The 47,702-nt window shown below is 70.9% G+C and carries 45 protein-coding genes; 12 read left to right on the forward strand and 33 right to left on the reverse strand.

Annotation, left to right across the window (positions count from 1 at the left end; all coding sequences use genetic code 11):
* A partial coding sequence (locus QM626_RS14100; RefSeq protein WP_415077595.1) for an APC family permease occupies positions 1-1,391 on the reverse strand: 1,391 nt, incomplete at its 3' end.
* A 237-nt stretch (positions 1,392-1,628) separates the two neighbouring features.
* On the opposite strand from QM626_RS14100, the gene QM626_RS14105 reads away from it, so the two are divergent.
* Genes QM626_RS14105 through QM626_RS14120 form a run of 4 tightly spaced genes read left to right on the forward strand, consistent with a single transcriptional unit; the run spans position 1,629 to position 6,645 of the window.
* Positions 1,629-3,104, forward strand: a complete 1,476-nt coding sequence (locus QM626_RS14105) for an APC family permease (RefSeq protein ID WP_415077596.1) — start codon at positions 1,629-1,631, stop codon at positions 3,102-3,104.
* 35 nt (positions 3,105-3,139) lie between these two features.
* A complete protein-coding gene (locus tag QM626_RS14110) occupies positions 3,140-5,146 on the forward strand; it encodes a primary-amine oxidase (protein WP_415077597.1) in 2,007 nt (668 codons plus the stop codon).
* Positions 5,147-5,150: 4 nt separating this feature from the next.
* A complete protein-coding gene (locus QM626_RS14115; protein ID WP_415077598.1) occupies positions 5,151-5,675 on the forward strand; it encodes a hypothetical protein in 525 nt (174 codons plus the stop codon).
* A gap of 28 nt (positions 5,676-5,703) precedes the next feature.
* Complete coding sequence (locus tag QM626_RS14120; RefSeq protein WP_415077599.1) at positions 5,704-6,645, forward strand: 5'-3' exonuclease; 942 nt, start codon at positions 5,704-5,706, stop codon at positions 6,643-6,645.
* A 19-nt stretch (positions 6,646-6,664) separates the two neighbouring features.
* On the opposite strand, the gene trpD is transcribed toward QM626_RS14120, so the two are convergent.
* Positions 6,665-7,729, reverse strand: a complete 1,065-nt coding sequence (gene trpD, locus QM626_RS14125; RefSeq protein WP_415077600.1) for an anthranilate phosphoribosyltransferase — start codon at positions 7,727-7,729, stop codon at positions 6,665-6,667.
* A 121-nt stretch (positions 7,730-7,850) separates the two neighbouring features.
* On the opposite strand from trpD, the gene QM626_RS14130 reads away from it, so the two are divergent.
* The 5 genes from QM626_RS14130 to hpxO are packed head-to-tail and all read left to right on the forward strand — an operon-like array spanning position 7,851 to position 13,478.
* Positions 7,851-8,516 carry a cytochrome c oxidase subunit 3 gene (locus QM626_RS14130; protein WP_415077601.1) on the forward strand — a complete coding sequence of 222 codons (666 nt, stop codon included), beginning with the start codon at positions 7,851-7,853 and terminating at the stop codon, positions 8,514-8,516.
* Between the two features lie 15 nt (positions 8,517-8,531).
* Positions 8,532-9,335, forward strand: coding sequence for a c-type cytochrome (locus QM626_RS14135; protein WP_415077602.1), 804 nt, complete (start codon positions 8,532-8,534; stop codon positions 9,333-9,335).
* A gap of 35 nt (positions 9,336-9,370) precedes the next feature.
* On the forward strand, positions 9,371-10,429 hold the full coding sequence (locus QM626_RS14140) for a Rieske 2Fe-2S domain-containing protein (RefSeq protein ID WP_415077603.1): 1,059 nt from the start codon (positions 9,371-9,373) through the stop codon (positions 10,427-10,429).
* Entirely contained in the window at positions 10,426-12,231 is a 1,806-nt protein-coding gene (locus tag QM626_RS14145) for a cytochrome b (RefSeq protein ID WP_415077604.1), read from the forward strand. The genes QM626_RS14140 and QM626_RS14145 overlap by 4 nt, the downstream gene beginning before the upstream one ends.
* A gap of 47 nt (positions 12,232-12,278) precedes the next feature.
* Positions 12,279-13,478 carry an FAD-dependent urate hydroxylase HpxO gene (hpxO, locus tag QM626_RS14150; protein ID WP_415077605.1) on the forward strand — a complete coding sequence of 400 codons (1,200 nt, stop codon included), beginning with the start codon at positions 12,279-12,281 and terminating at the stop codon, positions 13,476-13,478.
* Here hpxO and QM626_RS14155 read toward each other — a convergent pair.
* The 6 genes from QM626_RS14155 to QM626_RS14180 all read right to left on the reverse strand — a co-directional run bounded on the left by QM626_RS14155 (position 13,465) and on the right by QM626_RS14180 (position 19,345).
* A complete protein-coding gene (locus QM626_RS14155) occupies positions 13,465-14,262 on the reverse strand; it encodes a PP2C family protein-serine/threonine phosphatase (RefSeq protein WP_415077606.1) in 798 nt (265 codons plus the stop codon). The genes hpxO and QM626_RS14155 overlap by 14 nt on opposite strands.
* A gap of 4 nt (positions 14,263-14,266) precedes the next feature.
* Positions 14,267-14,701, reverse strand: a complete 435-nt coding sequence (locus QM626_RS14160; protein WP_415077607.1) for a cytochrome c oxidase subunit 4 — start codon at positions 14,699-14,701, stop codon at positions 14,267-14,269.
* Between the two features lie 3 nt (positions 14,702-14,704).
* Positions 14,705-16,459: a cytochrome c oxidase subunit I gene (ctaD, locus tag QM626_RS14165; protein ID WP_415077608.1), complete on the reverse strand. Its 1,755-nt coding sequence runs from the start codon at positions 16,457-16,459 to the stop codon at positions 14,705-14,707.
* A 2-nt stretch (positions 16,460-16,461) separates the two neighbouring features.
* A complete protein-coding gene (gene coxB, locus QM626_RS14170; RefSeq protein WP_415077609.1) occupies positions 16,462-17,361 on the reverse strand; it encodes a cytochrome c oxidase subunit II in 900 nt (299 codons plus the stop codon).
* Positions 17,362-17,515: 154 nt separating this feature from the next.
* Positions 17,516-17,893 carry an iron-sulfur cluster insertion protein ErpA gene (erpA, locus tag QM626_RS14175; protein ID WP_415077610.1) on the reverse strand — a complete coding sequence of 126 codons (378 nt, stop codon included), beginning with the start codon at positions 17,891-17,893 and terminating at the stop codon, positions 17,516-17,518.
* A 39-nt stretch (positions 17,894-17,932) separates the two neighbouring features.
* Positions 17,933-19,345, reverse strand: coding sequence for a dipeptidase (locus QM626_RS14180; protein ID WP_415077611.1), 1,413 nt, complete (start codon positions 19,343-19,345; stop codon positions 17,933-17,935).
* Between the two features lie 46 nt (positions 19,346-19,391).
* Between QM626_RS14180 and QM626_RS14185 the strand changes: the two genes are divergently transcribed.
* Positions 19,392-19,949 carry a DUF3043 domain-containing protein gene (locus QM626_RS14185; protein WP_415077612.1) on the forward strand — a complete coding sequence of 186 codons (558 nt, stop codon included), beginning with the start codon at positions 19,392-19,394 and terminating at the stop codon, positions 19,947-19,949.
* A 7-nt stretch (positions 19,950-19,956) separates the two neighbouring features.
* On the opposite strand, the gene QM626_RS14190 is transcribed toward QM626_RS14185, so the two are convergent.
* From QM626_RS14190 to dnaE, 5 genes are all read right to left on the reverse strand, one after another.
* Positions 19,957-20,988: a quinone-dependent dihydroorotate dehydrogenase gene (locus tag QM626_RS14190; RefSeq protein WP_415077613.1), complete on the reverse strand. Its 1,032-nt coding sequence runs from the start codon at positions 20,986-20,988 to the stop codon at positions 19,957-19,959.
* Between the two features lie 11 nt (positions 20,989-20,999).
* Positions 21,000-21,452, reverse strand: a complete 453-nt coding sequence (gene nrdR, locus QM626_RS14195; protein ID WP_415077614.1) for a transcriptional regulator NrdR — start codon at positions 21,450-21,452, stop codon at positions 21,000-21,002.
* A 12-nt stretch (positions 21,453-21,464) separates the two neighbouring features.
* Entirely contained in the window at positions 21,465-22,766 is a 1,302-nt protein-coding gene (hisD, locus tag QM626_RS14200; protein WP_415077615.1) for a histidinol dehydrogenase, read from the reverse strand.
* Positions 22,767-22,798: 32 nt separating this feature from the next.
* Positions 22,799-23,671: a hypothetical protein gene (locus QM626_RS14205; protein WP_415077616.1), complete on the reverse strand. Its 873-nt coding sequence runs from the start codon at positions 23,669-23,671 to the stop codon at positions 22,799-22,801.
* 85 nt (positions 23,672-23,756) lie between these two features.
* Positions 23,757-27,227: a DNA polymerase III subunit alpha gene (dnaE, locus tag QM626_RS14210; protein ID WP_415077639.1), complete on the reverse strand. Its 3,471-nt coding sequence runs from the start codon at positions 27,225-27,227 to the stop codon at positions 23,757-23,759.
* An 85-nt stretch (positions 27,228-27,312) separates the two neighbouring features.
* Between dnaE and QM626_RS14215 the strand changes: the two genes are divergently transcribed.
* On the forward strand, positions 27,313-27,786 hold the full coding sequence (locus tag QM626_RS14215) for an NUDIX hydrolase (protein ID WP_415077617.1): 474 nt from the start codon (positions 27,313-27,315) through the stop codon (positions 27,784-27,786).
* Between the two features lie 9 nt (positions 27,787-27,795).
* On the opposite strand, the gene QM626_RS14220 is transcribed toward QM626_RS14215, so the two are convergent.
* From QM626_RS14220 to QM626_RS14310, 19 genes are all read right to left on the reverse strand, one after another.
* Positions 27,796-28,716, reverse strand: a complete 921-nt coding sequence (locus tag QM626_RS14220; protein ID WP_415077618.1) for an RluA family pseudouridine synthase — start codon at positions 28,714-28,716, stop codon at positions 27,796-27,798.
* Position 28,717: 1 nt separating this feature from the next.
* Positions 28,718-29,275 (reverse strand): signal peptidase II, encoded by a 558-nt coding sequence (gene lspA, locus QM626_RS14225; RefSeq protein WP_415077619.1) that lies wholly within the window; start codon positions 29,273-29,275, stop codon positions 28,718-28,720.
* A 9-nt stretch (positions 29,276-29,284) separates the two neighbouring features.
* Positions 29,285-29,878, reverse strand: a complete 594-nt coding sequence (locus tag QM626_RS14230) for a DivIVA domain-containing protein (protein WP_415077620.1) — start codon at positions 29,876-29,878, stop codon at positions 29,285-29,287.
* A gap of 97 nt (positions 29,879-29,975) precedes the next feature.
* Positions 29,976-30,278: a YggT family protein gene (locus tag QM626_RS14235; protein WP_415077621.1), complete on the reverse strand. Its 303-nt coding sequence runs from the start codon at positions 30,276-30,278 to the stop codon at positions 29,976-29,978.
* 9 nt (positions 30,279-30,287) lie between these two features.
* Positions 30,288-30,752 (reverse strand): cell division protein SepF, encoded by a 465-nt coding sequence (locus QM626_RS14240; RefSeq protein ID WP_415077622.1) that lies wholly within the window; start codon positions 30,750-30,752, stop codon positions 30,288-30,290.
* Between the two features lie 32 nt (positions 30,753-30,784).
* Positions 30,785-31,468, reverse strand: coding sequence for a YggS family pyridoxal phosphate-dependent enzyme (locus QM626_RS14245; RefSeq protein WP_415077623.1), 684 nt, complete (start codon positions 31,466-31,468; stop codon positions 30,785-30,787).
* Positions 31,465-32,622: a cell division protein FtsZ gene (ftsZ, locus tag QM626_RS14250; RefSeq protein WP_415077624.1), complete on the reverse strand. Its 1,158-nt coding sequence runs from the start codon at positions 32,620-32,622 to the stop codon at positions 31,465-31,467. The genes QM626_RS14245 and ftsZ overlap by 4 nt, the downstream gene beginning before the upstream one ends.
* Positions 32,623-32,787: 165 nt before the next feature.
* Positions 32,788-33,744: an FtsQ-type POTRA domain-containing protein gene (locus tag QM626_RS14255; protein WP_415077625.1), complete on the reverse strand. Its 957-nt coding sequence runs from the start codon at positions 33,742-33,744 to the stop codon at positions 32,788-32,790.
* 4 nt (positions 33,745-33,748) lie between these two features.
* A complete protein-coding gene (gene murC / locus QM626_RS14260; protein WP_415077626.1) occupies positions 33,749-35,158 on the reverse strand; it encodes a UDP-N-acetylmuramate--L-alanine ligase in 1,410 nt (469 codons plus the stop codon).
* A gap of 57 nt (positions 35,159-35,215) precedes the next feature.
* Positions 35,216-36,295 (reverse strand): undecaprenyldiphospho-muramoylpentapeptide beta-N-acetylglucosaminyltransferase, encoded by a 1,080-nt coding sequence (gene murG / locus QM626_RS14265; protein WP_415077627.1) that lies wholly within the window; start codon positions 36,293-36,295, stop codon positions 35,216-35,218.
* A 9-nt stretch (positions 36,296-36,304) separates the two neighbouring features.
* Positions 36,305-37,525 (reverse strand): putative lipid II flippase FtsW, encoded by a 1,221-nt coding sequence (gene ftsW / locus QM626_RS14270; protein WP_415077628.1) that lies wholly within the window; start codon positions 37,523-37,525, stop codon positions 36,305-36,307.
* Positions 37,479-39,017 (reverse strand): UDP-N-acetylmuramoyl-L-alanine--D-glutamate ligase, encoded by a 1,539-nt coding sequence (gene murD, locus QM626_RS14275; protein WP_415077629.1) that lies wholly within the window; start codon positions 39,015-39,017, stop codon positions 37,479-37,481. The genes ftsW and murD overlap by 47 nt, the downstream gene beginning before the upstream one ends.
* Positions 39,014-40,123 carry a phospho-N-acetylmuramoyl-pentapeptide-transferase gene (mraY, locus tag QM626_RS14280; RefSeq protein WP_415077630.1) on the reverse strand — a complete coding sequence of 370 codons (1,110 nt, stop codon included), beginning with the start codon at positions 40,121-40,123 and terminating at the stop codon, positions 39,014-39,016. The genes murD and mraY overlap by 4 nt, the downstream gene beginning before the upstream one ends.
* The gene (locus QM626_RS14285; protein WP_415077631.1) at positions 40,120-41,532 is read right to left on the reverse strand and encodes a UDP-N-acetylmuramoyl-tripeptide--D-alanyl-D-alanine ligase; all 1,413 of its coding nucleotides are present in this window, start codon (positions 41,530-41,532) and stop codon (positions 40,120-40,122) included. Before QM626_RS14285 ends, mraY begins: the two co-directional genes overlap by 4 nt.
* A 19-nt stretch (positions 41,533-41,551) precedes the next feature.
* Positions 41,552-43,336 carry a peptidoglycan D,D-transpeptidase FtsI family protein gene (locus QM626_RS14290; protein WP_415077632.1) on the reverse strand — a complete coding sequence of 595 codons (1,785 nt, stop codon included), beginning with the start codon at positions 43,334-43,336 and terminating at the stop codon, positions 41,552-41,554.
* Between the two features lie 4 nt (positions 43,337-43,340).
* The gene (locus QM626_RS14295) at positions 43,341-43,925 is read right to left on the reverse strand and encodes a hypothetical protein (protein WP_415077633.1); all 585 of its coding nucleotides are present in this window, start codon (positions 43,923-43,925) and stop codon (positions 43,341-43,343) included.
* Positions 43,922-44,875, reverse strand: coding sequence for a 16S rRNA (cytosine(1402)-N(4))-methyltransferase RsmH (gene rsmH, locus QM626_RS14300; protein ID WP_415077634.1), 954 nt, complete (start codon positions 44,873-44,875; stop codon positions 43,922-43,924). Before rsmH ends, QM626_RS14295 begins: the two co-directional genes overlap by 4 nt.
* Before the next feature lie 103 nt (positions 44,876-44,978).
* Positions 44,979-45,410 (reverse strand): division/cell wall cluster transcriptional repressor MraZ, encoded by a 432-nt coding sequence (gene mraZ, locus QM626_RS14305; protein ID WP_415077635.1) that lies wholly within the window; start codon positions 45,408-45,410, stop codon positions 44,979-44,981.
* A gap of 182 nt (positions 45,411-45,592) precedes the next feature.
* The gene (locus QM626_RS14310) at positions 45,593-45,955 is read right to left on the reverse strand and encodes a DUF3040 domain-containing protein (protein WP_415077636.1); all 363 of its coding nucleotides are present in this window, start codon (positions 45,953-45,955) and stop codon (positions 45,593-45,595) included.
* A gap of 66 nt (positions 45,956-46,021) precedes the next feature.
* Here QM626_RS14310 and QM626_RS14315 point away from each other — a divergent pair, with 66 nt between their 5' ends.
* Positions 46,022-47,116, forward strand: a complete 1,095-nt coding sequence (locus QM626_RS14315) for a polyprenyl synthetase family protein (RefSeq protein WP_415077637.1) — start codon at positions 46,022-46,024, stop codon at positions 47,114-47,116.
* Here the strand turns inward: QM626_RS14315 and QM626_RS14320 are convergent, their stop codons facing one another.
* Positions 47,117-47,467: an Rv2175c family DNA-binding protein gene (locus tag QM626_RS14320; protein WP_415077638.1), complete on the reverse strand. Its 351-nt coding sequence runs from the start codon at positions 47,465-47,467 to the stop codon at positions 47,117-47,119. It lies immediately after the preceding gene.
* Positions 47,468-47,702 lie beyond the last annotated feature (235 nt).

The following is a 47,702-nucleotide window of genomic DNA, read 5'->3' on the forward strand; positions in this document are numbered from 1 at the left end:
ACGCGCACGACGACGGCCGCCGCCACCGCCACCGCGACCGCCGCGGCGACCCACACCGCACCGCCGCCGCCGGCCGCGTCCACGGCGAAGAAGGCGACCAGCGCGGCCGACAGCGCCGTCGCCGAGAACCACGCGATACCCGCTCCCCATGCCGTGACCTCGCCGATGCGCCGCAGGAACACCGGCGCGGCCACGCACACCAGCACGTAGGCGACGATGTACCCCGCGCCGCCCAGCGAGATGGTCAGATGCATCGCGGCGCGCACGTCCACGCCGAACGCGATCAGCAGCAGCGGGACCGCCGTGACCACCGGCAGCGCCACCGCCAGGGCGCCGACCGGTGTGCCCCACCGGCGGTGCGTGCGTCCGAGCGCCGCGGGCAGCACCCCGTCGCGTCCCATCGCGAACAGGACCCGCGACAGGGCGGTCGTCGACCCGATCGCGCAGGCGAGGAAGGATGCCGCGATGCCGACGTCGGCGAGCACGCCCCAGCCGCCGACCCCGTACGCCGCCGCAAGATCGTTGATCGGCGAGGCGCTGGAGGCGAGCACGATGCCGAGGGCATCGAAACCGGCCACCTGCACGACGGCGGACAGCAGGTACAGCACGACCGACACCACGACCGTCCAGGCGATCGCCCGCGGCACGGTGCGCAGCGGCGTCCGCGCCTCCACCCCGAGGGTGGCGGCGCTCTCGAACCCGACGAACGCCGTCAACGCGATGAGCGCGCCGGCGGCGACGCCGGCGGGCGACGCGTCGCCCGGCAGCAGCGCCGACACGTCCACCGGCCCCATCCGCGTGAGCAGGACCACGAGGAGCGCGACGATGAGCGCGACGGACACGCCCTCGACGACGAGCGCGACGCGCGTGGACAGGCGGATGCCGCGCACCAGCACGAGCACGAGCAGCAGCGCCTCGGCCGCCAGCACCACGGCCAGCACGGCCGCACCGTGCACACCCGGCCACAGCGCTCCGAGCAGGAGCGTCGTGTAGTAGGCGCCGCCGAGCAGCGCGAACATCGCGATCGCACCGTAGCCGACCAGGATCGCGCCGCCCGCCGCGAGTCCGGCCGCCGGTCCCAGACCACGGGCCGTGTAGGTGTAGAGCGAGCCCGTCGCCGCGAAGCGCCGCGCGAACTGCGAGATCGTGCGCGCCACCAGCAGGCTGAGCACGCCGGCGATCGCGACCGCCAGCACCGTGGCCTGCGCCGAGACCCCCGCCACGAGCAGCACGACGGTCGTCGCCGCCGCCGACGGCGCCACCGCCGACACCGACTGGGCGAGCACGTCGACGAACGGCACACTGCGCCGGTCGAGTCCATGCATCGGCGAGCGGGAGCCGAACTCGTGAACGGGGTCGGGACGCGAGATCGCGCGTTCGAGGGCGGTCATGCGGAATCCTCCGTGCTCTGCGCCGAGGCTAATGCGGCGTCGTTGCACGGCAGCGACGCGCGTGTTTCGCCGCGGTGTCGCCCGAATGAGACAGCCGGGCGGTCATGTCCCGTTTGGGATGCGGAACGTTTCACGGCACGGTGACGGCGGCGCAACGGCCGCTCGGCAAGCTCGGGGAAACGCTCCGACTCCCTTTCCGCTCGTCCGCCACGGACATTCCCTCCCGAAGGACCCCGCATGACCCGACTCGAATCCGCCGGCGTCGCCGCATCCGCCAAGCGCGGGCTGACCGGCTCGCTGGGCGTCACCGCGATCATCTTCATGGTGGTCGCCGCCGCATCGCCGCTGACGGTGGTCGGCGGCGCCGCCCCGCTCGGCATCCTGCTCGGCAACGGGGTGGGGTTCCCCTCCCTGTACGCGATCAGCGCCGTCATCCTGCTGCTGTTCTCGGTGGGCCTGGCCGCCATGACGCGGCACGTCCCGAAGCCCGGGGCCTTCTTCACCTACGTCGGCTACGGGCTGGGACGATCGGCGGGCCTGGCGGCGGCGTGGATCGCGATGCTCACGTACACGACGATCCAGGTGTCGGTCTACGGCTACATCGGCTACATCCTCTCGGTGACCGTCACCTCGCTCGGTGGCCCGTCGGTCGCCTGGTGGGCGTACTCGCTGCTGGTGATCGCGCTGGTCGGCGTGCTGGGGTATCGCCACATCGACCTGTCGAGCAAGGTGCTCGGCGTGCTGCTGGTGGCCGAGGTCGCGATCGTGCTGCTGATGGTGGCGGCGATCGCGATCAGCGGCGGCGCCGAGGGACTCTCCCTGGCGCCCTTCGAGCCCGCCAACATCGTCAGCGGCTCCCCCGGCGTCGGCCTCATGCTCGCGATCGCCGCCTTCATCGGGTTCGAGGCCACCGCCATCTTCCGTGACGAGGCCCGCGACCCGAACCGCACCATCCCGCGCGCCACCTACGGCGCCGTGATCGGGATCGGCGTCTTCTACACGCTCGCCTCCTGGGGCCTGGTCATGGCGTGGGGTCCTGGCGGGATCCTCGACGCCACCGCGGAGGACCCGGGAACGCTCATCCTCCGCACGGTCTCGCGCTACCTCGGGGTCGCCGGCGAGATCACGGTCAACGTGCTGCTGATCACCTCGATGTTCGCCTGCGTGCTCTCGTTCCACAACGTCATCACCCGCTACCAGCACTCGATGGCCGGCGCGGGCGTGCTGCCCGAGCGCGTCGGCGCCGTGCACCACCACCACCTCTCCCCGCACGTCTCCTCGATCGTGCAGACGGCGACCTCGATCGTGCTGGTGGCCGTGTTCGCGATCCTGCAGCTGGACCCCGTGCTCCAGGTCTTCACCTGGTTCGCGGGCGTCGCGACCCTCGCCATCGCGCTGCTGATGGCCGTCACGTCGATCGCCGTGATCGTCTACTTCGTGAGGAACCGCACGGATCGCCGGCCCTGGAACACCGTCATCGCGCCCGCGCTCGGCGCGATCGGGCTGCTGCTGTCGGCCGCGCTGATCGTCGCGTACTTCCCGATCATGGTCGGCGACGCCGACGCCGACGGAGACCCGGTGTTCGGGGGCGTCAGCTGGTTCCTGCTCTCGCTGATCGTGGTGTTCCCGGTCATCGGCCTCGTCCAGGCGGCATGGATCCGGGTGCGACGCCCGGCCGCCTACGCGAAGCTCACCGACGCCATCGCCGGCTGAGCGTCCCCATCCCCTCACCCCGAAGGAGTCCACCCATGAGCATCACCGAGGCAGTCGCCGCCACCGGCGGCAAGGCGCCGACCCCGTCGTCGCATCCGTTGTCGAGCCTGACCGCGGCCGAGATCGAGCTGGTCCGCGACGTGGCGCTCGGCCTGCCGGACGTCACCGACCGCACCCGGTTCGCCTATGTCGGCCTGGAGGAGCCCGACAAGGCCGAGGTCATCGCGTGGGAGGCGGGCGGGCCGCTGCCCGACCGCCGCGCGCGCGTGCAGCTGCTGGACCTGGTCACCACCCGGTCGCTGGACCTCGTGATCTCGATCACGACCGCCGCGGTGCTCTCGCGCGCCGAGCTCGACGGCACCGCCGGGCAGCTTCCGATCCTGGACGCCGAGTTCGAAGAGGTCGGGGTGATCGCGAACGAGAGCGCGGAGTGGGTCGCCGCCCTCGCCGCCCGGGGGCTCACGGTCGACGACGTCGTCCTCGTCCCGCTCTCGGCGGGCAGCTACGGCCTGGACGGCGAGGCGGGACGCCGCATCCTGCGCACCTTCGCCTTCCGCCAGGACCACCCGAAGGATCACCCGTGGGCGCATCCCGTCGACGGCCTCACCGCCTACATCGACGTCGCCGACCGTCGTGTCATCGACATCGTCGACACCCCGGGCTTCACGATCCCCGACACCAGCGGGAACTTCGACGACCCCGCGCTGCAGGGACCGCCGCTGACCGGCCTGAAGCCGATCGTCATCACGCAGCCGGAAGGTGCGAGCTTCGTCGTCGACGGCGAGCACATCACCTGGGGCGAATGGGATCTGCGCATCGGCTTCGACACCCGCGAGGGGCTCATCATCCGCCAGCTCGGCTTCGCGGGTCGGCCGGTGATGTACCGGGGCTCGATCAGCGAGATGGTGGTGCCCTATGCGGACCCCGCGCCGAACCGGTTCTGGCAGAACTACTTCGACACCGGCGAGTACCTGTTCGGGCGGTACACGAACGAGCTCGAGCTGGGCTGCGACTGCGTCGGCGAGATCCACTACCTCTCCCCCACGCTGGCCGACGAGCTCGGGATGCCGCGGACCGTGCGCAACGGCGTGTGCCTGCACGAGGAGGACTTCGGCACGCTGTGGAAGCACACGGACCTGTTCACCGGCTCCAGCGAGGTCCGCCGTCAGCGCCGGCTCGTCATCTCCTTCTTCACCACGGTCGGCAACTACGACTACGGGTTCTTCTGGTACCTGTACCTCGACGGCACGATCGAGTGCGAGGCGAAGCTGACCGGCGTGCTGTTCAGCTCCGCCTATCCCGGCACGGATGCCGACGGCACGCCGTATCCGTTCGCGTCGGAGGTGGCCCCCGGCCTCGGCGCGCCGTACCACCAGCACCTGTTCTCCGCGCGCCTCGACATGACGGTGGACGGCGTGGCCAATGTCGTCAACGAGATCGACGCCGTGCGCGTGCCCGTCTCGGAGTCCAACCCCTACGGGAACGCCTTCACGAAGCGGGTCACGCCGATCACCCGGGAAGGCGAATCCGGCCGTGTCGCCGACGGCGCCGTGAACCGGGTCTGGCAGATCGCCTCCACCCGGAGCACGACCTCGATGGGCCAGCCGACGTCGTACGTCCTGTTCCCGGAGGGCCACCCGGTGCTGCTCGCGGACGACGACTCGTCGATCGCCGCGCGGGCGGCGTTCGCCACGAAGCACCTGTTCGTGACCCGGTACGACCCCGCCGAGCGCTACGCCGCCGGCGACTTCGTCAACCAGCACCCGGGCGGCGCCGGCATCCCGGAGTTCATCGCCGGGGACGAGCCGCTCGTCGGCGAGGACCTCGTGCTGTGGCACACGTTCGGGCTCACGCACTTCCCCCGCAACGAGGACTGGCCGGTCATGCCGATGGACTACGCGAAGTTCACGCTCAAGCCGTACAACTTCTTCGAGCGCAATCCGACGCTGGGCGTGCCGGCGCCGGTGAGCGATCACTGCGCCCCCGGTCACGACCACGGCACGCACGGTCACGACCACGGCGCGCATCCGCATCAGCATTGACACCATGGCCGAGATCCTGCACGTGTGGGCCCTCGCGCCCGCCGCCATCGGGACCTGCTGCCTGGCAGCCGATGGCCGGCGGGCGCGAGCCCGGGTCCCCGAGCTCGTCGCGTCCGCGCTCATGCTGCTGGCCATGGTCGACGCGGCGGGGCCGGGCTGGGTCGCGCCGGTCTACTCGGCCGCGCTGCTGCTGCTGGCCGCGATGGCGCTCGCGGCGCTGCGCGGCGCACGCCGGGGGCGGCATCGCCGACGCACCCGCGCCGAGCTCGCGATGACCGTGCACGCGGCGGTCGGTCTCGTCGTCATGGCAGCGCTGATGCTGGGGATGGGCCACGCCTCCGGCGTCTCCGGCGCGCACGTGCACGGACCGTCCGCGGCGACGGTGACGGTGCTGTTCCTCGCGGGCGGCGCGGCGTACGCGCTGTGGTCGACCTGGGAGGCGGTCCGGGCGCATTCCGCGCTGGGGCGGCTCCAGTTCGGGGCGATGGGCGCGACGACCCTCGCGATGGCGCTGGCCGGGGTGATCTGAGCCGCCCTCCGCGTGCCAGGATGAGGCCGTGCCCGACCGTCTCATGCTGCTCGACTCCGCGTCCCTCTACTTCCGCGCGTTCTACGGCGTCCCCGAGTCGGTGACCGCGCCCGACGGGACTCCCGTAGGCGCAGTGCGCGGCATGCTCGACATCGTCGCCAAGCTCGTCTCCACCTACCGCCCGACCCGGGTCGTCGCGTGCTGGGACGACGACTGGCGCCCACAGTGGCGGGTCGAGCTCATCCCCTCGTACAAGACCCACCGCGTCGCGGTGGTCGTCCCCGCCGGTCCCGACGTCGAGGAGGTGCCGGACCCGCTGGAGCGACAGGTGCCGCTGATCCGCGAGTCGCTCGCGCTGCTCGGCATCCCGGTCGTCGGAGCGGCGGGCCACGAGGCCGACGATGTGATCGGCACCCTCGCGACGGGCGCCGCCACGCCGGTCGACGTGGTCACCGGGGACCGCGACCTGTTCCAGCTCGTCGACGACGACCGCGAGGTGCGCGTGGTCTATACCGCTCGCGGCATGAGCAACCTCGAGGTCGTCACCGACGATGTCGTGGCCGCGAAGTACGGCGTGCACGCGGCGCAGTACGCCGACTTCGCCGTGCTGCGCGGCGATCCCTCCGACGGCCTGCCCGGCGTCGCCGGGGTCGGCGAGAAGACCGCCGCGGCGCTGTTGACCGCGCACGGCGACCTGGCCGGCATCCGCGCCGCCGCCGAGCGCGGCGAGGGGATGTCCGCCGCCGTCCGCACCAGGGTCCTGGCCGCCGCCGACTACCTCGACGTCGCCCCGCGGGTCGTCGAGGTCGTCCGGACGCTGCCGCTCGAGACGCCCGACGCGCGCCTGCGCCCGATCGATCCGGCCGCCGCTGAGGCCCGTGAGTTCACCGCCCGGTGGGGCGTCGCGTCGTCGTTCGCCCGCGCCTGCGCCGCCATCGCCGGAGTCGGCGACGATCCGGAACGAGCATGACCGGAGCTCTCCGCTGAGATCAGGCGGCGGCGAGGGTCTGCGTCGCCTCGACCCATGCGGCGAGCTTCGCGGCCGCGGCGCCGGAGTCGATCGCCGCGGCGGCCTCGCTCTTCGCCTCGGCGAGACGCTCCAGGATCGGCCGCTGCACCTGCGCCGGCTCCTGGAACAGCCGGAACGAGACGATGCCGGCGGCCGAGTTCAGCAGCACGATGTCGCGCACCGGGCCGGGATCGCCGGCCAGCACGCGCCGCACGACCTCGGCGTTGTGCTCCGGGTCCCCGCCGACGAGGTCGTCGATATCGGCGAGCGGGATGCCGAGATCCCGCGGGTCGATGTCGTGCTCGTGCACATCGCCCAGCGAGACCTCCCACACCCGGCTGTGACCGGTGGTGCTCAACTCGTCCAGACCGTCGTCGCCACGGAACACGAGCGCCGTCGCCCCGCGGGTGCGGAAGACGCCGGTGATCAGCGGCACCCGGTCCAGCTGGGCCACGCCGACCGCGTTCGCCTCCGCCCGCGCCGGGTTGCACAGCGGCCCGAGGAAGTTGAACACGGTCGGGATGCCGAGCTCCGCGCGGGTGGGGCCGGCATGCCGGAACCCGGGATGGAACGCCGACGCGAAGGCGAAGGTGATGCCGGTGCGTGCGAGCGTCTCCGCGACCGCCGCAGGCTCCAGCGTGAGGTCGACGCCGAGGGCCCGCAGCACGTCCGAGGAGCCGGACGACGAGCTCGCGGCCTTGTTGCCGTGCTTGACCACCGGGATGCCGGTCGCGGCGGCGACGATCGCCGACATCGACGAGATGTTCACCGTGCCGAAGCGGTCCCCGCCGGTGCCGACGATGTCGAGCACATGCGAGTCCACCGGCAGCGGCAGCGCGGCCTCCAGGATCGCGTCGCGGAAGCCCACGATCTCGTCGACGGTCTCGCCCTTCGCCCGCAGCGCGACCAGGAACGCGGCCAGCTGGGAGGGCGTCGCCTCCCCCGCCATGACGGTGCGCATCGCCCACGTCGACTCGGACACGCTGAGGTCGGATCCCGCGAGAAGATCGGTCAGAATCGTGGGCCAGCTGTACGGATCCGCCATGCGTCAATCCTTCCACAGGACCGTGCGATGCCCTGCCGCGGGATCATGCGGCGGGCCCGTCGCCGCACAGTCCGGACTTAGGTCCGCCTAAGGCCCGTGGACGGGTTCGCACGGCCCTCCGATGCAAGAACCACAGGCAACTATCAGCCATAATGAATGTGTGACGACCCCAGCGACGTATTCCCAGGCCCTCCGCACGGTGAAGCGGCCGGATCCGGTCGCCGTCGGCACGATCGTCTGGCTCGGCAGCGAGGTCATGTTCTTCGCCGGCCTCTTCGCGATCTACTTCACCCTGCGCAGCACGTCACCCGAGCTGTGGGCCGAGGAATCCGCGAAGCTCAACGTCCCGTTCGCGACCGTCAACACGATCATCCTCGTGCTGTCCAGCGTGACGTGCCAGATGGGCGTGTTCGCCGCCGAGCGCTTCCAGCCGTACCGGACCGGCCGGAGCCCCCTCCGTTGGGGCATGACCGGATGGTTCTTCCTCACCTTCGCGCTCGGCGCGATCTTCGTCTCCGGCCAGGTGTGGGAGTACGCGTCGCTGGTCGCCGAGGGCATGCCGATATCGGCGAACTCGTACGCCTCGGCGTTCTACCTCACGACGGGCTTCCACGCGCTGCACGTGACCGGAGGCCTCGTGACCTTCCTGCTGGTGATCGGTCGCGCCTTCGCCGTCAAGAACTTCGGGCGGAAGGAGATGACCACCTCGATCGTCGTGTCGTACTACTGGCACTTCGTCGACGTGGTCTGGATCGCCCTGTTCCTCGTCATCTACTTCCTGCGATAAGACCGGAGTCCCTTCATGGCACGTCACACGAAGCGCCGGAAGACCGGCCGCCGCAGCCCGTTCGCCGCGGCCGCGCTGATCGGTATCGGCCTGCTCATCACCGGCGGCGTCTACGCCGGTGCGTCCGCGGCGATGGCCGCCACCTCCGACGACGACTCCACCACCTCGACGCTCACCGTCGAGGACGGGCAGAAGCTGTTCCAGGCCAACTGCGCCACCTGTCACGGCATGAACCTGCAGGGCACCGACAACGGTCCGTCGCTGTACGGCGTCGGCGAGCTCGCGGTGCACTTCCAGGTCTCCACGGGCCGGATGCCGCTGGAGGCGCAGTCGCCGCAGGCGCCGTCGAAGCCGGTGCAGTTCACCGACGACCAGATCGACGCGATCGCCAGCTACGTCCAGTCCATCTCCCCCGGTCCCACGTACCCGGATGACGAGGTCCTCGACGGCGACGGCGACGTCGCCGCGGGCGCGGAGCTGTTCCGCATCAACTGCGCCATGTGCCACAACGTCGCCGGCGCGGGCGGCGCGCTCACCGAGGGCAAGTACGCCCCGAGCCTGCACACCACGACCGCGCTGAACATGTACGCGGCGATGGTCACCGGCCCGCAGAACATGCCGGTGTTCAACAACATGAACCTCACCGCGGAAGACAAGCGCGACATCATCTCGGCGCTGCTGTGGATGCAGGAGAACGAGTCGCCCGGCGGCTACGGTCTCGGCGACCTCGGCCCCGTCTCGGAAGGCCTGTTCATCTGGATCTTCGGCATCGGCACGCTCATCGCGGTCACGGTGTGGATCACCGCGAAGTCGAACTGACCCCCATCGACCATACGGAACGTACGAGGAGCACCATGGCACACGAGGACGACCCGCTCGAGCATGAGAGGGCTTCCTGGAAGCCTTCGAGCGGTCTCGCCGTGGCGGTGTCCGACCCGGCGCAGGGTACGGAGCTGCCCCCTCACCGCGAGCGGATGACCGACAAGGACCCTGCCGCGATGAAGCGCGCGGTCCGCACCGTCTACACGTTGTTCTACCTGTCGGTGGCGGCCTCGATCTGGGCCGTCGTGGCCTACATGGTCTTCCCGATCGAGGACGGCTCGCTCGTCGCGCTCCACGACAACAACATGTTCGTCGGCCTCGGCATCGCGGCGGCGCTCCTGGCGATCGGCATCGGTGCGATCCACTGGTCCAAGGCCGTCATGACCGACAAGGAGCACATCGAGGCCCGTCACGCGACCCGGGGCCGCGACTCGACGCGCGAGGGCGCGGTGGCGGTGTTCGCGAGCGCGAACGAGGACTCCGGCTTCGGCCGACGCGTGATGATCCGCAACTCGCTGTTCGCGGCCCTCGTCGCCTCGATCGTCCCCGGCGTGGTGCTGTTCCGCGGCCTGGCCCCGCAGGACGAGGACCCGGTCGAGCTGCTCAGCCACACGATGTGGGAGAAGGGGATGCGGCTCGCGCACGACCCCAGCGGTCGGCCGATCAAGGCCTCCGACGTCACCCTGGGCTCCGCGTTCCACGTCATCCCCGAGTCGCTGGCCGACGTCACCGCCGAGGACGGCTATCTCGATGCGAAGGCCAAGGCGATCGTCCTGCTCATGCGGATGCCGCAGGCCGACCTGATCGAGGCCGACGACCGCAAGAGCTGGTCGTACGACGGCATCGTCGCCTACTCCAAGGTGTGCACCCACGTCGGCTGCCCGGTCGCGCTGTACGAGCAGCAGACCCACCACCTGCTGTGCCCGTGCCACCAGTCGCAGTTCGACGTGTCCGACGGTGCGAAGGTCATCTTCGGCCCGGCCGCCCGCCCCCTGCCGCAGCTGCCGATCGCGGTGGACGACGAGGGCTACCTCATCGCGCAGAGCGACTTCACCGAACCCGTCGGCCCGAGCTTCTGGGAGCGTCAGTGAGCACCGCAACCGTCACCTCCGCGCCCCCGGCCGCCAAAGACGAGAAGCCGCTGGGCGGCCGCTTCGTCGGCGCCGCCGCGAACTACATCGACGAGCGGACGAGCCTCTCCGGCTTCGTCAAGGAGCTCGGCCGCAAGATCTTCCCCGACCACTGGTCCTTCATGCTGGGCGAGATCGCGCTGTGGGCGTTCGTCGTCGTCCTGCTCTCGGGCACATTCCTGACGTTCTTCTTCCAGGCCTCCATGGTCGAGACGACGTACACCGGCTCGTACCCGCTGATGCGCGGCATCTCGATGTCCGCGGCGCTGGACTCGACGCTGAACATCTCGTTCGACATCCGCGGCGGCCTGCTCGTGCGCCAGATCCACCACTGGGCGGCGCTGGTGTTCATCGCCGGCATCGGCGTCCACATGCTCCGGGTGTTCTTCACCGGCGCCTTCCGCAAGCCGCGCGAGCTGAACTGGGTCATCGGCTTCGTGCTGTTCGTGCTCGCGATGGGCGAGGGGTTCACCGGTTACTCGCTGCCCGACGACCTGCTCTCCGGCAACGGTCTGCGCATCATCGACGGAATGATCAAGGGCATCCCGGTGATCGGCACCTGGACCTCCTTCCTGCTGTTCGGCGGGGAGTTCCCGGGCGACGCGATCGTGGGACGCCTGTACACGCTGCACATCCTGCTGCTGCCGGCGATCCTGGTCGCCCTGCTGGTCGCGCACCTGATGCTGATGGTCATCAACAAGCACACGCAGTTCGCCGGCCCGGCGCGTACGAACAGCAACGTCGTGGGCTACCCGATGCTGCCGGTGTACGCGTCCAAGATGGGCGGCTTCTTCTTCATCACGTTCGGCGTGATCGTGCTGATCGCCTCGCTGTTCACGATCAACCCGGTCTGGGTGTACGGGCCGTACGACCCCTCGCCGGTGTCGGCGGGCACGCAGCCCGACTGGTACATCGGCTTCGCCGACGGCGCCCTGCGGCTCGTGCCGCCGCACCTGGAGTCCTACTTCTGGGGTCGCACCTGGTCGTGGAACATCATCCTGCCGCTGACCGTGCTGGTGCTGTTCATCGTGCTCGTCGCGATCTACCCCTTCATCGAGGCGTGGATCACCGGCGACAAGCGCGAGCACCACATCGCCCAGCGTCCGCGCAATGCGGCGACCCGCACCGCGATCGGCGCCGCCGGCGTGCTGTTCTACGCCACGCTGTGGGCGTCGGCGTCCTCCGACCTCATCGCCACGCACTTCAACCTGTCGATGGAGGGCGTGATCCACTTCCTGCAGATCACGCTCATCCTGGGCCCGATCATCGTCTACTTCGTCACCAAGCGCATCTGCATCGCGCTGCAGAAGAAGGACCGCGAGATCGCCCTGCACGGCTACGAGTCCGGCCGCATCGTGCGCCTGCCCGGCGGCGAGTACATCGAGGTGCATCAGCCGGTCGACGAGTACGAGCGCTGGAAGCTCATCGACTACGAGACGTTCGAGCCGCTGGTCGTGCGCCCGGACGCGAGGGGCCGTATCGGCTTCTGGCAGAACGCCCGCGCCGCCCTGTCGCGCTGGTTCTTCGAGGACCGGCTCACCCCGGTGACCCAGGCCGAGCTGGACGAGGCCGTCGCGCACCAGCACCACACGCTCGAGCACATGGACCACGAGGAGGCCGTCGAGATCGAGGGCGCCAGCGAGCGGGCCATCGCCGCCGGCGACCCGGTGAACGCGGTCGGCGAACGGGCCGAGGCCGAGTTCGGATCCCCGAAGGCGCTCGAGGACCTCAACAAGGATGCCGACGGCCCCGACAAAGCCTGACCGATCCCTGTAACAGTCCCGTGACAGCGGCCGGTTAACGTGACCACGTGCGTTTCATCATCATCGGGGCAGGCATCGGCGGCACCAGTGCGGGCATCGCGCTCGCCCGGCTCGGGCACGAGGTCGAGATCTACGACCAGATCCGCGAGAACAAGCCGGTCGGAGCAGCGCTGTCCCTGTGGCCCAACGGCGTGAAGGTGCTGAACTGGCTCGGCCTGCGTGAGGAGGTCGCGGCCCTCGGCGGCATCGTCGAGACGATGTCCTACGAAGACGGTCACAGCGGCGAGACCCTGTGCCGTTTCAGCCTCTCCCCCGTCACCGACCTCAGCGGCCAGCGCCCGTACCCGGTCGCGCGCGCCGACCTGCAGGCCCTCCTGATGGAGAGCTTCGGCAGGGATCGCATCCACCTCGGCATGCGGGTCGTGGCCGTCGCCCAGGACGACGACACGGTCACCGTGACGTTCGAGAACGGCGAGACGGCCACCGGCGACGTGCTCATCGGCGCCGACGGGGCCCGCTCCCTCACCCGCGAGCACGTGCTCGGGGAGAAGACGGAGCGCATCTACTCCGGGTACACGAACTTCAACGGCCTCGTCCCGATCGACACCCGTGTCGGTCCGGCCGACCAGTGGACCACCTACGTCGCCGACGGCAAGCGTGCGTCGGTCATGCCGGTCGCCGGCGACAGGTTCTACTTCTTCTTCGACGTGCCGCAGCCGGCGGGGCTCCCCTACGACCGTGCCGAGCCGGTGGCGCCGCTGCGCGCCGCGTTCGACGGCTGGGCCGACGGCGTCCGGCATCTCATCGACGCGATCGACCCCGCGGCGTCGCTGAACCGGGTCGAGATCTGGGACATCGACCCGTTCCACACCTGGGTCAGGGGCCGCGTGGCGCTGCTGGGCGACTCCGCGCACAACACCGCGCCTGACATCGGCCAGGGCGCCTGCTCGGCGCTCGAGGACAGCTTCGTGCTGGGCCTGGTCTTCGCGCTCAACGACCTCGGACCGCGCGACGCGCTGGCGCGTTACCAGCACATCCGCGCCGAACGCGCCGGCGACCTCGTGCTGCGCGCGCGCAAGCGCGGCTGGGAGACCCACGGCTTCGATCCGGAGGTGACCGACCAGTGGTACGCCGGGCTGCGAACCGAGACCGGGGAAAACGTGATCCGCGGCATCGTCGGGAACATCGAGGACAGCCCGGTCAACCTGGGCGGCGGGCTGCTGGACCCCGGTCTCAGGACGCGCTGACCTCCAGGTCCTCCTGGAAGCGGGCGCGCGCCGAGCCGAAGAACGTCGCGCCGACCGATCCGTCCGCCGCCCCGTCGCGGACGTCGCACACGATCGCGGTGAGGTTGTCGCGGGAGCCGTTCGCCAGCGCCTCCGCCACGAGGGCCGCGGCCGCCTCCCCCTGGTCCCGGTGGCGCAGCAGCAGCAGGCCGAGCTCCTCGTCGTCGAGGTAGTCGCTGATCCCGTCGCTGCACAGCAGCCATCGATCGCCCGGCAGCGCGTCGGGCTCGAACACGGCGACCGCGTCGGCCTCGCCGCCGGTGAGGGACGCGGTGATGAGGTTGCGCCGGGGGTGGGATGCCGCCGCCGTCTGATCCAGCAGACCCGAGTCGACGAGCGCCTGCACGTAGGAGTCGTCGCGGGTCTGACGCGCCAGCTGCCCGTGACGCAGCCGATAGGCACGGGAGTCGCCGGAGTGGGCCATCAACAGCCCGCCGGCGACGGTCACGAACATCCCCGTGAACGTCGTGGCCATGCCCGCGAGCTCCGGGTCGCGGCGCACATGCGCACGCAGGTCCCAGTTCGCCTCCCGGATCCGCTCGCCCAGGTCCTCCGGGCCGGCGATGCGCAGCCCGTCGGCCACGAGCCGATGCACGATCGCCGCCGAGGCGAGATCGCCGGACGGGCCGCCGCCGACCCCGTCGGCCACGGCGACGCCCCACGGTGCGACGAACGCGGCATCCTGGTTGGAGGCGCGATAGCCTCCGGTCTCGGACGCCGCGGCCGCGATGAGCCGGACGGTCACGGGATCAGCGCGCGAAGTATCCGCGGTAGTACTCGAACACCCAGCCGACGATCGCCACGACGAACACGCCGAGGCCGATCGGAAGCATCCACGTGCCGACCGCCAGCGCGATCGCGCCGAGCGCGACCGAGAAGGCGAGCACGAGCGGCCACCACGACCAGGGGCTGAACTCGCCCATCTCCGGGTCGCCGTCGTCGATGTCCGCGGTGAGGCGGTCCTCCGGCAGCTCACCGCCCTGCGCCTTGTGCACCCGCGAGATGTAGAACCCGATCATCGTCGACATGAAGCCGCCGAACAGGAGGGCGACCGAGCCGACCCACTCGACGCCCTCGTACCACGGCAGGTCCGGGTGGGCCAGGATGTTCCAGCCGGTGTAGACGATGTCGATGAAGAAGAAGAAGCCGACCAGCAGCCACCAGATGACGGTGTTCGAGCGCATGGCCTACTTCACCTCTCCGGTCTCGGCGTCCACGACGGGCGCGTCCGGCGCGTCCTTGCCCGGCCCCACGCCGACCGGCAGGGCGGCCTCGGGGTGATTCAGGTCGAACGCCGGGCGCTCGCTGCGGATGCGCGGGATCGACGTGAAGTTGTGACGCGGCGGCGGGCAGCTGGTCGCCCACTCGAGCGAGCCGCCGTAGCCCCACGGGTCGTTGCTGGTGACCTTCGGCGCCTTGCGGGCCGTGATCCACACGTTGAAGACGAACGGGATGACCGATGCCGCGAGGATCATCGACCCGATCGTGGAGACCTGGTTCTCCCACGTCCAGCCGTCGGCCGCCGAGTAGTCCGCGTAGCGGCGGACCATGCCGTCCACGCCCAGCCAGTGCTGGATGAGGAAGGTCATGTGGAAGCCGATGAACAGCAGCCAGAAATGGATGTAGCCGAGCCGCTCGTTGAGCATCTTCCCGGTCCACTTGGGCCACCAGAAGTAGAAGCCCGCGAACATGGCGAACACGACCGTGCCGAACACGACGTAGTGGAAGTGCGCGACGACGAAGTACGAGTCGGAGAGCGCGAAGTCCAGCGCCGGGGAGGCGAGGATCACACCGGTCAGGCCGCCGAACACGAACGAGACGAGGAAGCCGAGCGAGAACATCATCGGTGTCTCGAAGGTCACCGATCCTCGGAACATCGTGCCGATCCAGTTGAAGATCTTCACGCCCGTCGGCACCGCGATGAGCATGGTCATGAAGGCGAAGAAGGGCAGCAGCACCGAGCCCGTGACGTACATGTGGTGCGCCCACACCGCGACCGAGAGCACGGCGATCGCGATCGTCGCGTAGACGAGGGTCTTGTACCCGAAGATCGGCTTGCGGCTGAACACGGGGAACACCTCGGAAACGATGCCGAAGAACGGCAGCGCGATGATGTACACCTCGGGGTGGCCGAAGAACCAGAACAGGTGCTGCCACAGCAGCACGCCGCCGTTGGCCGGATCGTAGATGTGCGCGCCCAGGACGCGGTCGGCGGCGGCGGCGAGCATCGCGGCGGCCAGCACGGGGAAGGCGATGAGGACCAGGATGCTGGTGATCAGCGTGTTCCACGAGAAGATCGGCATCCGCCACATGGTCATGCCGGGCGCGCGCATGGTGATGATCGTGGTGATGAAGTTCACACCGCCGAAGATCGTGCCGAAGCCGCTGATGCCGAGGCCCAGCATCCACAGGTTGCCGCCCACGCCGGGCGTGAACGAGGCGCTCGCGAGCGGCTGATACGCGAACCAGCCGAACGAGGCCGCGCCCGAGGGGGTCAGGAAGCCGGCGACGGCGATGATCGAGCCGAACAGGAACAGCCAGAACGCGAACGCGTTCAGACGCGGGAACGCGACGTCCGGAGCGCCCAGCTGCAGCGGCAGGATCGCGTTGGCGAACCCGGCGAACAGCGGCGTCGCGAACATCAGCAGCATGATCGTGCCGTGCATCGTGAACAGCTGGTTGTACTGCTCCTTGGTCTGCAGGATCTGCATGCCCGGCTCGAACAGCTCGGCACGGATGATGAGGGCCATCACGCCGCCGAGCAGGAAGAACAGGAACGAGGCGATGAGGTACATGTACCCGATCGTCTTGTGGTCGGTGGAGGTGATCCACTTGACGATGATGTTGCCCTTCTCCGCGGTGCGCGAAGTGGTCAACAGCGCCGCCTGACGCGGCGGGAGAGTGCGGGTGCCCGGTTCCTGAAGCGGAAGTGTCGTCGCCATGATCACTCGTCTCCCTCAGCGGTGGTCGCACCGGTGCCCGGCTGGTTGTCCAGCCGGTCGTAGGCCTGTTGGATGTCGCCAGTCTGGCCCGCGGCGCGGAGGCTGTCGAGGTACGCCTCGTACTCCTCGTCGCTGACCACCTTCACCTGGAAGAGCATCATCGAGTGGTACTCGCCGCACAGCTCGGCGCACTTCCCGGCGTAGGTGCCCTCGCGGGTCGGCGTGAACGACCACGAGTTGTCCTTGCCGATGTACATGTCCTTCTTGTAGAGGAAGTCGATGATCCAGAAGGAGTGGATGACGTCGCGCGACTGGAGGTTGATCGTCACCGACTCGTTCACCGGCAGGTAGAGCGTCGGCAGCGCGTCGGTGTCGACGTTGCCCTCGGCGTCGGTCTGCGCCTGCACGCCCATGGTCCACACCGTGTCGGAGCCGTCGGCGTCGGTGCCGTTGTACTCGAAGTCCCAGGACCACTGCTTGCCGATCGCGGTGATCGTCACGTCGGGGTTCTCATCCACCGTCTGCAGGATCGTCTGGTCCCGCGCGGTGAACGCGAAGAAGCCGAGCACCAGGATCAGCGGCACGACCGTGTAGAAGATCTCGATCGGCATGTTGTAGCGCAGCTGCACCGGCAGACCGGTGTCGCTCTTGCGGCGGCGGTAGACGACCATCGCCCAGAGCATCAGCGCCCAGGTGACGATGCCGACGGCCAGCAGCACGATCCAGGAGTTCACCCAGAGGCTGGCCACCATGTCGGTGTTGTTGGTCGCGGCCTGGCCGTCGTCGGTGAAGCCGGGCAGGAAGCCATGCAGCTGCTGCGTCGTGCAACCGGTGAGGATGACCGCCGTCGCGGCAACCCCAGCGGGGAGGACAGCCCAACGCAGTCGACGTTTCGAAGGCACGGTGCACCTTTCCGGGTCACGAATGAAGCTCCTTCAGTCTAGAGCAAGCTCACACCCGGTTCTGGCCAAGCGCCCAGGAACGACGACGACGACGGCGCGGCCGATCCCCGTGATTCCGGGGTTCGACCGCGCCGAGAAAGTCGCGCGGAAAAGCTCAGTGGAAGCTGTCGCCGCAGGCGCAGGAGCCCTGCGCGTTGGGGTTGTCGATCGTGAAGCCCTGCTCCGAGATGGTGTCCTTGAAGTCGATCGTCGCGCCGTCCAGATACGGCACGCTCATGTCGTCGACGATCACCTCGACACCGTCGAAGTCGACGACCTTGTCGCCGTCGAGGTAGCGCTCGTCGAAGTAGAGCTGGTAGATCAGGCCGCTGCATCCGCCGGGCTGGACCGCGACCCGCAGACGCAGGTCGTCACGGCCCTCCTGGTCGAGCAGGCTCTTGACCTTCGCCGCGGCGGCGTCGGTGACGAGCACGCCGTGCTCACGGGTGGTCTCACGGGTGGTCTGGCCGTCGGCCAGCACGGTGTCGGTCATGGTTCTCCTTGCGGACGGCGCGGTCGGATGTCGTCGATTCTACGCGTCCTGCGGCGTGTCGGGCCGGTGCGCGTCGAGTTTCTCCAGCAGCAGCGCCTCGGCGGCCACGGCACGGCGGAACGTGTCGAGATGGAGCGACTCGTCGGGGCTGTGGGCGCGGGTGTGCGGATCCTCCACCCCGGTGACGAGGATCTGCGCGCCGGGGAAGGTCTTCACCAGGTCGGCGATGAAGGGGATCGATCCGCCGACGCCGACGTCGACGGCGGGCACGCCGTAGCCCTCCGCGAGGCTGTCGCGCGCGAGGTCCACGGCCCAGCCGCCGGTGTCGACGAGGAAGGCGTCCCCGCAGTCGACGTCGCTGAAGGTCAGCTGCGCGCCGAACGGCGCGTGCGCGCGCAGGTGCGCCTCGATGGCCTCATACGCGTCACGGGCGCTCTGCCCTGGCGCGACCCGGGCGCTGACGACGACCCGCACCACCGGGGAGAGCGTGTTCGACGCCGCCTCGACGCTCGTGAAGTCGAGCCCGGTGACCGTGATCGCCGGCTTGTTCCAGATGCGTCCGAGGATCGGGCCGGTGCCGATCGGCGACACTCCCTCGGGGAGGCCGGCCTCGTCGCGCAGCGTCTCCTCGTCGTAGCCCGGGGTCTGCGCGTCGCGGCCCCGCAGACCCGCGACGGCGACGGATCCGTCCGCGTCCCACAGCGTCGCCAGCAGCCGTACCGTCGCCATCATCGCGTCGGGCACCGCGCCGCCGAACATGCCGGAGTGGGAGGCGTGGTCCAGCGTGCGAACGGTGAGGGTGAAGCGCGCGTTGCCTCGCAGCGAGACGGTCAGCGCCGGCGTCCGCGCATCCCAGTTGCCGGAGTCGGCGACGACGATGGCGTCGGCGCGCAGCGCATCGCGGTGGTCCTGCAGGAACCGCGCGAACGAGCGCGAGCCGTACTCCTCCTCGCCTTCGACGAACAGGGCGACGCCGAGGTCGAACGAGTCGCCGAGCGCGTCGTGCAGCGCCCGCAGCGCGGCGATGTGCACCACGACGCCGGCCTTGTCGTCGGCGGCGCCGCGGCCGTACAGCCGCCCGTCGCGCACGGTCGGCTCGAACGGCGGCGACTCCCAGAGCTCGTCGTCGCCGGCGGGCTGCACGTCGTGGTGCGCGTAGAGCAGCACGGTGGGCGCGCTCCCCCGCGCGGCCCGGGTCGCGAGCACCGCCGGCTGGCCGAGCTCGCCGGTGTCGTCGACGGCCGAACGGGCGATCTCGACCCGATCGAAGACCCCGGTGGACGCCGCGAGCGCCGCGACCGCCTCTGCGCTGCGCTGCACCTGCGCCTGGTCGAACGCGGGCCATGCGACCGACGGAATGCGCACCAGCGACCCCAGATCGGCCAGCGCACGGGGGATGCCGGCGGCCGCAGCCGTGCGCACGGCGTCCTTCCGGGTCTGCTCAGAGGTCATGCGGGTAATCTTAGAAGGCACCGTTTTCCGACCTCTCGAGGACCCCGTGGCCAAGACCTCCGCCGATTCCGCCCCGAACGACGCCGACGCCCCGCACGGCAAGGGGCGCCCGACCCCGTCGCGCGCCGAGCAGGAGGCCGCCCGGCGCCGGCCGCTCGTCGCGGACACCAAGGAGGCCAAGCAGCGTCAGCGGGCCGAGGCCGCGCAGCAGCGCGAGAAGGCGCGCGCCGGCATGGCCGCCGGCGACGACCGCTACCTGACCGCTCGCGACAAGGGGCCGCAGCGTCGGTTCGTGCGCGACTGGGTCGACTCCCGGTGGCATGTCGCCGAGCTCGTCATGCCCGTGATGGTGATCGTGCTGCTGCTGATGTTCGTGAACGTGACCGCGGTGCAGACCGGGGCGTATGTCGCACTGTGGGCGTTCGTGCTGTTCGCGGTGATCGACATGGTCATCACGTCGGCCCGGGTCAAGCGCGCGGCGCGCGCGAGGTTCGGCGACCGGATCGAGAAGGGGCTGGGGTGGTACGGCGCGATGCGCATCGTGCAGATGCGGTTCATGCGGCTGCCCAAGCCGCAGGTCAAGCGCGGCGACCGCGTCTCGTGACCGCGCCTCAGGTGCGACGGGACGCCGCCAGGGCCCGGTTGATCTGACGCGCCCAGAGCGGGCCGCGGTAGAGGAACGCGGTGTAGCCCTGCACGAGGTCCGCACCGGCATCCAGCCGCTCCCGCACGTCGGCGGCGGTCTCCACTCCCCCGACCGAGATCACGCAGAAGTCCGCCGGGACGACCGCGCGGACGATGCGCAGCGCCGCCAGGGCGCGCGCCTTCAGCGGTGCGCCGGACAGGCCCCCGTCGCCGGCGGCCGCCACGACGGCGGGGTCGGTGCGCAGCCCCTCGCGCGAGATCGTCGTGTTGGTCGCGATGACGCCGGCGAGCCCCAGGTCGACGGCGAGCGTCGCGACGGCGGCGATCTCGTCGTCGGGCAGGTCGGGCGCGAACTTCACGAGCAGGGGCGTGGAGCGCGCCGCGTCCCGCACCGCCGCCAGCAGCGGTCGCAGCGTCTCGACGGCCTGCAGCCCGCGCAGCCCGGGCGTGTTCGGCGAGGACACGTTGACGACGAGATAGTCGGCCAGCGGCGCCAGCAGCGCGGCGCTGCGGACGTAGTCGCCGGTGGCGTCCGCGACGTCCACCACGCGGCTCTTGCCGATGTTGACGCCCAGCACCGGACGCCGGCGCCGACGGCGCAGCCGCTCCAGCCGGACGGCGGCCGCGGCCGCGCCGCGGTTGTTGAACCCCATCCGGTTCACGACCGCGCGATCCGGGATCAGCCGGAACAGCCGCGGACGCGGATTGCCGTCCTGCGGGATCGCCGTGACGGTGCCGACCTCGACGTGGCCGAACCCGAGCGCGAACAGCCCGGAGGCTCCCCGCACGTCCTTGTCGAAGCCGGCGGCGACGCCGAAGGGCGAGTCGAGGTCGAGTCCGAGCGCGCGGGTGCGCAGCGACGGGTCGGGACGGGTGAGCGCCCGCGCGAGCCATGCGAAGGGCGGCACCCCCAGCATCCGGATCACGAGCATCGCCGCGTGGTGCGCGGTCTCGGGGTCCATGCGCGACAGGACGGTGCGGAACAGCAGCGGATACATCGTGTGCCAGGCTACCGGGGGTGGTCGGCGCGCAGCAGCGCGATCGACGACTCGAAGTCCTCGAGCGATTCGAACGCCTGGTAGACGCTCGCGAACCGCAGGTAGGCGACCTCGTCGAGCTCGCGCAGCGGACCGAGGATCGCCAGCCCGATCTCGTTCGTGTCGATCTGCGACGATCCGGTCTGGCGCACCGTCTCCTCCACGGTCTGGGCGAGCACCGCGAGGTCGGCCTCGGTCACGGGCCGCCCCTGGCAGGCCTTGCGGACACCGGACATGACCTTCTCGCGGCTGAACGGCTCGATCACGCCGGAGCGCTTGATGACGTTCAGGCTCGCGGTCTCGATCGTCGAGAACCGTCCGCCGCACTCGGGGCACTGCCGGCGGCGGCGGATGCTGAGCCCGTCGTCGCTCGTGCGCGAGTCGACGACCCGCGAGTCGGGATGGCGGCAGAAGGGGCAGTGCATGACAGCGACAGACTAACCGGCGAATCTGGCTTCGACCGCCTCGCCGTGGGCGGGCAGCGCCTCGGCGTCCGCGAGCGTCACGATCGCCTCGCGCACCTGGGCGAGCGCGTCGCGGTCGTAGCGGATGACCTGCTGCGGACGCAGGAACGTCGCCGCCGACAGTCCTGCCGCGTAGCGGGCCTGTCCGCCGGTGGGCAGCACGTGGTTGCTGCCGGCGAGGTAGTCGCCCAGACTCACCGGCGCGTTCTCGCCGACGAACACCGCGCCGGCGTTGACGAACTCGTCCGGCCGCGGGTCGCGCAGGTGCAGCTCGAGGTGCTCGGGCGCGTAGGCGTTGCTGAACGCGGTGGCGGCGGGGATGTCGTCGACCAGCACGATCGCGGACTGCGGGCCGTCGAGGGCGACCGCCACGCGCTCGGCGTGCCGGGTGCGCGGCGCCCGGATCGCGACCTCGGCGACGACCCGCTCGGCGAGGTCGGCGGAGTCGGTGACGAGCACGGCGGAGGCCTGCTCGTCGTGCTCGGCCTGGCTGATGAGGTCCGCGGCGACCAGGCTCGCGTCGGCGGCCTCGTCCGCAACGATGAGGATCTCGGTCGCGCCCGCCTCCGCGTCGGTCCCGACCAGGCCCGCCACGGCGCGCTTGGCGGCGGCGACGAAGTTGTTGCCGGGTCCGGTCACGACGTCGACCGGCTCGAGCCCGACGGCGTCCACCCCGTAGGCGAGCGCGCCGATCGCACCGGCGCCGCCCATCGCGTACACCTCGTCGACACCCAGCAGACGTGCCACCGCGAGCACCAGCGGGTGCACACGGCCGTCGTGATCGCGCTGCGGCGGCGAGGCGAGCGCGACCACGCCCACGCCGGCCACCTGCGCGGGCACCACGTTCATCACGACGCTGGAGGGATAGACCGCCTTGCCGCCGGGCACGTACACGCCGACGCGGCGCACCGGCTGCCAGCGCTGCTCGACCACGGCGCCCGGGGCCAGCTCGGTCACGATCGGCGCCGGGACCTGCGCCGCGGAGGCGAGGCGGACGCGCTCGATCGCCGCTTCGACGGCGGCGCGCACGTTCTCGTCCAGCCCGGCGACGGCGTCGTCCAGGTGGGATGCCGGCACCCGCAGCGCGTGACCGGCCACGCCGTCGAAGCGCTCCGCCTGCTCGCGCAGAGCCGTCTCCCCCCGCGCTGCGACGTCGTGGACGATCTCCGCCGCCGTCGCGAGAGCGTTCGAACGGGCGACCTCGGCGCGCGGGACGGCGGCGAGGAGCTCGGCCGCGGACAGCGTGCGGCCGCGGAGATCGATGGTGCGCAGCATCCTGCCAGGATATCGCGGGGCGCTCGCGGGCCTCAGCCGCGGGTGAGGCCGGACACGTCGTGCAGGTAGCCGAGCCGGCCGTCCTCGTGGCGGACGACGAAGACCTCGCCGCGGTCCTCGATCACGAGGGCCCAGGCGTCGGGGCCGATCTGGAACAGCGGCGCTCCGGACTCGTCGAGGACGTCGCGCGGCTCCGGCGCCAGCGCCCAGAACGCCTGCGGCGCGGGGGCCTGCTCCTCGACGACGACCGGCTCGTGGGCCGCGGTCTGCGTGGCGTCGGCCTCGAAGACGGGGCGCGGCGCGGCCGGGCGCGGCGAGATCGGACGCAGCGGCCGGGCGTTCGGGTGCGCGAGCGACTCCGGACGGTGCCGGAAGTCTTCGCCGAACACCGGCAGGAGCGGAGCGAACACCGTGAACACGACGCCGCCGAGCGCCAGCACCGTCTCGACCCACGCCACCCAGGTGGTGCCGACGTAGCCGCCGGGGAGAGCCGCCACCAGGCGCCACGCCAGCGAGATCCAGTAGACCGCCGCGACCGAGAACGCGACGGAGGCGAACTGGTCGACGCCGAGCGAGCCCACGCGGCGGATGCCGTCGGGCGACAGCCGGCGCAGCGCGAGGAGGAACACGGCGGCGGTCGGCAGCGCGATCGCGAGGATCCAGTCGATCCCGCCGGTCCACACCGAGGGACCGACGACGCCGAGGGCGGCGTACGTGGGGAAGAACGAGAACACGAACGCCAGCAGCCAGATCCCGCCGAGCACGACCTCCCGGATGGAGAACGGCCCGACCCCGTGCTGGGGTGGAACGGCGGGCTCCGCGTCGGCGATCTCGTCGCCGGCGCCGACCTCGTCAGCGGTGAACACTTCGTCGGCGTCGAACTCGCCGTGCACGTCGTCCGTCATGTCGGATCCTTCCGGGGAGGTGAGACCGGGGCCTCGAAGACCCTCCGATCCTAACCACGCATCGTGAAGGATCCAGTCGATGTCGTCATCCGAGACACGCGGGCCCCAGCAGTCCCTTCAGCTCGCCGAAGAGATCGGCGGAGACCGTCACCGGATGCGGCACCTCGAAGACCTTCGCCACGCCGGCCCGGTGCAGCTTGAGCGTGACCTCGGTGTCGCCGCGGTGACGCTCGAGCACGCGCGCCAGCTCGTCGACGACGACCTCGCTGGCGCGCTGCTCGGGGATGACCAGGACCAGCGGGCCGCCGGCGTCGATCGCCCCGAGGTCGGGCGTGAACGCGCTCTGCGCGTGGAGGTTCATGCCGTCGTCGCGGCGCGACACGCGGCCGCGGACGACCATGATCGCGTCGGCGGCCAGCATCGAGGCGAACTCGGTGTAGGTCTTGCCCATGAACATGACGGTGATCTCGCCGTTGAAGTCCTCCACGGTGATCATGCCGTACTGGTTGCCGCTCGACTTCGCGACCCGGTGCTGCACGCTCGTCACGAGGCCCGAGATCGTCACCTGCTCGCCGTCGGCGATGTCCTCGGACGCCAGCAGATCGTGGATGCCGATCGAGGCATGCTTCGCCAGCGGCACCTCGAGACCGGCCAGCGGATGGTCGGAGACGTACAGGCCGAGCATCTCGCGCTCGAACGCGAGCTTGTCCTTCTTCGTCCATTCCGGCCGTGCGGGCACCTTCTGCGCGGCCGCCGGCTCGTCCTCGCCCCACAGGCTGTCGAAGTCGAAGCCGACCTCGCCGTTGGCCTCCCGGCGCTTGTCGAGCACCGCCTGCTCGACGGCGTCCTCGTGGATCTCCAGCAGGGCGCGGCGCGTGTCGCCCAGCGAGTCGAACGCGCCCGCCTTGATGAGGGACTCGACGGTGCGCTTGTTGGCCACGTGCGGCGGCACCTTGCCGAGGAAGTCGTGGAACGAGGAGAAGCCGCCGCCCTGCCTGGCCGCCACGATGCCCTCGACGACGTTCGAGCCGACGTTGCGCACGGCGCCCAGGCCGAAGCGGATGTCCTCGCCGACGGCCGCGAAGTACTTGATCGACTCGCCGACGTCGGGCGGCAGCACCCTGATGCCCATGCGGCGGCACTCGTTGAGGTACACCGCCATCTTGTCCTTCGAGTCGCCCACGCTGGTCAGCAGCGCGGCCATGTACTCGGCCGGGTAGTGCGCCTTGAGGTACGCGGTCCAGTACGACACCAGGCCGTACGCGGCGGAGTGGGCCTTGTTGAACGCGTAGTCGGAGAAGGGGACCAGGATGTCCCAGAGGGTCTTGATCGCCTCCTCGCTGAAGCCGCCGACCTTCATCCCCGCCTCGAAGCCCTCGTACTGCTTGTCGAGCTCGGACTTCTTCTTCTTGCCCATGGCGCGGCGCATGATGTCGGCCTGGCCGAGGCTGAACCCGGCGACCTTCTGCGCGATGGCCATGACCTGCTCCTGGTAGATGATCAGGCCGTACGTGGTGTCCAGGATGTCGGCGAGCGGCTCGCCGAGCTCCGGATGGATGGGGGTGATCTCCTGCTGCCCGTTCTTGCGCAGCGCGTAGTTGATGTGCGAGTTCGCGCCCATCGGGCCGGGACGGTACAGCGCGATCACGGCCGAGATGTCCTCGAAGTTGTCGGGGCGCATCAGGCGCAGCAGCGACCGCATCGGTCCGCCGTCGAGCTGGAACACCCCGAGCGTGTCGCCGCGGCCGAGCAGCTCGTACGACTCCGCGTCGTCCAGCGGCAGGTCTTCGAGCACGAGCGGCTCACCGCGGTTGGCGACGATGTTGTCGAGGGCGTCGTTGATGATCGTGAGGTTGCGCAGCCCCAGGAAGTCCATCTTGATCAGGCCCAGCGACTCGCACGACGGGTAGTCGAACTGGGTGACGATCTGGCCGTCCTGCTCGCGCCGCATGATCGGGATGATGTCCAGCAGCGGGTGGCTGGACATGATGACGCCCGCCGCGTGCACGCCCCACTGGCGCTTGAGGTTCTCGAGCCCGACCGCCGTGTCGAACACGGTCTTGGCCTCCGCGTCGCTCTCGATGAGCGTGCGGAACTCGACGGCCTCCTTGTAGCGGGGATGCTGGGGGTCGAACATGCCGGAAAGCGCCATGTCCTTGCCCATGACCGCGGGCGGCATCGCCTTGGTCAGCCTCTCCCCCATGCTGAACGGGAAGCCGAGCACCCGCCCGGCGTCCTTCAGCGCCTGCTTCGCCTTGATGGTGCCGTAGGTGACGATCTGGGCCACCCGGTCGTCGCCGTACTTGTCGGTGACGTACTGGATGACCTCGCCGCGACGGCGGTCGTCGAAGTCGACGTCGAAGTCGGGCATCGAGACGCGGTCGGGGTTGAGGAACCGCTCGAAGATGAGGCCGTGCTCGAGCGGGTCGAGGTCGGTGATGCGCATGGCGTACGCCGCCATCGATCCCGCGCCCGAGCCGCGACCCGGACCGACGCGGATGCCGTTGTCCTTCGCCCAGTTGATGAAGTCGGCGACCACGAGGAAGTAGCCGGGGAACTTCATCTGCGTGATGACCTCGACCTCGTACTGGGCCTGCGTGCGCACCCGGTCGGGCACACCGGCGGGATACCGGTAGTGCAGGCCCTTCTCGACCTCCTTGACGAACCAGCTCTCCTCGGTCTCGCCCTCGGGCACCGGGTAGCGCGGCATGTAGTTCGCGCTGGTGTCGAACGCCACGTCGCAGCGCTCGGCGATCAGCAGCGTGTTGTCGCACGCCTCCGGGTGGTCGCGGAACACCTGCCGCATCTCCGCGGGCGACTTGATGTAGTAGCCGTCGCCGTCGAACTTGAACCGCTTGGGGTCGTCGAGCGTGGATCCCGACTGCACGCACAGCAGGGCGGCGTGACTGGTCGCGTCGTGCTGATGGGTGTAGTGCGAGTCGTTGGTGGCGATCAGCGGGATGTCGAGGTCTTTCGCGATCCGCAGCAGATCGGTCATGACGCGCCGCTCGATCGACAGGCCGTGGTCCATGATCTCGGCGAAGTAGTTCTCCTTGCCGAAGATGTCCTGGAACTCGGCGGCGGCGGCGCGTGCGGCGTCGTACTGGCCCAGCCGCAGGCGCGTCTGCACCTCGCCGGAGGGACAGCCGGTGGTCGCGATGAGGCCGTCGCTGTAGGTCTGGAGCAGCTCCCGGTCCATGCGGGGCTTGAAGTAGTAGCCCTCCATGCTCGCCAGCGACGACAGCCGGAACAGGTTGTGCATGCCCGACGTGTTGCGGCTGAGCAGTGTCATGTGCGTGTATGCGCCGCCGCCCGACACGTCGTCGTCGGACTGCTCTGGAGAGCCCCACCGCACCCGCGCCTTGTCGCTGCGATGCGTGCCGGGGGTGACGTAGGCCTCGATCCCGATGATCGGCTTGATGCCCGCCGCCGTCGCGGCCTTGTAGAACTCGAAGGCGGCGAACGTGTTGCCGTGATCGGTGACGGCGATCGCCGGCATCCCTTGCAGGGCCGCCTCGGCCACCATCGGACCGATGCGGGCCGCCCCGTCGAGCATGGAGTACTCGCTGTGCACGTGGAGGTGTACGAAGGAGTCGGCGGCCACCCCCCGAGTCTACGAGCTGCCGCCGTAGGGTGAGGGGATGCCGACACCTGACTTCGTCCTCGAGCTGCGCCGCTACGTCGGCACCCGCCCGCTCTTCCTCAGCGGCGTGACGGCGGTGATCGTCCGCGATGACGAGGTGCTGCTGGGCCGGCGCAGCGACAACGGCGCGCTGACACCGGTCACCGGCATCATCGATCCTGGCGAGGAGCCGGCCGATGCCGCGGTGCGCGAGGCGCTCGAGGAGGCCGGCGTCGTCATCCGCGCCGACCGGCTCGCGTGGGTGCACCAGATCCCGCGGGTCACCTACGACAACGGGGATCAGACGGACTACCTCGACCTGACCTTCCGGTGCAGCTGGGTCTCCGGCGAGCCGGAGCCCGTCGACGGCGAGATGACCGAGGTCGGCTGGTACCCGCTGGCGGATCTGTCGGCCCTCGGCGACGAGATGCGCGCCCGGGTCGAGGCGGCACTGTCGGAGGGGCCCGCCGCCCGATTCGAGGGCGGTCGCTGAGGCCGGGGATCAGTCGCCGCGCAGCACGTCGAGGGCGTGCTGCAGATCGGCCGGGTAGGGCGAGACGAAGCCCACGCGCTCCCCCGTCGCCGGATGCGCGAACGCCAGCTCGTGCGCGTGCAGCCACTGCCGGGAGAGGCCGAGTCGCGCCGACACGGTGGGATCGGCGCCGTAGAGGGGATCTCCGACGCACGGATGCCGGTGAGCCGCCATGTGCACGCGGATCTGATGCGTCCGACCGGTCTCGAGATGGATCTCCAGCAGCGAGGCGCCGGGGAACGCCTCGAGCGTGTCGTAGTGCGTCACCGAGTCCTTGCCGGCCGGGGTGACGGCGAACTTCCACGGATGACTCGGATGCCGCCCGATGGGGGCGTCGATCGTGCCCGACAACGGATCGGGGTGGCCCTGCACGACCGCGTGGTAGATCTTCTCGACCTCGCGCTCCTTGAAGGCGCGCTTGAGGGCGGTGTAGGCGCGCTCGCTGCCGGCGACCACCATGAGCCCGCTCGTGCCGACGTCGAGCCGGTGGACGATGCCCTGCCGCTCGGCGGCCCCGGTCGTCGCGATGCGGTAGCCGGCGGCAGCCAGCGCGCCCAGCACCGTCGGCCCGTCCCAGCCGAGCGACGGATGCGCCGCGACGCCGGCGGGCTTGTCGACCACGACGATGTCGTCGTCGTGGTACACGATCCCCAGGTCCGGCACCGCGATCGGCACGACCCGCGGCTCCTCCTTCGGCGCCCAGGACACCTCGAGCCAGGCGCCGCCGCGCAGCCGGTCGCTCTTGCCGAGCGTGCGACCGTCGAGGCTCACGCCCCCGGCGTCGGCGACCTCCGCCGCGAACGTCCGGGAGAACCCGAGCATCTTCGCGAGCGCCGCGTCGACGCGCACCCCGTCGAGACCGTCGGGGACGGGCAGCGACCGCGACTCCACGTCAGTCCTCGCGGACGTCGTCGGCATCCCGGCGCCCGCGTTCTCGTGTGCCGTCGAGCCGGAGCCCGGATACCACCAGCACCGCGACCGCGATCATGGAGGTCACGATGAACATGTCCGCGACGTTGTAGATCGCCGGCGTCGTCCAGAACCACATCCACGGCGTGGAGATGAAGTCGACGACATGCCCGACGCCGAAGCCGGGGTCGCGGAACAGCCGATCGCCGAGATTGCCGAGCACGCCGCCGAGCAGCAGGCCGAGCACGATCGCCCAGGCCCGCGAGCGGATGCGGACGGCGAGCACCACGATGACCACGACCACGGCCGCCAGCGCGAGGGTGAAGATCCAGGTCACCCCGGAGCCGAACGAGAAGGCGGCGCCGGAGTTGCGGATCAGATAGAGCCCGAGCACGTCTCCCCACACCGGGACGAGCTGTTCGAGGGGCAGGCCGGTGAGCGCGAGATACTTCGTGAACTGGTCGACGGCCAGCACCACCACCGCGAGGATCGCGATGATGATGCCGGCCGTCTGAGGACGAAGCCTGGGCCGGGGCGCCAAGCGCCGGGCCTACAGGCCGATCGCCGAGACCGGCGTGCTGCCGGCGGCGTTCGACGAGGAGTCGAGCTCGCGCAGCTTCGTCTCGATGAGGTCGCGCAGCTGCGAGCGGTAGTCGCGCTCGAACTGGCGAAGCTCGGTGATGCGGGTCTCGAGCACGGCACGGTCCTTCTCGAGGCGCGCGATCTCGTCGCGGCCCTTGGCCTCGGCCTCGGCGACGATGGACGCCGCCTGCGCCTGCGCCTCGGAGATGAGCTGGTCGCGCTGCGCCTTGCCCTCGGCGACGTGCTCGTCGTGCAGACGCTGGGCGAGCTCGATGATGCCGGCGGTCTGGGCGGTGCCCACCTCGGCGGCGGGAGCCGGAGCGGGCGCGGGCTTCACGATCGCGACGGTCTCCTCGACCGCGGCGGCCGGCTCGGGGGCAGCCGCGCCGCCCGCCTCCAGCGCCTCGACCTTCGCCTTGAGCTCGTCGTTCTCGGCGATGGTCTTGCGCCACTCGACGACGATCTCGTCGAGGAAGTCGTCGACCTCGTCCGGGTCGAAGCCTTCCTTGAACCGGACGTGCTGGAACTGCTTGGTGACGACGTCATCCGGAGTCAATGCCATGGTGTTCCTCGTTTCGGGGCGTGGCGGCGTGCCAGGCGATGGGGGATGCCCGCTGTGCGGGCCGCTCACGACAGCATAGCCGCGGCGCTGTCGAAGGTCACAGAGAGGCGAGCGCGCGTGTCACGGACAACAGCATGAAGCACAGCAGCATCGTGAGCGCGAAGGCGACGTCGAGGGCGACCGGTCCGAGGCGCACCGGAGGGATGACGCGCCGGAACAGCCGGATCGGCGGATCGGTGACGGTGTACACGAGCTCCGCCGCGACCAGCCCCGCGCCGCGCGGACGCCAGTCACGGTTGAAGACCGGAATGTACTCCAGCACGAGCCGCACCAGCAGCACGAGGATGTAGATCAGCAGCAGGACGTTCGCGATCTGGGCGATCAGACGGACGACATCCACGTCTCAAGACTACTGGGGGAAGCCGGCGGCCTCGGGATCCGCCTGGGGCAGCGCGCCGTCGCCGGAGACGGCGATGTTCTCAGGCGAGAGCAGGAAGACCTTGCTGGTGACCCGCTCGATGCGCCCGTACAGCCCCAACGACAGCCCGCTGGCGAAGTCGATCAGACGTCGCGCGTCGGCGTCGCTCATCTGCGACAGGTTGATGATGACCGGGATGCCGTCGCGGAAGTTCTCCGCGATCACCTGGGCGTCGCGGTACTGCTTCGGGTGGACGGTCAGGATCTCGCTGACCGCGCCGACCGCGGGCTGGCGGACCACGGCGGGACGATGCAGCGGCGTCACGGGCGCAGCGGGCTTCTCGGCGACCGGCTCGGGCTTGCGGCTCGGGCGCACCGGGGCCACCTGCTCCTCGTAGGCCTCTTCCTCATCGGCGAGACCGAGGTACACCATGGTCTTCTTCAGCGGGTTCGACATCAGCATCCTCCGTTTGCTCGTCTGGTGAGAGGCTAGCCGCGCTCGGGCCGCGGACCCGTGATTGCCGAGCCGATGCGCAGGTGTGTCGCGCCGGCGGCGATCGCCTCGGCGAAGTCGCCGGTCATGCCGGCGGAGATCCATGTCGCCTCCGGCGCGACGCGACGCAGGCCCGCTGCGTACCCGGCGAGACGACCGAACGCGCGGGCGGGCTCCTCGTCCAACGGTGCGACGGCCATGAGCCCGCGCAGGCGCAGCGTGGGGCAACGGCCGAGCACATGCGCGGCGAGCCGCTCGACGCCGGCGGGCTCGACCCCGCCCCGGCCCGGATCATCGGTCAGGTTCACCTGCAGCAGCACGTCCAGCGGGTCGCCGCCCGCGGCCTCCAGCGCGTCGGCGAGGCGGCCACGATCGACCGAGTGCACGACCGAGGCGGCGGCGCGGACGGCCCGCGCCTTGTTCGTCTGCGCCTGTCCGATGAAATGCCACCGGAGATCGTGCAGACCGGCGAGCCGCTCGGCCTTGGACGTCAGCTCCTGCTGGCGGTTCTCCCCCACCTCGCGCACGCCGAGACGGTGGAGCTCCGCCACGACCTCTGCCGGGTGGAACTTGGTCACGACGATCCGCGTGATCCCGCCCGGGTCACGGCCGGCGTCACGCGCGGCATCCGCGATACGCGCGTCGACCGCGGCGAGGCGGGCCGCGAGGTCGTCGGTCACTTCAGGAAGTCGGGGATGTCCAGGTCGTCGTCGCCGAACGCCGAGTCGTAGGACGCGGGCTCGGAGATCCCGGCGGCGACCGGGACGGCGGGCGTCTCCGGGACCGGGACGGCGACCTCCACGGCGGCCTGCTCCTCGTCGACGACGACGGCCACCGGGGCGGTCGCGGGGCGCACCGCCGTGACCGGCTCGATGCGCGGCGACGGCTCGCCGCCGTCGAAGCCCGCGGCGATGACCGTGACCCGCACCTCGTCGCCGAGCGTGTCGTCGATGACCGTGCCGAAGATGATGTTCGCCTCCGGGTGCGCCGCCTCCTTGACGAGCTGCGCGGCGTCGTTGATCTCGAAGATGCCGAGGTTCGAGCCGCCCTGGATCGACAGCAGCACACCGTGCGCGCCCTCGATCGAGGCTTCGAGCAGGGGCGACTCGACCGCCAGCTCGGCGGCCTTGATGGCGCGGTCCGCGCCCCGGGCGGAGCCGATGCCCATGAGCGCGGAGCCCGCGCCCTGCATGACCGACTTGACGTCGGCGAAGTCGAGGTTGATGAGGCCGGGCGTGGTGATGAGGTCGGTGATGCCCTGCACACCGGCCAGGAGCACCTGGTCGGCGGTCGCGAACGCCTCGATCATCGAGATGCCGCGGTCGCTGATCTCGAGGAGGCGGTCGTTGGGCACGACGATGAGGGTGTCGACCTCTTCCTTCAGCCGGGCGACGCCGGCCTCGGCCTGGCTCTGACGGCGGCGGCCCTCGAACGAGAACGGCTTGGTGACGACGCCGATGGTGAGGGCGCCGATCGACTTCGCGATCTTGGCGACGACGGGCGCACCGCCGGTGCCGGTGCCGCCGCCCTCGCCCGCGGTGACGAAGACCATGTCGGCGCCCGCGAGCGCCTCCTCGATCTCCTCCGCGTGGTCCTCGGCGGCGCGACGACCCACCTCCGGGTCCGCGCCGGCTCCCAGGCCCCGGGTGAGCTCGCGGCCGACGTCGAGCTTGACGTCGGCGTCGCTCATGAGCAGCGCCTGCGCGTCGGTGTTCACCGCGATGAACTCTACGCCGCGCAGGCCGAGCTCGATCATGCGGTTGACGGCGTTGACGCCGCCGCCGCCGACACCGACGACCTTGATCACCGCGAGGTAGTTCTGGTTCTGGCTCATGCCCGGCCTCCGTCTTGTGCGCCCTCACTGCCCCGGGACTCAACCCTCATCCTCACCTAGAGGGTTAAAGTCATGCCCGGTATGCAATTCCTGGATCGAAGGTATGCGCAGCCCGCCCGCCGTCCGGGACGCGGGCGGCGTGTCGTCCAAAAGGACGTCGTCGCGTCACCGGACGACGACGGCGTCCGGCGTGGAGACGTCGTAGCTGCTGACGTCCGGACGGGCCGCCATGATCTCCTGCAGGACGAGGGCCTTCGTCGCCGACTGGTCGGCGCTGCCCCACACCACCTGCTTCCCGTCGATGGTCAGCGTGACGTCGTCGGGGGTGGACGCGGTCACCGCGGTCACCCGCGCCCGCACGTCGCTGGGAAGGGCGCGCATCACCTGCCCCGCCGCCGTGAAGGCATCGGAGTCCACGCCGCCGGTGACGGTCATGAGCGGATACCCCGTGGGCTGGTCCGCGGTGGTGCTCAGCGCGACGCCGGCCGCGTCGTAGAGGGTGAACCCGGCGTCGGACTGGACGACGCCGACCGGTGTGCGCTCGACGATGCGCACGACCAGCGTGTGCGGCGGATCGGCCTCGAGCGTGTACGACTCGACGAGCGGGAAGGCGATCAAGGCGGCCTTCACGGCCGACTCGTCGATCGCGGCCAGCGGCGTGCCCAGCTGGCCCGACAGGGCGTCCTGGACGGACTGGGGGTCGAGCTGCGAGGTGCCGACCACCTCGATGTCGTCGACGGCGAACAGCGGGCTGTACGCCGCGCCCACCGTGACCGCGACCAGCAGCACGAGCGACGCCGCGACGCCGAGCCAGATGCGTCGGCGACGTCGCGCCCGCCCGGTGAAGCGGCGCACCTCGGCCCGCAGGGCCTTGCGCCGAGCGCGTTGCGCCCGCCACAGGTCCCGCAGGCGCACCGGGGTGTCGGCGGGCGCGTCGGGCTCGGAGGCCGGCTGCGGGGTCTGGGCCGGCAGCGGGATCAGCGGCGCAAGGGGCTGCGTGACCTGTCCCGCGTCGGCGAGGTCGGCGGGCGCCTCCTCACGCGGCCGCGTCGCGGGCTGCGGATCGACCGGCGGCGCGCCGGCCGGGCGCGGCGGAGGCGGCAGCGGGGTCGGGCGACGCATCCGCTCAGTCGCCCGTCGGATCGGTACGGGCGAGCGCCTCGAGCACCTGCGGGATGATGCGGTACACGTCACCGCATCCGAGCGTCACGACGAAGTCGCCGTCGCGCGCGATCGTGGCCGTGTAGTCGGCCGCGGCCTGCCAGTCGGCGAGGAACCGCACCCGCTCCGCGTCGTTGAACGCCTCGCTGACGAGCGCTCCGGTGACGCCCGGGACGGGGTCCTCGCGCGCGCCGTAGACGTCGAGCACGACGGTCCGGTCGGCCAGACGCTCGAGCACCTCGGCGAACTGCGGCGACATGAGCTGCGTGCGCGAATACGTGTGCGGCTGATGGATGGCGATGATGCGGCCGTCTCCGACCACCGTGCGGGCCGCGGTCAGCGCCGCCTCGACCTCGGTCGGGTGGTGCGCGTAGTCGTCGTACACGCTCACGCCCCGCGCGACGCCGTGGAGCTCGAACCGTCGCACCGTCCCGGCGAAGCCCGACACCGCCCGGGCGGCGTCGGCGAGCGAGTGACCCAGCAGGCGCAGCACCGCGACGGCCCCCGCCGCGTTCACGGCGTTGTGGGCGCCGGGCACGGCGAGCTCGACGCGTGCCCGCTCCCCCGCGGCGGTGAGGGTGAAGGCGACCGGGCCGGCGGTGACGATGTCGGTCACGCGCACGTCGGCCGCGGCGTCCAGCCCGAACGTGACGACCCGCGGATGCCGCAGCGCCGCCGCCACGCGCTGCGCCCCCGGGTCGTCCGCGGAGATGACGACGGCCTCACGGGCCGCGTCCGCGAACCGCGCGAAACCGTCGAAGAACGCGTCGCCGGACCCCCAGTGGTCGAGGTGGTCGGGGTCGACGTTGGTGATGAGGGCGATCGAGGTGTCGTAGATCTCGAACGTGCCGTCGGACTCGTCGGCCTCGATGACGACCAGGTCGTCGGATCCCGTCGCGCTGGAGACGCCGAGCTCGGCGACCACACCGCCGTTGACGAAGGTCGGCAGGACGCCGAGGCGCTGCAGCCCGGTGACGATCATGCCGGTCGAGGTGGTCTTGCCGTGTGCGCCGGCGACCGAGACGAGACGGCGTCCGCCGATCAGCCAGTACAGGGCCTGCGAGCGGTGGATGACATGCAGGCCGCGTGCCTTGGCGAGCACGAGCTCGGGGTTCTCGGGCCAGATCGCGCCGGTGTGCACGACCGTGTCGACGTCGCCTCGGAGGTTGGCCGCGTCGTGCCCCACGTGCACCGTCGCCCCCGCCTCGCGCAGCGCCTGCAGCGCCGCGCTGTCCGAACGGTCGGAGCCCGAGACGCGGATCCCGCGGTCGAGGAACATCCGTGCCAGACCCGACATCCCGGAGCCGCCGATGCCGATGAAATGCGCGGCTCGGATGTCGTCGGGGATCGGGAGGGAGAGGTCGGGTCTGATCATGACCGGTCAAGTCTAGGTTCGCGAGGCTGCGCACCGGCTCCGGGCGCGCGGGCGAGGTCAGGTGCGACCGGCGAGCGCGGCGTCGATGAGGGCCACCACGTTCTCGGCACCGGTGCGTGTTCCGACGGCGGACGCCGCGGCACGCATGCGGGCGAGCCGCGTCGCGTCGGCGAGCAGGGGCACGACCTCGGTGCGCACGCGCTCAGACGTGAAGTCCGCGTCCGGGATCAGCAGCGCGGCCCCGGCCTCGACGGCGGAGCGGGCGTTGAGCGCCTGCTCGCCGTTGCCGACCGCGTAGGGCACGTAGACGGCGGGGATGCCGAGGGCGCTGATCTCCGAGACCGTCGCCGCGCCCGAGCGCGAGACGATGACGTCGGCGATCGCGAACGCGAGGTCCATGCGATCCTCGTAGGGGCGGACGACGTAGCCGGCGACGCCCGGGTCGGTCCCGGCCCATCCGGCGCCGGTGAGGTGCACGAGCTGGTACCCGGCGGCCAGCACGTCGCCGTACGCACCGGCGAACGCCTCGTTGAGCCGTCGGGCGCCCAGCGATCCCCCGAACACGAGCAGGGTCGGCCGTGCCGGGTCGAGCCCGTAGCGCGCGCCCGCCTCGGCGCGCAGCGATGCGGCGTCCAGCTCGACGATCTCGCGACGCAGCGGCATGCCGACCGTCTGCGCCGCGCGCAGGCGGGTGCCCGCGAACGCCACGCCGACGGCCGCCGCGCGGCGGGCTCCCAGCACGTTGGCCAGTCCGGGCTTGGCGTTCGCCTCGTGCACCACGACCGGGACCCGCTCGCGGCGAGCCGCGACGTAGGCGGGGGCTGCGGCGTATCCGCCGAAGCCGACGACCACGTCGACGCCGCGGTCGCGGACGATCGCCCGCACCTGGGCCACGGCACGGCGGAACCGACCGGGGAAGCGCAGCGCGGCACGGTCGGGGCGGCGCGGGAACGGCACCTTGTCGACGAACAGGAGCTCATAGCCGCGGGCGGGGACGAGCCGGGCCTCGAGGCCCTCGCGGGTGCCGAGCACGAGCACCTCGGCCCGCCGGTCACGGGCGCGCAGCGCGTCGGCGACCGCCAGCAGCGGGTTCACATGGCCGGCGGTCCCGCCGCCTGCCAGCAGGTACGTCGTCACCCGTCGACCCTACCCGGGCGGCGGAAGCACCCGGTCGCGTCGCGGCAGGGTGCGCGCGAACGACAGCAGGACCCCCGCCGCCAGCAGCACCGACATGAGCGAGGTGCCGCCCTGCGACATGAACGGCAGCGGCACCCCCAGCACCGGGAACAGGCGCAGCACGACGCCGATGTTGATGAGCGCCTGGCCGACGATCCAGATCGTGATGGCGCCGGCGACGATGCGGACGAACAGGTCGTCGGTCTTGCGGATGACGTGGAAGGCGCCGACGGCGAACAGCGTGAACAGCAGGAGCACGACGATGCAGCCGACCAGGCCCAGCTCCTCGCCGACGATCGCGAAGATGTAGTCGTTGGCCGCGGCGGGCAGCCAGCTGTACTTCTCCTTCGAGTTGCCCAGCCCCAGCCCGAACAGGCCCCCGCCGGCGAGCCCCCAGATGCCGTGCAGCGGCTGATAGCAGTCGCCGTAGTAGTCGGCGAGGCAGTCGGGGTTGAGGAAGCTCATGATGCGGCGCATGCGGTCCGGGCTCGTGACGGCCAGCGCGGCGACCGCGCCGGCGCCGAGCAGCAGCGGCGGGACGAAGAAGCGCAGCTTCGCACCGGAGAAGAACAGCGCTCCCAGCAGCACCAGCACGAGGATCATCACGGTGCCGAGGTCGCCGCCGGCCATCACCGTCAGCATCACCATTCCCGCCACCGGGACGGCCGGGATGTAGACGTGCTTCCACCGGGTGAGCAGGGTGCGCTTGCGATACAGGATGAAGCCGAGCCACAGCGCGAGCGTCAGCTTGAGGAACTCGGCGGGCTGGGCCTGGAGCCCGGCGATGTTGATCCAGTTGCGGTTGCCGTCGTTGGTGATGCCCAGCGGGGTGAAGACGAGCAGCTGGAACAGCACCGCCGCGATCAGCGCGGGCCATGCGACGCGCTTCCAGAACGTGACCGGCATCCGCGAGGCGATGAACATCAGGGGGATGCCGATGACCGCGAACACTCCCTGCTTGATCACCGCGTCGTACGGGTTCCCGTCGGCGGCGTCGGAGGTGGCGGAGGTCGCCGAGAGGATCATGACCAGCCCGAAGCCGGTCAGCAGCAGCGCGGTCGAGGCGATCAGCAGGAACTCGCTGGGCACCGGCGCGAACACGCGCCCGAGGGAGACGCGGGCCGCCAGGCCCCGACGCTGCTCGTCAGGGACGGTCGCGGGGCGCGTCCGCGTCGTGTCCGCCACCGGCATCCCTCTCGATCTCATCGCGCACGGCCCGGGCGAAGGCCCGGCCGCGGTCGGCGTAGGACGAGAACTGGTCGAAGGATGCTGCGGCGGGGGCGAGCAGCACCACGTCCCCGTCACGGGCGATCCGGCGTGCCAGCTCCACGACCCGCGCCATGACGTCTTCAGTCTCGGCGTGGTCGACCTCGAACAGGGGGACGTCCGGCGCGTGTCGTGCGAACGCCGCGGTGAGGGGCGCGCGCTCGACCCCGATGACGATCACGGCCTTGGTCGCCGGGCCGCGCGCGGCGACCAGCCCGGAGATGTCGACGCCCTTCAACAGGCCGCCCACGACCCAGATCGCGCCGGGGAAGGCCGACAGCGACGAGGCCGCGGCGTGGGGGTTGGTCGCCTTCGAGTCGTCGACCCAGGTGATCCCGCCGGCGCGGGCGACGACCTCGATGCGATGCGCATCGAGCCGGAAGCCGCGCAGCGCCTCGCGGATCGCCGCCGGGCTCGCCCCCGCGGCGCGCGCGAGCGCGGTCGCCGCGAGGATGTTCGAGACGATGTGCGGCGCCGTCAGCCCCGCCTCGGCGAGCTCGGCGAGGGTCGTGATCTCCAGCGCCGACGTCGCCCGGTCGGCGAGGAAGGCGCGGTCGACGAGGATCCCCTCGACGACGCCGACATCGCTCGGGCCCGGGACGCCGAGGTCGAACCCGATCGCGCGTGCGCCCTCGACGACCTCCGCGTCCTCGACCATGCGCCGGGTGGCCTCGTCGGCCTTGTTGTACACGCAGGCGACGCGGGTGCTGTCGTACACCTGCGCCTTGGCGTCCCGGTAGGCCGCGAACGAGCCGTGCCATTCGAGGTGGTCCTCGGCGAGGTTCAGGCACACCGATGCCAGCGGCGAGAGCCGCTCGGGACCGGCCTGCAACGACAGGTACCAGAGCTGATGGCTGGAGAGCTCGACCACGAGGGCGTCGAACCCGCCCGGGTCGCGGATCGCGTCCAGCACCGGCACGCCGATGTTGCCGCAGGGTGCGGCGCGCCGTCCGGCGGCGCGCAGCATGGTCGCGGTCAGCTGCGTCGTGGTGGTCTTGCCGTTCGTCCCGGTGATGAGGATCCAGTCGGCCGGCGTGCCGTCGGAGCGCAGCACCTTGTCGCGCACCCGCCAGCCCAGCTCGACGTCGCCCCACAGCGGCACGCCCGCCTCGAGCGCCCAGGCGATCACGGGATGGGAGGGTCCGAAGCCGGGCGAGGCGACGATGAGCTCCGGCGCATGGGCGAGCAGCTCCGCCGGGACCGCGGCCAGAGGCGCCGTGTGGAGCGTCGCGCCGATCACCGGCAGCAGCCGCGCGTACTCCTCGTCCGCCTTCTCGGTGACCACGAGGACGTCGGCGCCCAGCTCGGCGAGGGTGTCGGCGGCCGAGAACCCGGTGACGCTCAGCCCCAGCACGACCACGCGCAGCCCGGACCAGTCGGCGTGCCAGCTCGTCAGGGCGTCGAGGCGGTCGTTCATGTGCGCACGAGCCATTCGACGTAGAACAGCCCGACGCCGGTGAGGGCCAGCAGGCCCGCGATGATCCACATCCGCACCACGATGGTGATCTCGGGCCACCCGCGCATCTCGAGGTGATGATGCAGCGGGCTCATCAGGAACAGCCGTTTCCCGCGGGTGAGCTTGAAGTAGAGACGCTGCAGGATGACCGATCCGGAGGCCACGACGTACACCCCGGCGATCACGGCCAGCAGGATCTCGGTGCGGGTGAGGATCGCGAGCGCCGCGATCACCCCGCCGATCGACATGGAGCCGACGTCCCCCATGAACACCTGCGCCTTGGGCGCGTTCCACCACAGGAACCCGACGAGCGCGCCGATGAAGGAGGAGGCGATGATCGCCAGGTCGAAGGGATCGCGGGTGTGATAGCAGGCCGCCTGCAGACCGCTCTCGAGCGCGTCGAGGTCGCACGGCTGCTTGAACTGCCAGAACGCGATGAGCGCGAGGGCGCTGGTCACGAAGATCGCCGATCCGGCCGCGAGCCCGTCGAGCCCGTCCGAGACATTGACCGAGTTGGACGCCGCCACGCCGATGAACGAGATCCAGACGAGGTAGAGGATCCACCCGATGACCGCGCCGAAGGCCATGAAGGACAGCACCGGGATGTCGCGGAACAGCGACACGTACGGGCTCGCGGCGGTCTGGTTCCACTCGTTCGGGAAGTTCAGCGCCAGGATGCCGAAGACGACGACCACGACGACCTGACCGGTCACCTTCCGCCACCCGGACAGGCCCAGGCTGTTCTGCCGCCGCACCTTCATGAAGTCGTCGATGAAGCCGACCAGGCCGAAGCCGACCATCATCCAGATGACGAGCAGGCCGGACAGGGTGGGCGGATTGCTGCCGGCGTAGGTGCCGATGAAGTAGCCGACGAGGGATCCGGCGATGAAGATCGTGCCGCCCATGGTGGGCGTGCCGCGCTTGGCGCCGTGGCTGGGGTTGTGCACGTCCTCCGGGGTGCGGATGACCTGGCCCCAGCCCCAGCGGCGGAACAGCCGCAGGAACACGGGGGTGAGGAACAGCGTGAATGCCAGCGAGATCGCCGCCGCGGTCAGGAGGGATCTCACGAGAACGATTCTCCCAGACGGTCCCCGAGAAAGCGGAGACCCGCGGAGTTCGACGACTTGACGAGCACGCGGTCGCCGTCACGCAACTCGGTCAGCAGGTAGTCGTACGCCTCGTCGGCGGTGGCGAAGAACACCGCCTCGTCGCTCCAGGATCCTTCCGCGATCGCGGCGAGGAACAGGCGGCGCGCTTCGGCGCCGATCACGACGATGCGCGGGATCCGCAGCCGCACGGCGAGCTCGCCGATGCGGTCGTGCTCCTCGCCGGCATGTTCGCCGAGCTCGCTCATGGCGCCCAGCACCGCGACGGCGCGCTGCCCGGGCTCGACGATCTGGGCCAGGGTGCGCAGGGCCGCGGCCATCGAGTCCGGGCTGGCGTTGTACGCGTCGTTGATGATGCGCACCCGCTCGGAGCCCAGCGGCTGCATCCGCCACCGCTCGGCGAGCTCGACCGTCTCGAGCCGCGCGACGCAGTCCGCGAGACTCACGCCCAGCACCGTGGCCGCGGCGACGGCGGCGAGGGCGTTCATGACGTGGTGGGCGCCGAGGACCCGCAGCCGGACCGGGAGGGCCGTGCCGTCTGCGATCAGCGTGAAGCGGGTGCCGTCGGCGTCCACCTCGACGTCCTCGGCGCGCACGGCGGCCTCGCCGTCCCGGCCGAACCAGCGCACCCGGACGCCGCGGTCCTGGGCGATCGGGGCCATGTTGCGCACGCGCGGGTCGTCGAGGTTGAGGACGGCGAGCCCGCCGCGCCGCACCGCCTGCACGAGCTCCGACTTCGCACGGAAGGTCGCCTCGATGCCGCCGAAGCCGCCGGCATGGGCCATCCCGACCATGAGGACGATGCCGATGTCAGGGCTCACCAGGCCGGCGAGCCGGGCGATCTCGCCCGGACCGCTGGCGCCGAACTCGCTCACCAGGTACCGCGTGTCCCAGCCCACGCGCAGCATCGTCAACGGCGCGCCGACCTCGTTGTTGAACGAAGCGCGGGGCGCGACGGTGTCGCCGTCGCCCTGCAGGATGCGGGCGAGCAGGTTCTTCGTGGTGGTCTTGCCGTTCGACCCGGTGATGCCGACGATGCGCAGCCGGCCACGGGCGCGGACCGCGGCGACGACCTCCCGGGCGAGGTCGGCGAGCGCGGCCACGACGTCGGGCACCACGATCTGGCTGATCGGCGCGTCGACCGGGCGCTCGACGATCGCGAGCGCGGCGCCGGCGGCCGCGGCCGCCGGCACGAACAGGTGACCGTCGGTGGTGGCGCCGGGCTTGGCGACGAACACGTCTCCGGCTCCGATGAGCCGCGAGTCGGTGTCGACCGTGCCGCCGACGAGCGTGTCGCCGGTGTCGCCGGGCGCGAGCTGCAGGCGGCCGCCGAGCACGGCGGCGATGCGGGAGAGAGGGAGTTCGATCATGTCGGGGGGCGGCCGCGCCTCATCCCGTCTTCGGCAGCAGGAGGGGATCGGTTGTCGAGGGCATGACGCGGTACGTCTTCAGGACCTGCGTCATGGCCTGCTGGAATGCGGGGCCGTTGGCCGCAGACGAGGTTACCGCAGTCGGCTGGTCGAGGGTCACGGCGACGATGTACTGCGGGTCGTCGGCGGGAGCGAAGCCGATGAGGGTCGTCCAGTACACGCCCTGCTTGTACGAGCCGTTCTCCGCTATCTCGCCGGTGCCCGTCTTGCCCGCGATCCGGTAGCCGCTGATGGCGACCGACTTGGCCAGGGAGCCCTGCAGCAGCACGTTCTCGAGCATCTCCTGCACCTGGGTCGCGGTGTCCGCGCTGATGACCTGCGTGGTCGCGTCGGCGGCGTCGTTCTCGATCACGGTGCCGTCGGCGAGGGTGCAGCTCCGCACGAGCGAGAGCGGCACCTTCGTGCCGTCGTTCGCGATCGCCTGGTAGGCGCCGACGAGCTCGGGCAGCGTCGTGGACACGCCCTGGCCGAACGAGATGTTCAGCGTGGTCTGCGCGTCCCACTCGTCGACCGACCTGAGCTCGCCCGACGCCTCGCCGGGGAAGTCCACCGCGCTGCCCTGGCCGATGCCGAAGGCCTGCAGGTAGTCGTAGCGGGTCTGCGAGTCCAGCAGCTGCGAGAAGGTCGCGATGCCGACGTTGGACGAGTCGATGAGCACGCCGGTGAGCGTGTAGTTCGTGGCGCCGTGGCTCTCGGCATCCGTCACCCGCGCCCCGCTCGCGAACGTCTCGTCGCCGGTCACCGTGACCGTCGAGAGCGGATCGGCGACGCCGGTGTCGATCAGCGTGGCCGCGGTCAGGGCCTTGAAGGTCGAGCCGGGCTCGAAGGTGTCGCGGAAGATACGGCTGGAGCGGTCCTCGGCCGGCGTCGCGTCGATGTCGTTGGGGTCGACGGACGGATACTCGGCGGCGGCCTTGATCTCCCCCGTCTTCACGTCGACGACCATGATCTGGCCGTGCTGCGCACCGAGGTTCTGCACCTGCTCGGAGATGAGCTGCTGCATGTACCACTGCAGGTCGCCGTCGATCGTCAGGGTGACGGTGCCGCCGTCGACGGCGGGGGTGTCCACCTCGGTGCCGGGGATGATGTTCCCGTCGACCCCCTGCTCGTAGGTGACCGAGCCGTCGGTGGCCGCGAGGCACTCGTTCTCCGACTCCTCCAGCCCCTCCAGCGGGGTGCCGTCGGAGCCGACGAACCCGATGAGGTTGCCGGCCACGGCGCCGTCGGGGTAGGTGCGTGCGGGATTCGAGGTCATCGCGAGGAACGGCAGGTTCAGATCGGCCAGCGCCCGGTACTGCTCGGTCGACAGGCCGGTCGCGAGCTGCGCGTACTGCGAGTCCGGGTCGGCGGCGAGGGCGTCGGAGACGATCTTCTCGATGTCGTCGGCGCTCTGACCGGTGATCGCCCCGATCTCGGCCGCGATCGTGGGCCAGTCGACCTCGATCTTCTCGCCGTCGTCGTCGGTGCGCTCCACCGGTCCGACGTGGGAGGGGTCGAGCTGCGCGTCGTACTGCAGCACGCTGCCGGCGAGCACGGTGCCGTCGTCGTCCACGATCTCGCCGCGCGCGCCATGGGTCGTGCGCGTGACGCCGATCCCCATCGACAGCGACTGCGAGACGTACTCCTGCGCGTTGACGACCTGGATGTCGATCAGGCGGACGCTGAAGGCGACGATCACGATGAGCACGACGCCGAGGGCGACGACGGTGCGACGGCGTGGAGTCCGGGTGCTTCTCGTCGTCATGTCTTCAGTGTGTGTCCGGGGTCGGCAGTCCGTCGGTCAGCGCCGGGGGTGTCGCGGTTTCCGTCGTGTCGTCCGTGGCCGTGGACTGCACGCCCGTGATGGTGGCGTCGGGGTCGGTGACCAGCGGCGTGTCCGTGACCAGGCTGTTGGAGACGAGTCCCCGGCCGAGCGCGTCGACCGACGACCCGTCGGCCGCGGCCTGCGATGTGCCGAGGATCGCGCCGTCGCTCAACCGCAGGTAGCTCGGCGCCTCGTTGATCACCATGCCCAGCGCGGCCGCGTTGGCGGCGAGGTACTGCGGTGAGCTGAGACCGGCGACCTCGTCGTACAGGATCTGCTTCTGCCACGTCAGCTGCTGCTGCTGGCTCGTCAGGTCGGCGATCTGGAACGAGCTCTGCGTCGAGAGGATCGACAGCAGCATCTGCGCGGTGGCGATGGCGAGGGCGCCGGCGACGGCGAGGATCCCGTAGGCGAGCTTCGGGCGCCGGCGCGACGGCTTGCCGAGCGGACGCAGGGTGCGCTGCGGGAGCTCGGCTCCCGCCTCGTCGGGCAGCAGCGGCTCGATGACCGCGGTCGTGACGATGCTCATGCGGCGGCCCGCACCCGCTCAGCGGCGCGCAACCGCACCGGGGTGGCACGCGGATTGCGAGCGCGTTCCTGATCGGAGGCGAGCTCGGCGCCTTTGACGAGCAGCCGGAAGCGAGGCGCATGCTCGGGCAGCTCCACCGGCAGTCCGGCCGGCGCGGTCGAGGCGGATGCCGCGGCGAACACCCGTTTGACGAACCGGTCCTCCAGCGACTGATAGCTCATCACGACGATCCGGCCGCCCACGGCGAGCGCGTCCATCGCGACCGGCAGGGCCGCCTCCAGCGCCCGCAGCTCGCCGTTGACCTCGATGCGCAGGGCCTGGAACACACGCTTGGCGGGATGTCCGGCGTGCGAGCGGGCGGCCGGGGTGGCGGCATCCAGGATCTGCACGAGCTGCGCCGAGCGGCGGATCGGCTCCTGCGCCCGGGCGGCGATGATCGCCCGGGCGTACCGGGCGGCCAGCTTCTCCTCCCCGTACCGTTCGAAGATGCGCCGCAGGTCGCCCTCGCCGTAGGTCGCGACGACGTCGGCGGCGGTCAGGCCTGCGCTCTGGTCCATCCGCATGTCCAGCGGCGCGTCCTTCGCGTAGGCGAAGCCGCGCTCGGCCGCATCGAGCTGCAGCGAGGACACGCCGAGGTCGAACAGCACGCCGTCGACGCGCGCGATGCCGGCAGCGGCGAGGGCGGCGGCGATGCCGTCGTAGACGGTGTGCACGAACGTGACGCGACCGGCGTGAGGCGCGAGGCGATCGCGGGCGATCGCCAGGGCCGCGGTGTCGCGGTCGAGGCCCACGACCCGCAGGCCGGGAAGGCGTTCGAGCAATGCCTCGGTGTGGCCGCCCATCCCGAGCGTCGCGTCGACGAACACCGCGTCGTCGCGTGCGAGCGCCGGCGTGAGCAGCTCGACGCAGCGCTCGAGCAGGACCGGGGTGTGGATGTCGCGGAGCTCCATGATGCGAAGGGGCGGGTCCCCAGGCTCCGATTCCCCTCCGCTGCCTACCTGGCGCCGGGGAAGTGCGTCAGGGCGGAAGCGGCGGGAGATCGCAACCGGGGGCTCAGAACAGGCCCGGGATCACCTCCTGCTCCATCTCCGAGTACGTCTCTTCGTTGCTGTCGGCGTAGGCCGCCCATGCCTCGGCGTTCCAGATCTCGGCGTGGGCGCCGACACCGGTGACGACGAGCTCGCGCTCCAGCCCGGCGTAGGTGCGCAGTGCGGGCGGGATCACGACGCGGTTCTGCCCGTCGGGCTTCTCCGCGCTCGCGCCGGACAGGAACATGCGCAGGAAGTCGCGGGCCTGCTTGTTGCTCAGCGGGGCTTCCCGGATGCGCTCGTGCACCCGCTCGAACTCGGCCGCGCTGAACACGTAGAGGCACCGCTCCTGGCCGCGCGTGATCACGACGCCCTCGCCCAGGTCGTCGCGGAACTTGGCCGGCAGGATGACCCGGCCCTTGTCGTCGAGCTTGGGGGTGTGGGTGCCCAGCAGCATCCGAGCATCACCCCCTCCTTCGTCCGGCCCGCGCGAGGTGGCTCCACGCTACTCCACAATCCTCCACTTCACTACCCATTTGCACCACAGAGCACATCAAGACCCCACCGCGCTCCCCCGGCGGCGCACGCGCACGAAAAAAGCGCCGACCCGGAGGTCGGCGCTTTCGGTGGCGGAGGCGGTCAGTGACCCTCTCGGCGACGGTCCCAGCGGTCGTTCATGCGGTCCATGAACGAGGTCGCTGCCGGCCTGGCGGCCGGACGCCCTTTCGCCGCGGCGAGACCCGGACGTCGCGAGGGGGTGATGGCCAGGACGACGCCGGCGAGCATGACGACGAAGCCGATGACGCCGACGACGATGAGCTGCGTGGAGAGGCCGCCGATCAGGCCGCCGAGTCCGGCGAGCACCAGCAGCGAGCCGAGCACGATGTTGCGGTAGCTGAGCGAGCGACCCGAGCCGTCGGCGCTGACGACATCGGCATCCTTGCCCATGAGATGGCGCTCCATCTCATCGAGCAGGCGCTGCTCTTGTTCGGAGAGGGGCATGCATCCTCCTTGGGATGACGTTCTACCGCCGATTCTACGCATCGGCGCGCTGACTAGGCTAGGGCCGTGTCGAGGACCCAGGACGCGATGGATGCCGTTTCTCAGCGACTCGACACCTTCTTCCGTGAGCAACGTCAGGAAGCGGCCTCATGGGGGGACGAGGCCGCCGGGATCCTGGCCGCGGCCGCCGCCGGCGCCGCGGGCGGGAAGCGCCTGCGCGCCCGCTTCTGCGTGACCGGCTGGGAGGCGGTGACCGAACCGGCCGCCGGTCGCCGGAGCGCCGACGCGGCCGTGATCGCGGCCGGCGCGGCACTCGAGCTGTTCCACGCGGCAGCGCTCGTGCACGACGACCTCGTCGACAACTCCGACACCCGCCGCGGGCGCCCGGCCGCGCATCGCGCGCTGCAGGCCCAGCACGGCGACGCCGGCTGGCACGGAGACGCCGAGGCGTTCGGGCGCTCGGCCGCGATCCTGCTCGGCGATCTGCTGGTCGCGCTCAGCGACGACCTCTTCGAGGCCGGGCTGGAGGACGCCTCCCCCGCGATCGCCGCCGGCGCGCGCGCCGAGTATGCGCGGATGCGCCGCGACGTCACGGTGGGCCAGTATCTCGACATCGCCGAGGAGGCCGCATTCCGCACCGCTCCCGATGAGACGCACGCGGAACGGGCGCTGCGGGTCGCATCGCTGAAGTCCGCGCGCTACAGCGTCGAGCAGCCGCTGCTCATCGGCGGCGCGCTGGGCGGCGCGACCGCGGCGCAGCGGGCGGCGCTGCGCGCCTTCGGGCATCCGATCGGCATGGCGTTCCAGCTGCGCGACGACGTGCTCGGCGTCTTCGGCGACGAACGCGTGACCGGCAAGCCGTCCGGGGACGATCTGCGCGAGGGCAAGCGCACCGTGCTGGTGGCGTACGCGCGCGAGGCCGTCCCGGCATCCGTGCGACGCGCCCTCGACGAGCTGATCGGGGATCCCGATCTCGACGACACCCAGGTCCGGTCGTTGCAGGAGACGATCGTGGCCTCCGGGGCGCTGGCGCGGGTCGAGGCGCTCATCGACCGATACGCGCGCGATGCGGACCGGGCGCTGGCCGGCGCGCCGCTCGGGACGCACGCGGTCGGCCGGCTGCGCGATCTGGCGCGGGCCGCCGTCGAGCGCGAGGCCTGATCAGTTCAGGGTGCGCGCCACCCGACGCACCTCGCTCTTGTGCCCTGCGCGCAGCGCCGCGATCGGCGCGACCCCGATCGTGTCGTCGACGGCCAGCAGCCAGTCGATCGCCTCGTCGTCGGTGAGGCCGGCATCCCGGAGCGCGAACACCGTGCCGCGCAGCGACGCGAGCGGCCGCCCGTCGACGACGAAGACCGCCGGGACCGCGAACGGTCCGTGACGGCGCGAGCCGACCAGGTGCGCGTCGTCGATGAGGCGACGCACTTTGCCGAGCGGCTCGCCGAGCACCTCGACGAGGTCGGGCAGGGTCAGCCAGGCGGTGTCGCGGGACGAGGACGTCTGTTCGGTCACGCATCAACTATTCCATCGCCGCCACCCCGATCCACAGTCCCACATTTAACTTCTCTCACATTCGTTGACACCTGTCACAGCAGATGTGAGGGTGACGACAGCCCGGAAGGACGCTCATGAACACCTGTGTCACCCGACGAGCCGTCGGACTCGGCGCCGGCGCCGCCGCCGGCTCGCTCGCCCTCGTGCTGGCCGCGGCGCCCGCCCATGCTGCCGAGACCGCACCCGCCTCGCT

It is taken from the genome of Microbacterium sp., assembly GCF_047606385.1.
Classification (GTDB): domain Bacteria; phylum Actinomycetota; class Actinomycetes; order Actinomycetales; family Microbacteriaceae; genus Microbacterium.

Coding starts and splice junctions, on each gene's coding strand:
- QM626_RS14160 (WP_415077607.1), bottom strand. CDS start 14,701: ATGCGCTCGAACACCGTCATCTGGTGGCTGCTGGTCGGCTTCTTCTTC.
- QM626_RS14105 (WP_415077596.1), top strand. CDS start 1,629: ATGACCCGACTCGAATCCGCCGGCGTCGCCGCATCCGCCAAGCGCGGG.
- QM626_RS14290 (WP_415077632.1), bottom strand. CDS start 43,336: ATGACGACGAGAAGCACCCGGACTCCACGCCGTCGCACCGTCGTCGCC.
- QM626_RS14295 (WP_415077633.1), bottom strand. CDS start 43,925: ATGAGCATCGTCACGACCGCGGTCATCGAGCCGCTGCTGCCCGACGAG.
- dnaE (WP_415077639.1), bottom strand. CDS start 27,227: ATGCTCGACGGGGCGGCCCGCATCGGTCCGATGGTGGCCGAGGCGGCC.
- QM626_RS14115 (WP_415077598.1), top strand. CDS start 5,151: ATGGCCGAGATCCTGCACGTGTGGGCCCTCGCGCCCGCCGCCATCGGG.
- QM626_RS14215 (WP_415077617.1), top strand. CDS start 27,313: ATGCCGACACCTGACTTCGTCCTCGAGCTGCGCCGCTACGTCGGCACC.
- rsmH (WP_415077634.1), bottom strand. CDS start 44,875: ATGGAGCTCCGCGACATCCACACCCCGGTCCTGCTCGAGCGCTGCGTC.
- QM626_RS14140 (WP_415077603.1), top strand. CDS start 9,371: ATGGCACACGAGGACGACCCGCTCGAGCATGAGAGGGCTTCCTGGAAG.
- hisD (WP_415077615.1), bottom strand. CDS start 22,766: ATGCTGCGCACCATCGATCTCCGCGGCCGCACGCTGTCCGCGGCCGAG.
- nrdR (WP_415077614.1), bottom strand. CDS start 21,452: ATGCACTGCCCCTTCTGCCGCCATCCCGACTCGCGGGTCGTCGACTCG.
- mraZ (WP_415077635.1), bottom strand. CDS start 45,410: ATGCTGCTGGGCACCCACACCCCCAAGCTCGACGACAAGGGCCGGGTC.
- QM626_RS14240 (WP_415077622.1), bottom strand. CDS start 30,752: ATGTCGAACCCGCTGAAGAAGACCATGGTGTACCTCGGTCTCGCCGAT.
- erpA (WP_415077610.1), bottom strand. CDS start 17,893: ATGACCGACACCGTGCTGGCCGACGGCCAGACCACCCGTGAGACCACC.
- QM626_RS14230 (WP_415077620.1), bottom strand. CDS start 29,878: ATGGCATTGACTCCGGATGACGTCGTCACCAAGCAGTTCCAGCACGTC.
- murC (WP_415077626.1), bottom strand. CDS start 35,158: ATGATCAGACCCGACCTCTCCCTCCCGATCCCCGACGACATCCGAGCC.
- QM626_RS14180 (WP_415077611.1), bottom strand. CDS start 19,345: ATGACCTCTGAGCAGACCCGGAAGGACGCCGTGCGCACGGCTGCGGCC.
- ctaD (WP_415077608.1), bottom strand. CDS start 16,459: ATGGCGACGACACTTCCGCTTCAGGAACCGGGCACCCGCACTCTCCCG.
- QM626_RS14110 (WP_415077597.1), top strand. CDS start 3,140: ATGAGCATCACCGAGGCAGTCGCCGCCACCGGCGGCAAGGCGCCGACC.
- QM626_RS14190 (WP_415077613.1), bottom strand. CDS start 20,988: ATGTATCCGCTGCTGTTCCGCACCGTCCTGTCGCGCATGGACCCCGAG.
- ftsW (WP_415077628.1), bottom strand. CDS start 37,525: ATGCCGGTGGCGGACACGACGCGGACGCGCCCCGCGACCGTCCCTGAC.
- QM626_RS14205 (WP_415077616.1), bottom strand. CDS start 23,671: ATGACGGACGACGTGCACGGCGAGTTCGACGCCGACGAAGTGTTCACC.
- QM626_RS14255 (WP_415077625.1), bottom strand. CDS start 33,744: ATGCGTCGCCCGACCCCGCTGCCGCCTCCGCCGCGCCCGGCCGGCGCG.
- murD (WP_415077629.1), bottom strand. CDS start 39,017: ATGAACGACCGCCTCGACGCCCTGACGAGCTGGCACGCCGACTGGTCC.
- ftsZ (WP_415077624.1), bottom strand. CDS start 32,622: ATGAGCCAGAACCAGAACTACCTCGCGGTGATCAAGGTCGTCGGTGTC.
- QM626_RS14135 (WP_415077602.1), top strand. CDS start 8,532: ATGGCACGTCACACGAAGCGCCGGAAGACCGGCCGCCGCAGCCCGTTC.
- QM626_RS14285 (WP_415077631.1), bottom strand. CDS start 41,532: ATGATCGAACTCCCTCTCTCCCGCATCGCCGCCGTGCTCGGCGGCCGC.
- QM626_RS14130 (WP_415077601.1), top strand. CDS start 7,851: ATGCAAGAACCACAGGCAACTATCAGCCATAATGAATGTGTGACGACC.
- trpD (WP_415077600.1), bottom strand. CDS start 7,729: ATGGCGGATCCGTACAGCTGGCCCACGATTCTGACCGATCTTCTCGCG.
- QM626_RS14310 (WP_415077636.1), bottom strand. CDS start 45,955: ATGCCCCTCTCCGAACAAGAGCAGCGCCTGCTCGATGAGATGGAGCGC.